The organism is Mesorhizobium sp. M6A.T.Cr.TU.014.01.1.1 (genome assembly GCF_004022765.1).
In the GTDB taxonomy this organism is placed as follows: Bacteria; Pseudomonadota; Alphaproteobacteria; order Rhizobiales; family Rhizobiaceae; genus Mesorhizobium; species Mesorhizobium mediterraneum.
Map to the genome: position 1 here is coordinate 114,520 of NZ_RZPG01000011.1, position 57,671 is coordinate 172,190.

General features: G+C 62.0%; 51 protein-coding genes and 1 tRNA gene (2 of these 52 only partly in view). 34 read left to right on the top strand and 18 right to left on the bottom strand.

All coding sequences use genetic code 11. The features are described 5' to 3' along the window. Positions 1-561, bottom strand: the 5' portion of a protein-coding gene (locus EN885_RS14745) for an ABC transporter ATP-binding protein (protein ID WP_127206019.1). 252 nt of this gene lie to the left of the window's left edge; the window shows 561 of its 813 coding nt (coding positions 1-561); the start codon lies at positions 559-561; its stop codon lies beyond the left edge, outside the window. A gap of 219 nt (positions 562-780) precedes the next feature. On the opposite strand from EN885_RS14745, the gene EN885_RS14750 reads away from it, so the two are divergent. From EN885_RS14750 to EN885_RS14760, 3 genes are all read left to right on the top strand, one after another. After that, positions 781-1,629, top strand: coding sequence for an arginine deiminase family protein (locus EN885_RS14750; protein ID WP_164897851.1), 849 nt, complete (start codon positions 781-783; stop codon positions 1,627-1,629). Then, positions 1,626-3,206, top strand: a complete 1,581-nt coding sequence (locus EN885_RS14755; RefSeq protein ID WP_128242330.1) for a 5-guanidino-2-oxopentanoate decarboxylase — start codon at positions 1,626-1,628, stop codon at positions 3,204-3,206. The genes EN885_RS14750 and EN885_RS14755 overlap by 4 nt, the downstream gene beginning before the upstream one ends. 162 nt (positions 3,207-3,368) lie before the next feature. Next, complete coding sequence (locus EN885_RS14760; protein ID WP_095484348.1) at positions 3,369-4,076, top strand: SDR family NAD(P)-dependent oxidoreductase; 708 nt, start codon at positions 3,369-3,371, stop codon at positions 4,074-4,076. A 57-nt stretch (positions 4,077-4,133) separates the two neighbouring features. On the opposite strand, the gene EN885_RS14765 is transcribed toward EN885_RS14760, so the two are convergent. The 4 genes from EN885_RS14765 to aroA form a co-directional block, all read right to left on the bottom strand. Next, positions 4,134-4,436 (bottom strand): hypothetical protein, encoded by a 303-nt coding sequence (locus EN885_RS14765; RefSeq protein WP_128242331.1) that lies wholly within the window; start codon positions 4,434-4,436, stop codon positions 4,134-4,136. A gap of 216 nt (positions 4,437-4,652) precedes the next feature. Then, positions 4,653-6,350 (bottom strand): 30S ribosomal protein S1, encoded by a 1,698-nt coding sequence (gene rpsA, locus EN885_RS14770; protein ID WP_095484345.1) that lies wholly within the window; start codon positions 6,348-6,350, stop codon positions 4,653-4,655. Between the two features lie 206 nt (positions 6,351-6,556). Further along, a complete protein-coding gene (gene cmk, locus EN885_RS14775) occupies positions 6,557-7,207 on the bottom strand; it encodes a (d)CMP kinase (RefSeq protein ID WP_128242332.1) in 651 nt (216 codons plus the stop codon). 275 nt (positions 7,208-7,482) lie between these two features. Next, positions 7,483-8,841 (bottom strand): 3-phosphoshikimate 1-carboxyvinyltransferase, encoded by a 1,359-nt coding sequence (gene aroA / locus EN885_RS14785; RefSeq protein ID WP_128242333.1) that lies wholly within the window; start codon positions 8,839-8,841, stop codon positions 7,483-7,485. A gap of 194 nt (positions 8,842-9,035) precedes the next feature. Between aroA and EN885_RS14790 the strand changes: the two genes are divergently transcribed. Together EN885_RS14790 and EN885_RS14795 are read left to right on the top strand one after the other, a co-directional pair. Continuing rightward, positions 9,036-9,425 (top strand): TIGR02300 family protein, encoded by a 390-nt coding sequence (locus EN885_RS14790; protein ID WP_095485047.1) that lies wholly within the window; start codon positions 9,036-9,038, stop codon positions 9,423-9,425. Positions 9,426-9,597: 172 nt separating this feature from the next. Then, positions 9,598-9,673: transfer RNA gene (locus EN885_RS14795), tRNA-Ala, on the top strand. 186 nt (positions 9,674-9,859) lie between these two features. Here the strand turns inward: EN885_RS14795 and EN885_RS14800 are convergent. Then, positions 9,860-10,180: a twin-arginine translocation signal domain-containing protein gene (locus tag EN885_RS14800; RefSeq protein WP_128242334.1), complete on the bottom strand. Its 321-nt coding sequence runs from the start codon at positions 10,178-10,180 to the stop codon at positions 9,860-9,862. A gap of 216 nt (positions 10,181-10,396) precedes the next feature. Between EN885_RS14800 and EN885_RS14805 the strand changes: the two genes are divergently transcribed. Both EN885_RS14805 and EN885_RS14810 read left to right on the top strand, forming a co-directional pair. Beyond that, positions 10,397-10,996 (top strand): ANTAR domain-containing response regulator, encoded by a 600-nt coding sequence (locus EN885_RS14805; protein WP_128242335.1) that lies wholly within the window; start codon positions 10,397-10,399, stop codon positions 10,994-10,996. A gap of 2 nt (positions 10,997-10,998) precedes the next feature. After that, a complete protein-coding gene (locus EN885_RS14810; protein WP_164897849.1) occupies positions 10,999-12,237 on the top strand; it encodes a CmpA/NrtA family ABC transporter substrate-binding protein in 1,239 nt (412 codons plus the stop codon). Between the two features lie 244 nt (positions 12,238-12,481). Here EN885_RS14810 and EN885_RS34675 read toward each other — a convergent pair whose 3' ends face one another. Further along, entirely contained in the window at positions 12,482-12,610 is a 129-nt protein-coding gene (locus EN885_RS34675) for a hypothetical protein (RefSeq protein WP_281035138.1), read from the bottom strand. Between EN885_RS34675 and EN885_RS14815 the strand changes: the two genes are divergently transcribed. From EN885_RS14815 to EN885_RS14855, 9 genes are all read left to right on the top strand, one after another. After that, positions 12,597-13,913, top strand: a complete 1,317-nt coding sequence (locus EN885_RS14815) for a CmpA/NrtA family ABC transporter substrate-binding protein (RefSeq protein ID WP_128242337.1) — start codon at positions 12,597-12,599, stop codon at positions 13,911-13,913. The genes EN885_RS34675 and EN885_RS14815 overlap by 14 nt on opposite strands. A gap of 66 nt (positions 13,914-13,979) precedes the next feature. Next, positions 13,980-14,876, top strand: a complete 897-nt coding sequence (ntrB, locus tag EN885_RS14820) for a nitrate ABC transporter permease (RefSeq protein ID WP_128242338.1) — start codon at positions 13,980-13,982, stop codon at positions 14,874-14,876. A 10-nt stretch (positions 14,877-14,886) separates the two neighbouring features. Beyond that, positions 14,887-15,684 (top strand): ABC transporter ATP-binding protein, encoded by a 798-nt coding sequence (locus EN885_RS14825; RefSeq protein WP_095484335.1) that lies wholly within the window; start codon positions 14,887-14,889, stop codon positions 15,682-15,684. A 397-nt stretch (positions 15,685-16,081) separates the two neighbouring features. After that, the gene (locus tag EN885_RS14830) at positions 16,082-16,273 is read left to right on the top strand and encodes a hypothetical protein (protein ID WP_126103905.1); all 192 of its coding nucleotides are present in this window, start codon (positions 16,082-16,084) and stop codon (positions 16,271-16,273) included. A gap of 55 nt (positions 16,274-16,328) precedes the next feature. Continuing rightward, positions 16,329-17,630 carry a nitrate/nitrite transporter gene (locus EN885_RS14835; protein WP_095484332.1) on the top strand — a complete coding sequence of 434 codons (1,302 nt, stop codon included), beginning with the start codon at positions 16,329-16,331 and terminating at the stop codon, positions 17,628-17,630. Positions 17,631-17,649: 19 nt separating this feature from the next. Beyond that, positions 17,650-20,100, top strand: coding sequence for a nitrite reductase large subunit NirB (gene nirB, locus EN885_RS14840; RefSeq protein WP_095485046.1), 2,451 nt, complete (start codon positions 17,650-17,652; stop codon positions 20,098-20,100). 5 nt (positions 20,101-20,105) lie between these two features. Then, positions 20,106-20,435 (top strand): nitrite reductase small subunit NirD, encoded by a 330-nt coding sequence (nirD, locus tag EN885_RS14845; RefSeq protein WP_095485045.1) that lies wholly within the window; start codon positions 20,106-20,108, stop codon positions 20,433-20,435. Positions 20,436-20,437: 2 nt separating this feature from the next. Then, on the top strand, positions 20,438-23,275 hold the full coding sequence (locus EN885_RS14850) for a nitrate reductase (protein WP_128242339.1): 2,838 nt from the start codon (positions 20,438-20,440) through the stop codon (positions 23,273-23,275). A 103-nt stretch (positions 23,276-23,378) separates the two neighbouring features. Continuing rightward, positions 23,379-23,864 carry a hypothetical protein gene (locus EN885_RS14855; RefSeq protein WP_095484329.1) on the top strand — a complete coding sequence of 162 codons (486 nt, stop codon included), beginning with the start codon at positions 23,379-23,381 and terminating at the stop codon, positions 23,862-23,864. Between the two features lie 29 nt (positions 23,865-23,893). Here the strand turns inward: EN885_RS14855 and EN885_RS14860 are convergent, their stop codons facing one another. Continuing rightward, entirely contained in the window at positions 23,894-24,925 is a 1,032-nt protein-coding gene (locus EN885_RS14860; RefSeq protein WP_128242340.1) for a hydroxyacid dehydrogenase, read from the bottom strand. A gap of 275 nt (positions 24,926-25,200) precedes the next feature. Between EN885_RS14860 and EN885_RS14865 the strand changes: the two genes are divergently transcribed. Then, positions 25,201-26,637: an aldehyde dehydrogenase family protein gene (locus EN885_RS14865; RefSeq protein ID WP_206616824.1), complete on the top strand. Its 1,437-nt coding sequence runs from the start codon at positions 25,201-25,203 to the stop codon at positions 26,635-26,637. Positions 26,638-26,746: 109 nt separating this feature from the next. After that, a complete protein-coding gene (locus tag EN885_RS14870; RefSeq protein WP_206616823.1) occupies positions 26,747-27,757 on the top strand; it encodes a hypothetical protein in 1,011 nt (336 codons plus the stop codon). On the opposite strand, the gene EN885_RS14875 is transcribed toward EN885_RS14870, so the two are convergent. The 6 genes from EN885_RS14875 to EN885_RS14900 form a co-directional block, all read right to left on the bottom strand. Then, positions 27,708-29,282: a glycosyltransferase gene (locus tag EN885_RS14875; RefSeq protein ID WP_128242342.1), complete on the bottom strand. Its 1,575-nt coding sequence runs from the start codon at positions 29,280-29,282 to the stop codon at positions 27,708-27,710. The two genes, EN885_RS14870 and EN885_RS14875, sit on opposite strands and share 50 nt — an antisense overlap. A 39-nt stretch (positions 29,283-29,321) precedes the next feature. After that, entirely contained in the window at positions 29,322-31,454 is a 2,133-nt protein-coding gene (locus tag EN885_RS14880) for a glycosyltransferase (protein ID WP_245493079.1), read from the bottom strand. A 20-nt stretch (positions 31,455-31,474) separates the two neighbouring features. Then, on the bottom strand, positions 31,475-32,125 hold the full coding sequence (locus EN885_RS14885) for a bifunctional DNA primase/polymerase (protein ID WP_245467849.1): 651 nt from the start codon (positions 32,123-32,125) through the stop codon (positions 31,475-31,477). Between the two features lie 123 nt (positions 32,126-32,248). After that, the gene (locus tag EN885_RS14890; RefSeq protein ID WP_128242373.1) at positions 32,249-33,595 is read right to left on the bottom strand and encodes a glucoamylase family protein; all 1,347 of its coding nucleotides are present in this window, start codon (positions 33,593-33,595) and stop codon (positions 32,249-32,251) included. A 47-nt stretch (positions 33,596-33,642) separates the two neighbouring features. Continuing rightward, on the bottom strand, positions 33,643-34,395 hold the full coding sequence (locus EN885_RS14895; RefSeq protein ID WP_128242344.1) for an SDR family NAD(P)-dependent oxidoreductase: 753 nt from the start codon (positions 34,393-34,395) through the stop codon (positions 33,643-33,645). Positions 34,396-34,598: 203 nt separating this feature from the next. Next, on the bottom strand, positions 34,599-35,528 hold the full coding sequence (locus EN885_RS14900; protein WP_128242345.1) for a TIR domain-containing protein: 930 nt from the start codon (positions 35,526-35,528) through the stop codon (positions 34,599-34,601). A gap of 122 nt (positions 35,529-35,650) precedes the next feature. On the opposite strand from EN885_RS14900, the gene EN885_RS34680 reads away from it, so the two are divergent. Then, complete coding sequence (locus tag EN885_RS34680) at positions 35,651-35,773, top strand: hypothetical protein (RefSeq protein ID WP_281035139.1); 123 nt, start codon at positions 35,651-35,653, stop codon at positions 35,771-35,773. 214 nt (positions 35,774-35,987) lie between these two features. Beyond that, on the top strand, positions 35,988-37,250 hold the full coding sequence (locus tag EN885_RS14905; protein ID WP_128242346.1) for an O-antigen ligase: 1,263 nt from the start codon (positions 35,988-35,990) through the stop codon (positions 37,248-37,250). 787 nt (positions 37,251-38,037) lie between these two features. Here the strand turns inward: EN885_RS14905 and EN885_RS14915 are convergent. Further along, entirely contained in the window at positions 38,038-39,246 is a 1,209-nt protein-coding gene (locus EN885_RS14915; protein ID WP_127204067.1) for a polysaccharide biosynthesis/export family protein, read from the bottom strand. A 162-nt stretch (positions 39,247-39,408) separates the two neighbouring features. After that, positions 39,409-40,083, bottom strand: coding sequence for a sugar transferase (locus tag EN885_RS14920; protein WP_095484316.1), 675 nt, complete (start codon positions 40,081-40,083; stop codon positions 39,409-39,411). Between the two features lie 534 nt (positions 40,084-40,617). Here EN885_RS14920 and EN885_RS14925 point away from each other — a divergent pair. From EN885_RS14925 to EN885_RS14960, 8 genes are all read left to right on the top strand, one after another. Beyond that, complete coding sequence (locus EN885_RS14925; protein ID WP_245467848.1) at positions 40,618-40,959, top strand: exopolysaccharide production repressor exox; 342 nt, start codon at positions 40,618-40,620, stop codon at positions 40,957-40,959. Positions 40,960-41,491: 532 nt separating this feature from the next. Further along, positions 41,492-42,505, top strand: coding sequence for a glycosyltransferase family 2 protein (locus EN885_RS14930; protein ID WP_126103891.1), 1,014 nt, complete (start codon positions 41,492-41,494; stop codon positions 42,503-42,505). 368 nt (positions 42,506-42,873) lie between these two features. Then, complete coding sequence (locus EN885_RS14935; RefSeq protein ID WP_095484313.1) at positions 42,874-43,272, top strand: hypothetical protein; 399 nt, start codon at positions 42,874-42,876, stop codon at positions 43,270-43,272. A 164-nt stretch (positions 43,273-43,436) separates the two neighbouring features. Continuing rightward, positions 43,437-44,306, top strand: coding sequence for a glycoside hydrolase family 16 protein (locus EN885_RS14940; protein WP_128242347.1), 870 nt, complete (start codon positions 43,437-43,439; stop codon positions 44,304-44,306). A gap of 61 nt (positions 44,307-44,367) precedes the next feature. Further along, a complete protein-coding gene (locus EN885_RS14945) occupies positions 44,368-45,699 on the top strand; it encodes a UDP-glucose/GDP-mannose dehydrogenase family protein (RefSeq protein ID WP_095484311.1) in 1,332 nt (443 codons plus the stop codon). 100 nt (positions 45,700-45,799) lie between these two features. After that, positions 45,800-47,260 (top strand): GMC family oxidoreductase, encoded by a 1,461-nt coding sequence (locus EN885_RS14950; RefSeq protein WP_126103889.1) that lies wholly within the window; start codon positions 45,800-45,802, stop codon positions 47,258-47,260. Beyond that, entirely contained in the window at positions 47,257-47,706 is a 450-nt protein-coding gene (locus EN885_RS14955; protein ID WP_095484310.1) for a hypothetical protein, read from the top strand. The genes EN885_RS14950 and EN885_RS14955 overlap by 4 nt, the downstream gene beginning before the upstream one ends. Positions 47,707-47,802: 96 nt before the next feature. Then, positions 47,803-48,882: a glycosyltransferase gene (locus EN885_RS14960; protein WP_126103888.1), complete on the top strand. Its 1,080-nt coding sequence runs from the start codon at positions 47,803-47,805 to the stop codon at positions 48,880-48,882. A gap of 115 nt (positions 48,883-48,997) precedes the next feature. Here EN885_RS14960 and EN885_RS14965 read toward each other — a convergent pair whose 3' ends face one another. Together EN885_RS14965 and EN885_RS14970 are read right to left on the bottom strand one after the other, a co-directional pair. After that, positions 48,998-50,020, bottom strand: a complete 1,023-nt coding sequence (locus EN885_RS14965) for a phosphoribosyltransferase family protein (RefSeq protein ID WP_095484309.1) — start codon at positions 50,018-50,020, stop codon at positions 48,998-49,000. 38 nt (positions 50,021-50,058) lie between these two features. Further along, entirely contained in the window at positions 50,059-51,555 is a 1,497-nt protein-coding gene (locus EN885_RS14970) for a lipopolysaccharide biosynthesis protein (RefSeq protein ID WP_095484308.1), read from the bottom strand. Positions 51,556-51,744: 189 nt separating this feature from the next. On the opposite strand from EN885_RS14970, the gene EN885_RS14975 reads away from it, so the two are divergent. From EN885_RS14975 to EN885_RS15000, 6 genes are all read left to right on the top strand, one after another. Further along, positions 51,745-52,917, top strand: a complete 1,173-nt coding sequence (locus EN885_RS14975) for a glycosyl transferase family 1 (RefSeq protein WP_128242348.1) — start codon at positions 51,745-51,747, stop codon at positions 52,915-52,917. 25 nt (positions 52,918-52,942) lie between these two features. Then, positions 52,943-53,941, top strand: a complete 999-nt coding sequence (locus EN885_RS14980) for a glycosyltransferase family 2 protein (protein WP_128242349.1) — start codon at positions 52,943-52,945, stop codon at positions 53,939-53,941. Beyond that, positions 53,941-54,891: a glycosyltransferase family 2 protein gene (locus EN885_RS14985; protein ID WP_128242350.1), complete on the top strand. Its 951-nt coding sequence runs from the start codon at positions 53,941-53,943 to the stop codon at positions 54,889-54,891. Before EN885_RS14980 ends, EN885_RS14985 begins: the two co-directional genes overlap by 1 nt. Beyond that, positions 54,881-55,849 carry a glycosyltransferase family 2 protein gene (locus tag EN885_RS14990; RefSeq protein WP_245329811.1) on the top strand — a complete coding sequence of 323 codons (969 nt, stop codon included), beginning with the start codon at positions 54,881-54,883 and terminating at the stop codon, positions 55,847-55,849. The genes EN885_RS14985 and EN885_RS14990 overlap by 11 nt, the downstream gene beginning before the upstream one ends. Positions 55,850-55,906: 57 nt before the next feature. Continuing rightward, complete coding sequence (locus EN885_RS14995; RefSeq protein ID WP_128242351.1) at positions 55,907-56,803, top strand: UTP--glucose-1-phosphate uridylyltransferase; 897 nt, start codon at positions 55,907-55,909, stop codon at positions 56,801-56,803. Positions 56,804-57,075: 272 nt separating this feature from the next. Continuing rightward, positions 57,076-57,671 carry the beginning of a polysaccharide biosynthesis tyrosine autokinase gene (locus tag EN885_RS15000; protein WP_128242352.1) on the top strand. Its footprint extends 1,783 nt past the window's final position, so the window shows 596 of its 2,379 coding nt (coding positions 1-596); it begins with the start codon at positions 57,076-57,078; its stop codon lies off the right edge, out of view.

Below are 57,671 nucleotides of genomic sequence, written 5' to 3' on the forward strand. Positions count from 1 at the left end.
GACGCGCGGATTGATGGCCAGCGCCCGGGCGATGGCCGCGCGCTGCTGCTGGCCACCCGACAGATAGGCCGGATAGACGTCACGCTTCTCGGCCAGGCCGACGCGGGCGAGCAGCTTTTCGGCCTCGGCGATAGCCACCTCGCGCTTGACGCCAAGAACATGCACCGGAACCTCGATGACGTTCTCGATCAGCGTCATGTGGCTCCACAGATTGAAATTCTGGAAAACCATGCCGAGCTTGGAGCGGATGCGCTCGATCTGCTTGCGGTCGGCGGGAACCGTGTGGCCATGGCTGTCGGCCTTCATCCGGATCTCCTCGCCATTGACGCGTACGATGCCGCTGGTCGGATTCTCCAGGCAATTGATGCAGCGCAGCAGCGTCGACTTGCCCGAGCCGCTGCCGCCGATGATGGCGATGACCTCGCCGTCGCGCGCCGACAGCGAAACACCCTTCAGCACATGCAGTTCGCCGAATTTCTTATGCAGGTTCTCGACATGGATGGCTTCGGCGGCGCTGTTCTGCGCCGTGTGCTTCAGGGCGGGGGCCGTGCCTTGCGCTATCACCTTTTCGGTGCCTCACGAAGCGGCTGGACCCGTCGCTGCTGGAATCTTTTACTCATTACCCATCACTGGACAAACTTCTCATTCTCAAGATGGACCGTTCCGCTTGCCTCCGTCAACCATGCTTTTTGGACCATTGATCACGGCTCGCTGAGTAGCTATTGGCTGGATGGGATGTTTCAGGAGTACTTGGTGGGTAAAGCATACGGGTCGCAGTCCATGGCCGGGCCCCTGCAGCGCGTGCTGATGCGGTCCGCCGCAAGCGCCATGCACCGCGCCGAAGCATCGGAATGGCACTATGGCCCCGGCTTCGATCCGCAAAAGGCGGCTGCCCAGCATGAGGCGCTGACGACGCTGGTTTCGGCATCTGGCGCCGAGATCGAATGGCTGACCGACGCCGACGACGGGCTTGCCGATTCCGTCTTCACCCACGATCCGTCGCTGATGACCGACCACGGCGCCATCATCCTTGCCATGGGCAAGGCGCTGCGCCGGGCCGAGCCCGGCCTGCACGAGGCGGCCTACAGGCGCATGGGCGTGCCTGTCCTTGGTCGCATCGAGCATCCCGGACAGGTCGAGGGCGGCGACTGCGTCTGGCTGGATACAAGGACTCTGGCCGTCGGCCGCGGCGTGCGCACCAACCAGGAGGGCATCCAGCAACTCGCTAACCTGCTCTCACCCAAAGGTATCCAGGTCTACGGTTACGACCTGCCGCTCTGGCACGGCGAGGAGGCATGCCTGCATCTGATGTCGGTGATCAGTCCGCTCGCCGACGATCTGGCGCTGGTCTATGCACCGCTTTTGCCGGCTGCCTTCTACCAGATGCTGCGGGCGCGCGGCATTCGCCTGGTCGAGGGCGACGCGCAGGAGTTCTTCGCCTCCAACGGACTCAGCCTCAATGTGCTGCCGACCACGCCGCGCGACGTGATCGCCGTCGCCGGCTTCCCGAAGACCGCGGCGGCCATGGCGGCCGCCGGCTGCAGGGTTTCGACCTTCGAGGCGGACGCGCTGTGTATCGCCTGTGAGGGCGGCCCGACTTGCCTTACACGTCCGGTGCTCAGACAATGACGACAATCGGCGAAGCGCTCATCACTTTGCTCGAGGCCCATGATGTCGACACCGTCTTCGGCATTCCGGGTGTGCATACGGTCGAACTCTATCGCGGGCTGGCGCGCTCGAAGATCCGCCACGTCACGCCGCGCCACGAACAGGGCGCCGGCTTCATGGCCGACGGCTATGCGCGCGCCAGCGGCAGGCCGGGCGTCGCCTTCGTCATCACCGGGCCGGGGCTGACCAACACCATCACCGCCATGGGCCAGGCCCGCGCCGATTCGGTTCCGATGCTGGTGATCTCAGGCGTCAACGCCACGCCGACACTGGGCAAGGGCCTCGGCCATCTGCACGAGCTGCCCGACCAGCGCGGCATGATGGAGAAGGTCGCGCTATTCTCGCACCGTGTCACCGAGGCTGGCGAACTGCCCGGCGTGCTCGCCCGCGCCTTCGCCCTGTTTTCGTCCTCGCGTCCCGGTCCGGTCCATATTGAGATCCCAACCGATATTATGGTCAAGCCGGCCGATGGCATCGCGGCTTTGCTGACGAATGTAGCGCCGCCCGAACCGGATGCGGCGGCGATAGCAGAGGCGGCAAGACTTTGCGCGGCTGCCAGCCGACCGCTGATCCTTGCCGGCGGCGGCGCCAGGAGAGCCGAAGCGCCGTTACAGCGCCTCGCCGAAAGGCTGGGAGCACCAGTGGTTCAGACCGCCAATGCCCGCGGCCTGCTGCACCGCCATTCGCTTGCCGTGCCGGCCAGCCCCAGCCTGAAGGCGGTGCGCGCGCTGATTGCCGACGCCGACCTGGTCATCGCCGCCGGCACCGAGTTCGGCCCGACCGACTATGATGGATATGGCGATGGCGGCTTTGTCCTGCCTACCAATCTCATCCGCATCGACATCGGCGCCGACCAGCTTGCCCGCCGACCAGCTACGATTTCGATCCAGGCCGATTGTGGCGTAGCCCTCGAGGCGCTGCTTTCAGAAATTGGTAGGGACCAGGCGCCATCGGGCGACGGTCAGGCTCGCGCCGCTGCGACCAGGCAAGCCGCGTTCGCCGAAATCAGCCCGGGTCTCCAAGCGCAAACCCGCGCCGTCGAGGTGATCCGTGATGCATTGCCGGGCTCGATCATCGTCGGCGATTCGACCCAGCCGGTCTATGCCGCCAACCTCTATTACGACCACGACCGCCCGGGCGGCTGGTTCAACGCCGCCACCGGCTTCGGCGCGCTGGGCTATGGTCCGGCGGCCGCGATCGGTGCGGCCCTTGCCGTGCCCGATGCGCCGGTCGTTTGTCTCACCGGCGACGGTGGGTTTCAGTTCACGCTGCCGGAACTGGGAGCCGCGCTCGATGCTGCGGCGCCGGTGATCTTCGTCGTCTGGAACAATCGCGGCTATCGCGAAATCGAAACCTCGATGCTCGATGTCGGCGTCGAGCCGGTCGGCGTATCGCCGGCGCCGCCTGATTTCTGCAAGCTGGCCGAAGCCTATGGCATTGCCGCCGAGCGACTCGCCGGCATCGGTCATCTGGCAGACGCACTTAAGCGCGCGCGGGCGACCGGACTGCCGTATGTCATCGAGATCACTGTCGATTGAGTGCTGTGGCAGCGTCTGCTTGGAGATACGATCTTCGATGGATAGCCGACGGCTTGACGCGCACAAGCGACGCTGTGTCATCGAGATTTCGGTTGAGTGATCGCGCGAAAGGCGCGACCCTTCGGCGGCGGCGCGGCATATGAATGACTGGAGCGGTCGAAGATGACGGACACACTGGACGGCAGGCATATTGTGGTGACCGGCGGCACCGGAGCGCTCGGTGGCGCGGTTGTCGGCAAACTGCTGGAGCAGGGCGCGATCTGCCATGTGCCCAATGCCCATGCTGCCGCGCCTGCGCATTTTCCCTTCCCGGCCCATGAGCGCGTCCGGCTGGCGCACAATGTCGATCTCGCCGACCCCGCCAAGGTCGATGCGTTCTACGCCAGTGTTACGGATTTGTGGGCATCCATCCATCTGGCCGGCGGCTTCACCGCCGCGCCGGTCGAGAAGATCGAGCCCGCGTCCTTTGCAGAAATGATGGACACCAACGCCCGTACCACCTTCCTGTGCTGCCGCGCGGCGATACGCTCGATGCTGGAATCTTCCGTGTCGGGCCGCATCGTCAATGTCACGGCGCGCGCCGGGCTCGACCTGCGGCGCGGTTCCGGCATGGTCGCCTATGCCGCCAGCAAGGCGGCGGTCGCGGCAATGACGGTGGCGATGGCGGAAGAACTCAAGGGCAAGGGCATCCTGGTCAATGCGGTCGCGCCCTCGACCCTCGATACGCCGGCTACCCGGGCTGACATGCCGGCTGCCGATTTCAGCAAATGGGTCAGCCTGGAAGCTGCCGCTGAGGCCATTGCATACCTCGCTTCGCCGGCCAATCTGGCGATGAGCGGCACACTGGTGCCGCTTTACGGCAGGGCCTGATTGGCCGGTATCGGATCGGGCCGAGGACTCGCTGGAAAATCAGCGTCATCCGGCGGCTCATTTGCAGACGAGCTCGCCGAGCTTGAGCAAGAACTTGCGCGGTCCCGGCATCACGGCCGCGCTGGCATCGTCGACGATCAGCACGTCGAGTGCGCAGCCGCCGGCCCGCACCCGGTAATGGTCGTTTCCCACACGCTCGACCGCGTCGATCGGGCCGCGCCTTTCCAGCACGCCGGCGAGGGCGCCGCTGTCGAGTATTGCCTGGATTTCGGCTTTGCGTTGCCAGAAGGGTGGCAGGGCCGCCGATACAGCGATCGTGCCGATCAACAGGATTGCAAGACTAAAACCGGTGCGGATCAAAGGGCTCGCGCCTCCGATCGTTTCGCATAAATATTCAGGCCGATCTTTCGAGCCGATGCGGCAGACTATAGGCTCCGTCGGCCGTTTCAAGCACGACCGGTTGCCGGACCACCCAGTGACATTGCGCGACTCCTCGCGATCATGAAAAAAACCCGCGAACCTTTCGGTCCGCGGGTTGTGTGTTCGAGCCGCGCGCTAGGCGTGGCGTTTGCAGACTTAGCTGCCCTGCTTCTTCAGCGCGGCACCCAGAATGTCGCCCAGCGAAGCGCCGGAGTCGGTCGAGCCGTACTGAGCGACCGCTTCCTTCTCCTCGGCGATTTCCAGCGCCTTGATCGAGACCTGCAGCTTGCGGGTCTTCTTGTCGAAGGCGATGACGCGGGCGTCGACCTTCTGGCCGACCGTGAAGCGCTCGGGGCGCTGCTCGTCGCGGTCACGGCTGAGGTCGGAGCGCTTGATGAAGGTCTCGATGCCGCTGTCGACCAGCCGCACTTCCAGACCGCCATCCTTGACGCCGGTGACCTCGCAGGTGACAACCGCGTTCTTGCGCAGTTCGCCTGAAGTCGCTGCCTCGCCGGCCGTGTCCTTGGCCAGCTGCTTGATGCCGAGTGAGATGCGCTCCTTGTCGATGTCGACGTCGAGCACCTGCGCCTTGACCATGTCGCCGCGATTGTACTCCTCGATCACCTGCTCGCCCGGACGGGTCCAGTCGAGGTCGGAAAGATGGACCATGCCGTCGACATCGCCTTCGAGGCCGATGAACAGGCCGAACTCGGTCTTGTTCTTGACCTCGCCCTCGACCTGGCTGCCGACCGGATGGCTGCTGGCGAAAGCCTGCCACGGGTTCTCGAGCGTCTGCTTGAGGCCGAGCGAGATGCGGCGCTTGGCCGGATCGACCTCGAGCACCACCACGTCGACTTCCTGCGTCGTCGACAGGATCTTGCCGGGATGCACGTTCTTCTTCGTCCACGACATTTCCGAAACGTGGATGAGGCCCTCGATGCCCGGCTCCAGCTCGACGAACGCGCCGTAGTCGGTGATGTTGGTGACGGTGCCCTTGATCTTCTTGCCGATCGGGAATTTCGTTCCGATCTCGGACCACGGATCGCTCTCGAGCTGCTTCATGCCGAGCGAGATGCGGTGGGTTTCCTGGTTGATGCGGATGATCTGCACCTTGACCGTCTGGCCGATGTTGAGGATTTCGGTCGGATGGTTGACACGGCGCCATGCCATGTCGGTGACATGCAGCAGGCCGTCGATGCCGCCGAGGTCGACGAACGCACCATAGTCGGTGATGTTCTTGACGACGCCTTCGACCACTTGGCCCTCTTCGAGGTTCTGCACGATTTCCGAACGCTGCTCGGCGCGGCTTTCCTCGAGCACGGTGCGGCGCGACACCACGATGTTGCCGCGGCGGCGATCCATCTTCAGGATCTCGAAGGGCTGCGGGTTGTGCATCAGCGGCGAGACGTCGCGGATCGGGCGGATGTCGACCTGGCTGCGCGGCAGGAAGGCCACGGCGCCGTCGAGATCGACGGTGAAGCCGCCCTTGACCTGGTTGAAGATGACGCCTTCGACGCGCTCGCCCTTGGTGAACTTCTCTTCGAGGCGGACCCAGCTCTCTTCGCGGCGGGCCTTTTCACGGGAAAGCATCGCTTCGCCAAGCGCGTTCTCGATGCGCTCGACATAGACTTCGACCGTGTCGCCGACCTTGAGCGTCGAGTCCTTGCCCTTGACGCCGAATTCCTTCAGCGGCACGCGGCCTTCGACCTTGAGGCCGACGTCGATGATAGCCATGTCCTTTTCGATCGCGGTGATCGTGCCCTTGACGACTTGGCCTTCGCCGGAATGGCCGGCGGAAAAAGATTCTTCGAGCAGGCTCGCGAAATCATCGCGAGTGGGATTTGCAACTGACATAGTTTCTCCTGGAATGCCCCGCATCTGTCGCGGGGCGGGCGCCGTGGGTTAGCGTTGCGTTGGCCTGCCGGCGTTCCGGGCTTGCAAAAAGCCCTTGGCCGCCTAAGCGGCAAATTCCGGCGCATGAAGAATGCTGGCAGGCTGGTTCGTGCCCGATATGGGTATCTTTTCGCCGCCGGCAATCGGCAACGGGACGAAAACCCGGCTCAGGCTTTGTTTCTCTTGGCCAGAACGTCGTCGATGATCGCCTTGGCCGCAAGAAACGCGGCTTCTATAGCCATTTCCGACGTGTCGAGCAAGTGCGCATCGGCGGCCGGCTTCAGCGGCGAGTCGGCGCGGCCCATGTCGCGCTCGTCGCGGCGCAGAATATCGGCCAGGATCTCGGTGAAATCGGCGGTGCCGCCGATGCTCTCGATCTCGGCCAGCCGTCGCTGTGCCCGCACTTCGGCGCTCGCCGTCACATAGAGTTTTATGTCGGCATCGGGGCAGACGACAGTGCCGATGTCGCGGCCGTCGAGCACGGCGCCCGGCGGCGCCTTGGCGAAATCGCGCTGCTTTTCGACCAGTATGCGCCGCACCGACGGGATGACAGCCACTTTCGAAGCCGCCTCGCCGACCGCATGCGCCGACAGCACCGACCGGTCGAGCTTTGCCAGATCGACCTGGCGGGCAGCGGTTTCGGCGGCCGAGACATTGTCGAGCGGCAGGCCGAGCCGAAGCAGCGCATGCGCCACCGCGCGATAGGTGAGGCCGGTGTCGAGCAGGTTCAGTCGGTAGTGGTCGGCCAGCCGCCGCGCCAGCGTGCCTTTGCCGGCGCCGGCGGGTCCGTCGATGGCGATGGTGAAGGGGGTGCTCATTCGCCGCCCACCGTAACCGAAAAGCATAATGATCCAGATAGGCGTGGCGATCCTTCGCGCCCCCCTCTGTCCTGCCGGACATCTCCCCCACTTGGGGGGAGATTGGCGGTCACCGCGGCTTTCGCCAATTGTCTACGTTGCAGGATTGAGCGGAGCGCCGAAGCTGCCGATCTCCCTCCTTGTGGAGGAGATGTCCGGCAGGACAGAGGGGGGCGCTGTCCCGCCGACGTTTCAGTTTGGCCCCAACCTTCAAGGCTATTGATTGCCATCAACTGTCACTCGATCTCCGCCCCCAGCCTCTTCATAAGCCCCATGAACTCGGGAAAGCTGGTCGCGATCATCGCCTGGTCGTCGACGGTGACAGGCTTTTCCGCTGCCAGCCCCATCACCAGAAAGCTCATGGCAATGCGGTGGTCGAGATGGGTCTGGACGACGGTGTTGCGTCCATTGGGATGTCTGCCAAGCCCTTTGCCGCCGGGCTTTCCACGCACCGCCAGTGTGGCCTCCCCCTCGGCGCAGTCGACGCCGTTGAGCTTCAGCCCTTCGGCGACGGCCGACAGCCGGTCGGATTCCTTCACCCGCAGTTCTTCCAGCCCCAGCATCAGGGTCTCGCCCTCGGCGAAGCTCGCTGCAACCGCAAGCACCGGATATTCGTCGATCATCGTCGGCGCCCGTTCGGGTGGCACGGTGACGCCCTTCAGCTCGGAATAGCGCACGCGCAGATCGGCGACATCTTCGCCGCCTTCGTTGCGCGGGTCGAGAATGTCGATCCGGGCGCCCATTTCCTGCAGCGTCAACAGAAGCCCGGTGCGGGTCGGGTTCATAAGCACGTTTTCGATTGTAATGTCCGAGCCCGGCACGATCAGCGCCGCCACCAGCGGGAAGCCGGCCGAGGACGGGTCGCCCGGCACCGCGATCGTCTGTCCCGTGAGCTTGCCCTGGCCCTCGATGAAGATGTGGCGCACGCCGCGCTCGTCGGTCTCGACCGACAGATTGGCGCCGAATCCCTTCAGCATCTTCTCGGTGTGGTCGCGCGTCATCACCGGCTCGATGACGGTTGTGACGCCGGGCGTGTTCAGCCCGGCGAGCAGCACCGCCGACTTCACCTGCGCCGAGGCCATCGGCACGCGGTAGGTGATGGGTGCTGCGTGCTTGGGCCCGTGCAGCGTGATCGGCATGCGGTCGCCGGGCGTCGCCTTCAGCACCTGCACGCCCATCTGGCGCAGCGGCTCGAGCACGCGGCCCATCGGCCGGCCGGACAGCGAAGCGTCGCCGATGAAGGTCGTTTCCATGTCGTAGGTGCCGACCAGGCCCATGGTGAGGCGCGAGCCGGTGCCGGCATTGCCGAAATCGAGCGGACCTTCCGGTTGCAGCAGCGCGCCGTTGCCGGTGCCGCGGATCACCCACTCAGTGCCGTGCTTTTCTATATGCGCGCCCATCGCCTTCATCGCCGCGCCGGTGCGCATCACATCCTCGCCTTCCAGCAGGCCGGTGATGCGGGTCTCGCCGGAGGCGAGGCCGCCGAACATGAACGAGCGGTGCGAGATCGACTTGTCGCCGGGCACCCGCGCCGTGCCTGAAAGCGCTAACGATTTGCGAGCGGTGGCCGGTTTCGGGGCGGCAGTGTGCGACATGGGGTTTTCCCTGGATCAAACGCCGGCAGCCGGCCTTTTCTTTTGGTTTGGGCGGTCTCGTATCACGGCGGACCGAAATGGTCATCCCCTTGCAACAGGTCTCTCAACACCGGGATTTATGACGTTGGCTTTAGGCTTTGACAGCGCCGTAAACTCTGGTTATGGGGACCAAACTTTCATCGACGAGGCTTGCTGTGGCAAAACCCGAACTTGGCACCAAACGCATCGACCCCGAAACGGGTCAAAAATTCTACGACCTGAACAAGGATCCGGTCGTCTCGCCCTATACCGGCAAGAGCTATCCACGTTCCTATTTCGAGGAAGGCAAGGTCGCCCCCATCGAGGAGGAAGAGGAAGTTGCCGAGAAGGAAGCGGACGCCGAGGAGGAAGAGGGTGTCGAGGTCGTCTCCCTCGAAGAGGCGGACGAGGATGCGAAAGCCGATGATCTTCCCGATCTCGGCGATGACGAGGACGATGTGGACCTCGGCGATGACGACGACGATACTTTCCTCGCCGACGAAGAGGAAGAAGACGATGATGTCGCCGACATGATCGGCGTCGGCGACGACGACGACGAAGTCTGATCCGGCCTCTGACGCGAGCGCCCGCCGACTTTCGCGGCGTCTTAAGAAAAAGCCGCTCTTGAAGGCTTGATATTGACGGAAGGCGGGGTTAGAAGCCGCCTGCACTAACGGCGCGGTCTCAACCCGCGCCGGATCTCTTCGCCGGCAACGGCGCCGGTAGACTGCCGGAAGTGGGGCCATAGCTCAGTTGGGAGAGCGCTTGAATGGCATTCAAGAGGTCGTCGGTTCGATTCCGATTGGCTCCACCAGTTTTCTCCTACGGAAATCAGTCTCTTTAGGCCTGCCTGTCACTGGCAGGCCTCACAAAACCGGGCGGTCCCCCTGTTCGCTGGATTTCTGCTAGTCAACACCTTGCGGTGACATCCGCCGCAGGGTTCCTAGCGGTCGCCTGGAACGAAAACCCCGGCAACCACCGGGGTTTTCAGCACTATTTGCTAATAATACCAATCCCAGACCCAAACACGCCTGCGACGGCACCGGACGCGCCGATAGCCATTCCGCCAGTAACGACGGCAGACCCTTCTCCAAGCGCGCCGCCTGCGCCGCCGCCTGCGGTGCCACCGCCGATGGCGGACCGGCTCTGCTTGAGTATCGTCGTCCTCGAAGGTTTCTATATCCGGCGCGTCGAGTTCATCGAGAATGCCGCTTCTGGCGTCCGGTACACCGGCTACTGCGTTGATGGGCCGAACTGCGCTCACAAGGGCTACTGCCCCAGCAATGCCAAACACTCCTGTCAAAAATGATCGCCGATCCATGGAAACCTCCAATCTTCTAGCCAGCGAGACAAGGTTCGCAATTGGAAGATAGCGCAGTGGATACAAAAACCAAAGTCAGCCCTACTAATGGTATTTAAAGAAGCTTAACGGGTCGGCTCCGCGAACATATGGCGGTCCCTCTGAATTCGAAGAGATGACTGCGTCGATTATTGCCGTGCCGCATTGCACAATCGCGCGGCGTGCGCAAAATACGGCATGATCCGGAAATCCCTCACCGTCCTGGTGATCGACGAAAACCACATCCGCGCCTCCATTATCGAGGCGGGATTGCGGGAGGCCGGGCATGAGCAGGTCACGGTCGTTCACGATGTTGCGGGAATAGCGCGGCGCATCGCCGAGATCGAGCCGGACGTAATCGTCATCGATCTCGAAAATCCGAACCGCGACATGCTTGAAAACATGTTCCAGCTTTCGCGCGTGGTGAAGCGGCCGATCGCCATGTTCGTCGACCGGTCGGATCAGGCTTCGATCGAGGCCGCGGTGGAAGCGGGGGTCTCCGCCTATGTCGTCGACGGGCTGCGCCAGGAGCGCGTCAAGCCGATCCTCGACATGGCGATCAGTCGCTTCAACGCCTTCTCGCGGATGGCGCGCGAGCTGGAAGAAGCCCGCGGTGAATTGGAGGACCGCAAGGTCATCGACCGCGCCAAGGGCATCCTGATGAGGTCGCGCGGCCTGTCGGAGGACGCAGCCTATTCGCTTCTGCGTAAGACCGCGATGAACCAGAACCGCAAAATCAGCGAAATCGCGCAGAGTCTGGTGACGGCCGCAGGCCTTCTGGATCCCGGAGAGAGTTGAGCATGGCGGCCGAACACCAGATCAATGCCGGTTTCATACCGCTGTTCGACAGCGCGGTTCTTGTTGCAGCGAGAGAGATCGGCTTTGCCGCGCGCGAAGGCGTCGATCTGACGCTCAGCCGCGAGACATCCTGGGCCAACATCCGCGACCGCATAGCGATCGGGCATTTCGATCTGGCGCATATGCTGGGACCGATGCCGATCGCCTGCAATCTGGGGCTCACCCCGCTCGCCTCCGACACGATCGTGCCGTTCTCGCTGGGACTGGGCGGCAACTGCGTGACGATTTCGAACACGCTCTGGGCGGGCATGGTCGCGCATGGTGCGTTGCCCGATCTCGATCCGGCGCGAGCCGGCAAGGCCTTGGGGGTGCTGATCCGTGAGCGGGCAAATGCCGGTCGCGACCCGCTGCGCTTTGCGGTCGTGCATCCGCACTCGGGACACAATTACGAACTGCGCTACTGGCTCGCGGCCTGTGGCATCGATCCGTCGCGCGAAATAGAAATCGTCATCGTGCCGCCGCCCTTCATGGCCGACGCGCTCGCCGCCGGCAGGATCGACGGCTACTGCGTCGGCGAACCCTGGAACAGCGCCTCGGTCGTTGCCGGCACCGGCCATATCGTCACCATCAAGGCGCTGCTGTGGCGCAACAGCCCGGAAAAGGTGGTCGGCGTGCGCAAGGCGTGGGCGGAGCAGAATCCGGATGCGCTGGCGGCGCTGCTGCGCGCGCTGCATCATTCGGCCCGCTGGTGCCAGGATCCGGCAAACCGCGGCGAACTGGCCGCCCTCATGGCGCAGCCTTCCGTTCTCGGTCTTTCGCCGGCGCTGCAGATGCCGATCCTGACCGGACATGTAGCGCTGGGCGGTGGCGCGGAACTGGCCGTTGAGGACTTCTTTCTTCCTTTCGGCAAGGCAGCGAATTTTCCATGGAAGAGCCACGCGCTGTGGTTCTATACGCAGATGGTGCGCTGGGGGCATGTCGCGCACACGCCGGAAAACCTCGCTATTGCCCGCGACTGCTACCGCCCCGATCTTTACCGGTCGGCGCTGAAGCCGCTCGGCGTCGCACTTCCCGGCGCCAATTCTAAGGTCGAGGGCGCGCTGGCGTCGGCCACACCTGTCGGCTCCGCCGGCGCCAGTCTGGTGCTCGGCCCCGATGGTTTCTTCGATGGCCAGATATTCGATCCCGACGAGATCGACGCCTACATTGCCGGGCAGAAATTGGCGCGCGCCGAAGCCTGATCATTTTCGCGCCATTCTTGTGCATTGCACAAAAATTATGCGTGCGCCTGCGCTAATGAACAATCTTTGGCTTGCTCGCCCAGCAGGCCAGCGCGCCGACGATTGCGGCATGCCGTTGATCTCATTGATGTTTGTCAGCCATTCCGAAACTGGCACGGTTCCTGCTTTGCAATAGGCAGACTCTTCTCGGGGTCACGGAATAGGCGTCCAATGGCGGGCGCTACAGGCAAAGCTGCCGCTCAGGTCAACACGCGATCCCGGATGGACGGACGCGCGCGGCCTGGCCGGCGGCTTTTTTGTTTTGACCGAACACGCAATCGACGGCGCTGATCCCAAGCAGTGCCCAACGGGAGACGACGATGACGAAACGCATCAAAACCCAATCCGCCCTCAAGGGCGTCACCCGCCGCGATTTCCTGATGATGAGCGCGGCCACCGCGGCAACGCTGGCGGCGGCGCGCGCGCTGCTGCCGTCCGGCGCCTATGCGGCGACGGCAGCTCCGGAAGTCACCGGCGCCAAGCTCGGCTTTATCGCGCTGACCGATGCAGCGCCGCTGATGATCGCCAAGGAGAAGGGCCTGTTCGAAAAATTCGGCATGCCCGATGTCGAGGTGCTCAAGCAGGCCTCCTGGGGCGCGACGCGCGACAATCTGATGCTCGGCGGCGAAGCCAACGGCATCGACGGCGCCCATATCCTGACGCCGATGCCTTACCTGATGCACACCGGCAAGGTGACGCAGAACAACCAGCCGATGCCGATGGCGCTCGTGGCGCGGCTGAACTACGACTGCCAGGCGATTTCCGTCGCGCAGGAATATGCCGGCACCGGCGTCGGCCTCGATGCCTCCAAGCTGAAGGACGCCTTCGCCGCCAAAAAGGCCGAAGGCAAGGAGGTGAAGGCCGCCATGACCTTCCCGGGCGGCACCCATGATCTCTGGTTGCGCTACTGGCTGGCCGCCGGCGGCATCGATCCCGACAAGGACGTCTCGACTATCGTTGTGCCGCCGCCGCAGATGGTCGCCAACATGAAGGTCGGCAACATGGACGTGTTCTGCGTCGGCGAGCCATGGAACGAGCAGCTCGTCCACCAGGGCGTCGGCTTCACCGCGGCCACAACAGGCGAGCTCTGGAAAGGCCATCCGGAAAAGGCGCTCGGTTTGCGCGCCGCCTTCATCGACAAGAACCCGAACGCCACCAAGGCGATCCTGATGGCCGTCATGGAAGCCCAGCAATGGTGCGAAGCCATGGAAAACAAGGACGAGATGGCGGCCATCATCGGCAAGCGGCAATGGATGAACGTGCCGACCGCCGACATCATCGGGCGCCTCAAGGGCGACATCAACTACGGCAATGGCCGCGTTGCCACCGGCACCGACCTCTACATGAAGTTCTGGAAGGGTGGCGTGTCCTACCCTTTCAAGAGCCACGACAGCTGGTTCCTCGCCGAGAACATCCGCTGGGGCAAATTCGCGGCGACCACCGACATCAAGGCGCTGGTCGATCAGGTCAACCGCGAAGATCTGTGGCGCGAGGCGGCCAAGGACCTCGGCGTCGCGGCGGCCGATATCCCGGCCTCTTCGTCGCGCGGCGTGGAGACCTTCTTCGACGGCAAGATCTTCGATCCGGCCAACCCGTCCGCCTATCTCGACAGCCTCAAGATCAAGGCATCGGCCTGACGTCGACGGCAAGCGGCGCCGTTGGCGCCGCCTGTCACTCCACGTTCTCAGGGAGCTTTTTGCGAAATGTCTATCCAAACCATCGAGGACAGCAAGGTGAAGGCGTTCCCCACGCCTGCCAAGCCCGCAGAGGTTATAGCTTTCACCGCCAAGGTGAGGCGCCGCTTCGATCCCGCCGCGATCGCTGGCAAACTGGCGAGCACGCTGGTGCCGCCGGCAGTCGTTATCGCCGTCATGCTGGTCATCTGGCAGATCGCCTGCTCGTCGCCCAATGCCAGCTTGCCGCCACCGAGCCAGGTCTGGAACGAGGCCTACGATCTGATCGCCCATCCGTTCTTCGACTATGGTCCGCAGGATATCGGACTGGCCTGGCGAGTGCTGATCTCGCTGCAGCGGGTCGCCATCGGCTTCGGCCTGGCTGCAATCGTCGGCGTCGCGCTCGGCGCTCTAGTCGGCCAGTCGATCTGGGCGATGCGCGGCCTCGACCCTGTGTTCCAGATTCTGCGCACCGTGCCGCCGCTCGCTTGGCTGCCGCTGTCACTGGCTGCCTTCCGCGATTCCAGCCCGTCGGCGATCTTCGTCATCTTCATCACCTCGATCTGGCCGGTGATCATCAACACCGCCGTCGGCGTCCGCAACATTCCAGAGGATTACCGCAACGTCTCCCGAATCCTCAGGCTCAACCAGCTCGAATTCTTCGTGAAGATCATGGTGCCGGCCGCGGCACCTTACATCTTCACCGGCCTGCGCATCGGCATCGGCCTGTCCTGGCTTGCCATCGTCGCGGCCGAAATGCTGACAGGCGGCGTCGGTATCGGCTTCTTCATCTGGGATGCCTGGAATTCGTCGCGGCTGCCCGACATCATCGTCGCGCTCGCCTATATCGGCGTCACCGGTTTTTGCCTCGACCGCCTGGTCGCGGCGGTCGGCGCCTTCGTCACCCGCGGCACAACGGCAAAGTGAGGAGAGAGCGATGACGGCCTACCTGAAACTCGACCATATCGACAAATCCTTCGCCCGCGGCGGCCAGGTCAGCGAGGTGCTGAAGGACATTCGGCTGACCATAGACAAGGGCGAATTCGTCTCGATCATCGGCCATTCCGGCTGTGGCAAGTCGACCTTGCTCAACCTGATCGCCGGGTTGACGAGAGTGTCCGCCGGCGCGGTCCTGCTCGAAGACAAGGAGGTCGACAGCCCCGGTCCCGAGCGCGCCGTGGTGTTCCAGAACCACAGCCTGCTGCCGTGGCTCACCGTCTACGAAAACATCAACCTGGCGGTGTCGAAGGTGTTCGGCAGCACCAGGACCCGGGCCGAGCGGCATGACTGGATCATGCGCAATCTCGACCTCGTGCAGATGGCGCATGCCAGGGACAAGCGTCCGGCTGAGATTTCGGGCGGCATGAAGCAGCGCGTCGGCATCGCCCGCGCGCTGGCCATGGAGCCGAAGATCCTGCTGCTCGATGAGCCGTTCGGCGCGCTCGACGCGCTGACACGCGCCCATCTGCAGGACGCAGTGATGGATATCCATTCCCGGCTTGGCTCGACGACGATCATGATCACCCATGACGTCGACGAGGCGGTGCTGTTGTCCGACCGCATTGTCATGATGACCAACGGCCCGGCGGCAACCATCGGCGAGGTGCTTCCCGTGCCGCTCGCCCGGCCGCGCCGGCGCATCGAGCTTTCCTCCGACCGGACCTTCCTGCGCTGCCGCGAGGCGGTGCTGAAGTTCCTCTACGAACGCCACCGCTTCGTCGAAGCCGCGGAATAAGGCCATGACCGAAAAACGCGTCATCATCGACAATTGGCAATCTGCATCGGCAATGGGCAATCTATCGCATTGCACAAATATTATGCTGCTGCGCAAGGCATTCTGACTAATCTTTGATCCGATGCTGGGCTTGGTCAAAAATCGCTCGGCTGCGGTTCACATTGATTTCATTCGGTAATCTAGAGCGCTGTCGAATTGGCACGCTTCCTGCTTTTTAGAATGTAGGTCCGCAAGGGCCAAGTGACACGGCGTCCAATGGCGGGCGCCACAGGCAAAGCTGCCGCTCAGGTCATACGCGATCCCGGATAGACGGACGCGCGAAGACCTGGCCGGCGGCTTTTTTGTTTTTACGCGATCGACGGCGCTGGTCCCAAGCGGCGCCCAACCGGAGACGACGATGACGAAACGGATCGGAACTGGCGCGTCCCTCGCGGACTTCACGCGCCGCGATTTTCTGGCCAGCAGCGCGCTGACGGCGGCGCTGTTCACCGCCGCGCTCCTGCTGTTTCCCGTCGGCGCAAAGACGGAAAGCAAAGACCCGACCGTGGCGAGCCCGGTCTCGTTGCACGCGCCGATGCCGCGCCGCTGATCATTCACCCACAAACATCCGCGGTGCCTCCCACGCCGCAAGCCGGAGCCAGACATTGACCGCAAATCTCCCAGCCGCGCCCAGCCAGGACAGTGCTCCCCAGCAGGCGCTTGTGATGTCCACCATCGCCTTCACCGTCTGCTTCGCGGTGTGGACGATCTTTTCAATCATCGGCGTGCGTATAAAGCAGGACCTTGGGTTGAACGAGACGGAGTTCGGCCTGCTGGTCGGCACGCCGATCCTCACCGGTTCGCTCGTGCGCATGGTGCTCGGTGTCTGGACCGACCGTTTTGGCGGACGGCTGGTATACACCGCGACCATGCTTGCGGCGGCGGTCGCTACCTTCCTGCTCGCTTTTGCGCACACCTACGGACAGATGCTGGTCGCCGCGCTAGGCGTTGGGCTCGCCGGCGGTTCCTTCGCCGTCGGTGTCGCCTATGTCTCGCGTTTCTTTCCGGCCGGCAGGCAGGGCACGGCGCTTGGCATTTTCGGTGTCGGCAATGTCGGCGCCGCAGTCACCAAGTTCCTGGCACCGTTCGTGCTTCTCTCCTGGGGCTGGCAGTCGGTCGCGCTAATCTGGGCGGCAGCACTCGTCGTCATGGCCGCCGTCTTCTGGTTCACGACCGGCGACGATCCGGTCATCCGCGAGCGCCGTGCCTGCAAGGCAGCGCCCGCGAGAAGCTTCTTGCAGGAATTCGCGCCGCTCAAGAATCTGCAGGTCTGGCGCTTCGCCTTCTATTATTTCTTCGCCTTCGGTGCATTCGTCGCGCTGTCGCTGTGGCTGCCCCGCTACCTGATCGGCGTCTACGGCTTCGGGCTTGCGACCGCCGGCATGATCGGCGCGGCCTATTCAATTCCGGCAAGTATTTTCCGCGCCTATGGTGGCGTGCTTTCCGACCGGATCGGCGCCCGCACCGTGCTCTACTGGACCTTCGCTGTCAGTGCCGGCGCGACTCTCGTTCTGTCTCTCCCCTCGGCAGACTACGTCGTGCATGGCATCAGCGGGCCGATCGCCTTCCATTTCGAGATCGGCCCGCTCACCTTCATAGCCGTTGCCTGCGTGCTCGGCTTCTTCATGAGCCTTGGCAAGGCCGCCGTCTACAAGCACATCCCGGCTTACTACCCGCAGAGTGTCGGCGCGGTCGGCGGCGTTGTCGGCATGATTGGCGGGCTCGGCGGCTTTATCCTGCCAATCGCCTTCGGCGCGCTCAACGACCTCACCGGCGTCTGGTCGAGCTGCTTCATGCTGCTCTTCGTCATCGTCGCCACCTGCTTTGCCTGGATGCATTTTTCCATCCGGCGGATGGAGCGCACGGCGTCTGCCGAAGCTTCAGGCCTTTCCTACGCGGCTGAGTGAGACCGGAGTGGATCAGGATATGACCGAAAAACTCGTCATCATCGGCAACGGCATGGCCCCCGGGCGCATGCTGGAGCATCTCCTGGAAAAGGCGCCTGGGCGCTACCAGGTCACCATCTTCAACGCCGAGCCGCGCGTGAACTACGACCGCATCATGCTGTCGCCGGTTCTGTCGGGCGAGAAGGCCTATGAGGAGATCATCATCCATGGCGACGGCTGGTACATCAAGCACGGCATCACCCTCTACAAGGGCCACAAGATCGTCGCCATCGACCGGCAGGCAAAGACAGTCACCTCCGATCATGGCGTGACCGAGCCCTACGACAAGCTGGTCATCGCCACCGGCTCGGTGCCGTTTATCATCCCGGTGCCCGGCCACGATCTGCCGGGCGTGCTCACCTATCGCGATCTGGACGACGTCCGGGCCATGATGCTTGCCGCCCAGTCGCGGGCCAAGGCTGTGGTCATTGGCGGCGGCCTGCTCGGGCTGGAGGCCGCGGCCGGCCTCAACGCGCAAGGCATGGACGTCACCGTGCTGCACGTCATGCCGACGCTGATGGAGCGCCAGCTCGATCCCGCCGCCGGCTATCTCCTGCAACGCGCGGTTGAAGAACGCGGCATCAAGGTCATCACCAAGGCCAACACCCAGGCGATCACGGGCAACGGCAAGGTCGAGCAGGTGGAACTTGCCGACGGAACCATCATCCCGGCGACGCTGGTGGTCATGGCGGTCGGCATCCGGCCGAACGCCGCAATCGCCAAGGCAGCCGGCATTGCCGTCAATCGCGGCATCGTCGTCGATGCCGGCATGCGCAGCAACGATCCCGACATCTATGCGCTCGGTGAGTGCGCCGAGGTCAGTGGCCAGGTCTACGGGCTGGTCGCGCCGCTCTATGAGATGGCGCGCGTCACTGCCAGCCAACTCGCCGGCGACGAGGCTGCTGCCTTCGTCCATTCGGACACGCCGACCAAGCTCAAGGTCACCGGCATCGAGCTGTTCTCGCTCGGCGATTTCGCCGAGGGCGACGACCGCCAGGAAATCGTGCTGCGCGATGCTTCGGCCGGTGTCTACAAGCGGCTGGTGCTTAGGGATGACCGCATCATCGGCACCGTGCTCTATGGCGAGACGGCCGACGGCGCCTGGTTCAACGACCTCAAGAAGAAGCAGACCGACATATCGGAAATGCGTGACACGCTTATCTTCGGCCAGTCATACCAAGGAGGCGCCTCCCTGGACCCTATGGCGGCCGTTGCAGCCTTGCCGGATGATGCGGAAATCTGCGGCTGCAACGGCGTTTGCAAGGGAAAGATCACCGGCGCGATCACGGCCAAGGGCCTGACCTCGCTAGACGACGTGCGTGCCCACACCAAGGCGTCCGCTTCCTGCGGCTCCTGTACCGGGCTGGTCGAAAAGTTGATGGTGCTGACCATCGGCGACAAATACAATCCGGCGGCTGTGCAGCCGATGTGCGGCTGCACCACGCTCGGCCACGACGAAGTCCGCCGGCTGATCAAGGCCAAGGGCCTGAAGACCATCCCCGCCGTCATGCAGGAGCTGGAATGGACCACTTCCTGCGGCTGCGCCAAATGCCGGCCGGCGCTCAACTACTATCTGGTCTGCGACTGGCCGGACGAGTATGCCGACGACTACCAGTCGCGCTTCATCAACGAGCGCGTCCACGCCAACATCCAGAAGGACGGCACCTATTCGGTGGTGCCGCGCATGTGGGGCGGCGTCACCAATGCCGCCGAACTGCGCGCCATCGCCGACGTCGTCGACAAGTTCGAGATCCCGATGGTCAAGGTCACCGGCGGACAGCGCATCGACATGCTCGGCATCCGCAAGGAAGACCTGCCCGCGGTGTGGGCCGATCTCGGCCAGGCTGGCTTCGTCTCCGGCCACGCCTATGCCAAAGGGTTGCGCACGGTGAAAACCTGCGTTGGTTCGGACTGGTGCCGCTTCGGCACGCAGGATTCGACGGGGTTCGGTGTCCGCATCGAGAAATTCATGTGGGGCTCGTGGACGCCCGCCAAGGTCAAGATGGCGGTCTCGGGCTGCCCGAGGAACTGCGCGGAAGCAACCTGCAAGGATGTCGGCGTGATCTGCGTCGATTCAGGCTACGAGATCCATTTCGCCGGGGCCGCCGGCCTCGACATCAAGGGCACAGAGGTGCTCGGCCTGGTCAAGACCGAGGACGAGGCGCTGGAGCATATCGTGGCGCTGACGCAGATGTATCGCGAGCAGGGCCGCTATCTCGAGCGCATCTACAAATGGGCCAAGCGCATCGGCATCGCCGAGATCAAGCGCCAGATCATGGACGATGGCGAGAAGCGCAAGGCCTATTTCGACCGCTTCGTCTTTTCGCAGAAATTCGCGCAGGTCGATCCGTGGTCGGAACGCGTCTCCGGCAAGGACAAGCACGAGTTCCGGCCGATGGCTTCGGTCGGCTTCGCGCAGGCGGCGGAGTGATCATGATGAACTGGATATCAATCGGCTCGATATCAGACATTCCGCGCCGCGGCGCGCGCTGCGTCGCCACGCCTCAAGGTAAGATCGCGGTCTTCCGCACGGCAGAGGACCAGGTCTTCGCCATCGAAGATCATTGCCCGCACAAGGGCGGGCCGCTCAGCCAAGGCATCGTCCATGGCGCGGCGGTGACCTGTCCCTTGCACAATTGGGTGATTTCGCTAGAGACCGGCAAGGCGCTCGGCGCCGACGAAGGTGCGGTGCGCACCATTCCGGTGCGGATCGACGGCGAGCGTCTGTTCATTGCGCTAGAAGCGCTGGCCAGTCGCGCGGCCTGAGCATGAAGATCGACGAAGCGCGCGAGGTGAGGACCACCTGCCCCTATTGCGGGGTGGGCTGCGGCGTGCTGGCGAAGGTCGCTGCGGACGGTGAGGTGACCGTCCGCGGCGACCCCGACCATCCGGCCAATTTCGGCCGGCTTTGTTCCAAGGGCTCGGCGCTGGCCGAGACGATCGACCTCGACGGCAGGCTGCTCTATCCGGAGATCCACGGTCGCCGCACCGGTTGGGACGAAGCGCTCGACCTCGTCGCGTCGACCTTCTCGCACACCATTGCCGAGCACGGCCCCGATTCGGTCGCCTTCTACGTTTCCGGCCAGTTGTTGACCGAAGACTATTATGTCGCCAACAAGCTGATGAAAGGCTTCATCGGCTCGGCCAATATCGATACCAATTCGCGCCTGTGCATGGCCTCATCGGTTGCCGGCCACCGCCGCGCCTTCGGCTCCGACATGGTGCCGGGCAGTTATGAGGATCTGGAACTCGCCGACCTCATCGTGCTGGTCGGCTCCAATCTCGCCTGGTGCCATCCGGTGCTCTACCAGCGCATCGCCGCCGCCCGTGAAAAACGGCCCGAGATGAAAGTGGTGCTGATCGACCCGCGCCGCACCATGACATCGGATCTCGCCGACATGCATCTGGCGATCGCGCCGGATGGCGATGTCGCGCTGTTCACAGGGCTGCTCGCCTATCTCGGCCAGCATAACGCGCTCGACCGCACCTATATCACGGCGCACACGACCGGCTTCGGGCAAGCCCTTTTCGCCGCCTCGGCGCTCGACCTTGCCGGTATCGCCGCTGCCACGGGCTTGAGCGAGGACGAGCTTGGCCGCTTCTACAGCCTGTTTGCCGCGACTGACAAGACGGTGACCGTCTACAGCCAGGGCGTGAACCAGTCGTCCTCGGGCACCGACAAGGTCAACGCCATTATCAACTGTCATCTCGCCACCGGCCGCATCGGCAAGCCCGGCGCCGGGCCGTTTTCGGTGACCGGTCAGCCCAACGCCATGGGCGGTCGCGAGGTTGGCGGCATGGCCAACATGCTGGCTGCCCATATGGAGATCGAAAACCCCGAACATCGCGACCGCGTGCAGCGCTTCTGGGACGCGCCGACTGTGGCCGAAAAACCCGGCTTGAAGGCGGTCGAGATGTTTCAGGCTGTGGCCGACGGGCGCATCAAGGCGCTGTGGATCATGGCGACCAACCCCGTCGATTCGATGCCGGATGCCGATGCCGTCGAGGCGGCGATCAAGGCTTGCCCGTTTGTCGTGGTGTCGGATGTGCTGGCCAAGACCGACACGGTCCGCCACGCCCATGTCCGCCTGCCCGCCGCAGCATGGGGCGAGAAGGACGGCACCGTCACCAATTCTGAGCGCCGCATCTCGCGCCAGCGCGCCTTTTTGGCCACGCCCGGCCAGGCAAGAGCCGACTGGTGGATCGTCGCCGAAGTGGCCAAGCGGATGGGTTTTGGCGAAGCGTTTTCGCATGCGTCGCCAGGGGAGATTTTTGCTGAGCACGCCGCGCTGTCGGCATTCGAGAATGACGGCGCGCGCGATTTCGATATAGGCGCGTACGCCGGGACCGATGGAGAAGACTACGACGCGCTGGTGCCTTTCCAATGGCCAGCGCCGAGCCCAGGCACCCCCCTCTGGCCTGCCGGCCATCTCCCCCTCAAGGGGGGAGATCAGCCTGCTGCTCGGCTTTCGCCAGTCTCCAAGGTTGATGAGTGGGCGCAGCCGGCAAAACCGCCAATCTCCCCCCTTGAGGGGGAGATGGCCGGCAGGCCAGAGGGGGGTGTTCAAGCTGGACGTAGCTCACCCAGCACCCGCTTCTTCGCCAATGGCGGCTACTACACACCCGACCGCAAAGCGAAGTTCATCGCCGTCCGCCCGACAGCGCAAACCCGCACCAGCCCGGAGTATCCACTAATCCTCAACACCGGCCGCGTCCGCGACCACTGGCACACCATGACGCGGACTGGCAAGAGCCAGCGCCTGTCCCAGCACATGGCCGAGCCCTTCGTCGAAATCCACCCGGCGGATGCGCAGCACTTCGGCATCGGCGATGCCGACATCGTGCGCGTCTCGACTGCGCATGGCGAGGTGCTGGTTCGCGCGCTGGTGACAGCGCGGCAGCGGCCAGGCTCGGTCTTCGTGCCGATGCACTGGACGGACCAGTTCTCAGCGCGCGCTCGCGTCGATGCGCTGGTGGCGCCCATCACCGATGCTATTTCAGGCCAGCCGGCTTCGAAGAATGTTGCTGCCCGCGCGGAACGCTTCGCTGCTGCCGCCTTCGGCTTCGCCGTGTTTGCCGAACGGCCGGCCTCGATCGACGCTGATTATTGGAGCCTCGCCCGCTGCGCCGCCGGCTGGCGCCTCGAGCTTGCGCTGGAAGCCGGCCGGGACTGGCCGGCTTTCGCAGGCTCGCTTTTCGGGACGGACGCGCAAGGCGAGACGCTCGCCTATCATGACGTCACCGGCGGGAACTATCGCTTTGCCCGCTTCGCCGGCAGCCGGCTGGCTGGCGCGCTCTATCTTGCGCCCAAGCCGGTCGCGGTGTCGCGCAGCTGGGCGGTGGAGCAGTTGAGCGCGGACCATGCCGATCGGCGCGGGCGGCTGGCGATCGTCGCCGGGCGGCCGGGCGGCAATCGCGCCGACCGGGGCGCCATCGTATGCTCCTGCTTCGGAGTTGGCGCCAATCAGATCGCGGAAGCGGTGCGCGGCGGCTGCAGCAGCGTCGAAGCGATCGGCGCCACCCTGAATGCCGGCACCAATTGCGGCTCCTGCCGCGCCGAGATCAGGACCATCATCGAGGCGCGACGCCTTCAAGCGGCGGAGTGATTGCGTCGAGGAACTCTGTCACGCCGGGCCTCGACGCTTACCAGCAATTTACAAACCATGGGCTACGAACGTCCTTATTCGATTCGTTCCGAACAGGACCCTCATGAGCAAAGCCCTCACTTCATTCGCATTGGTCGCCATATTGACGGCTTTGCTAATGGCGCTCAGCCTGGCAGTGGCCCAGCATGGCTATCCCTATGGTGCGATCGGCGCAAAACGCCTGGACGACGTCGCCGATGCCGGGACGTTTATCCCGCTTGCATCGGTCTATTTCTTCAGCGCGCTGCTGATGATGATCCTGCCGATCAGGGCCGCCAGCGTCGTCCTGACGAACGCCGCGGATGCGATCTTCTGGACAGTCGTCGTGTTGTTCGCAGCCATCATTGGCTGCCTCGCCGCCAGATGGGCTTTCGATCGAAGCAATATCCTGCCTGCGCTGCTGAACTGGCGCTTTCTGTTTGTCGCAGCAGTCGTCGGCTGCCATCTCTTCATGAACGAGCTGCGCCGCAACATCCTGCTGAGAAGTCTGTTCTTTGTCGTCTTCGCCGCAGCGACGCTGGCCTGCCTGTTCTGGTCGTTCACCATCTGAGAAACCCGTGCAGGCGTTGGCTTGACGGCTCAGTTCTTGTCGACCGGCTTCGAACGCATCCGCGACACCGTCTCGCGTTCGGCCCGCTTCGAACGCATCGGCGGCAGGCCGCGGTCGATCAGATCCATGTCTTCCAGCACCATGTCGCCCATGCGCTTGAAGGCGATGTCGAGCGCGCCGGCCCGGTGGGCGGAGCGCAGGAAGCCGGGCAGCGTGCGCACGGGATGATCCTGCGCCAGCGGCTCTTCCGGAAACACGTCGCTGGCGGCGACGATATGACCGCTGCGAACGGCCTCCATCAGCGCCGGAAAATCGACCACGCCGGCACGGCTGAGCAGGATGAAGGCGGCTCCTTTGCGCATTCTGGCAAACGCTTCAGCGCCGAGAAAACCCTGGTTTTCGCTGGTCACCGAAGCGACGACGAAAACGAAATCGCTCTCCGACAGGACCGTGTCGAGCGACGCCGGCTCGACGCCGTTCTCTATCAGGATCGACGGCGGCAGCCACGGATCGAAAACCTTGGTCCGCGTGCGAAAGCCCGACAGCAGCCGGTTGAGCGCACGGCCGAGATCGCCGAAGCCGATGATGCCGACATCCGCGCCGGAAAGAAGTCGCGCCGTCCGGTTGCCGTCTCCGCCCCACAGCTCCTTGCCCTGCCGGAAGGCGAGATCGGCATCGACGATGTCGCGAGCGAGGTTGAGCGCCATGGCAAGGCCGAGCTCGGCAACGGGTTCGGCGAACACCAGGCCGGTGGTGACGACATGGATGCCGCGCGTAAACAGCGTCTCATACGGCATGTTGATGATGAGGTTGCTTTCGACATTGAAGACGCAGCGCAGCGCCGTCATTCTTTCCAGCGTCTCCGGCGCGATCGGCGGCTGGCCGACAATGTAGCGCGCCTCGGCGAGCACGTCGGCCGGCAGGGCGGCGACGCCTTCGGGCGACGTTTCGACGATACGGTATTTGGCACGGAATCTCGCCAGTGCCTCAGGTGTGAAAATCAGGTCGAGCGTGCGTGGCTCGGGCGCGCTGATCACCAGCGGCAACGCGCTGTCGGACATGGCAGTTCCTCCCGGCGCGATCCGCGTCGCACCACATTAGAATCAAATTTTGCCGCCGCGACACCTAAGCAGGCTTGCGGGGCTTCGCCATGCTTCACCTGCATAGGTTTTTGTTTGTCGCAGGTTTTTATCGGAAAACCGTGGGACACTTTTCCGAAACCTGCTTATCACATGCCTGTCGAGGAGGAGAACTTTGTCGCCGGCGGCCTTGCGGTGTGGCGGCCGGTGGTCCAGATAGACGGCAATCGAAGGACGACAAGGAAGATAGCGACATGATCCCGATTCGTAAGAACCTCATCGATGGCGAGTGGGTAGGCGATGCCGGCTCCCGCAACATCAACCCGTCCAATCTCGACGACGTGGTCGGCGAATATGCGTCGGGGGGCGCCGAGCAGGCCCGGCAGGCCATCGCGGCGGCGAAAGCGGCATTTCCGGCATGGTCGCGATCGGGTCTGCTGGCACGCCATGCGGTGCTGAGGAAGGCGTCGGATGAGATCACCGCGCGCAAAGATGAAATAGGCCGGGCGCTGGCGCGCGAAGAAGGCAAGACGCTGGTCGAGGGCGTTGGCGAGACCGTGCGCGCCGCCCAGATCTTCGATTTCTTTGCAGGTGAGGCGCTGCGCCTGTCGGGCGAGCAGGTTCCAAGCGTGCGGCCGGGCGTCGGTGTCGAGATCACGCGGGAGGCGGTCGGCGTCGTCGGCATCATCACGCCGTGGAATTTCCCGATCGCTATCCCGGCGTGGAAGATCGCACCAGCCCTGGCCTACGGCAACACCATCGTCTTCAAGCCGGCCGAGCTGGTTCCGGAGAGCGCCTGGACCATCGTCGACATCCTGCATCGCGCCGGCCTGCCGAAGGGTGTGCTCAATCTCGTCATGGGCAAGGGTTCGGTGGTCGGCCAGGCCATGCTCGACAGCCCTGACCTCAATGCCATCACTTTTACCGGCTCGGTCGGCACCGGCAAGCGCGTCGCTGCCGCCAGCGTCGAGCACATGCGCAAGTTCCAGCTCGAAATGGGTGGCAAGAACCCGCTTGTCGTGCTCGACGATGCAGATCTTGCCGTCGCCGTCGACTGCGCGATTAATGGCGCATACTTCTCGACCGGCCAGCGCTGCACGGCATCGTCCCGCCTGGTCGTGACGGACGGCATCCATGACCGCTTCGTCGACGCGATGAAAGATCGCCTGGCCAAGCTGGTCGTCGGCGACGCTCTCGATGCGAAAACCCAGATCGGACCGGTGGTCGACCAGAGCCAGTTGAAACAGGACGAAGACTATATCGCCATCGGCCGCCAGGAAGGCGCCGATCTGGCCTTCGGCGGCGAGCGGCTCGATCGCGAAACCCGGGGCTTCTACCTGCAACCGGCGCTGTTTACGCAAGCCACCAACGCCATGCGCATTTCACGCGAGGAGATCTTCGGACCGGTCGCCAACGTCATCCGCGTCAAGGACTATGACGAGGCGCTGGCGGTGGCCAATGACACGCCGTTCGGGCTGACGTCGGGCATCTGCACGTCGAGCCTCAAGCACGCCACACATTTCAAGCGCAATTCGGAGGCCGGCATGGTGATGGTCAATCTGCCGACGGCGGGCGTCGACTTCCATGTGCCTTTCGGCGGACGCAAGGGATCGAGCTACGGTCCGCGCGAGCAAGGCCGCTATGCGGCGGAGTTCTACACTACGGTGAAGACCGCCTATACGTTCGCCGGCTAATAAAGCCGGCAGAGCGGGTGCACGGGCGAGCATGCCCGTGCCCACGTTGCAACGGCGCTGATGCCTGGGCTAATGCTTGCAGATGGGCAGGTTTCGTCGGCTAAAGCTCTTGCAAAAGGCGGTTCATTCCGCCGCGCTGCCCTTTCTTCGCGTTCCGCCGCTGTTATGGTCTAAGGGCATCGGGCAGTTTTGCGATTTTGCCGGTCCACGCTGGTATCGATACGCACCGACCGAATCGGCACAGACGGAGGCCTTCTTCCGCAAGCACTATAGCGGTGCATATGGCGTGGTCTGGCTACGCCTGAGCACCCGGGCCAGGGAATTGCGTGTCTGCGATCTCGACACTTTCGTGGAAGTGGCCCTGCCGACCATCAAGGCGCCGTTCGCGCTGGTGACAACGGATGGCGATGCGTCGGTGCCGTCAAATCTCGCGAAAAATACCGTCGATCGGCTTCTCGCCAATCCTTTCCTGGTGTCCTGGTACAGCCAGAACTGCGTCGGCGATCACCCCAAGCTCAAACCTTTCCCGATCGGCCTCGATCTTCACACCATGCGTGGCTTTACCACGCCCGGACAGCTTGCGAGGCTTCTCGAAACCATTCGCCTTCGGCAGGACGCGCCGGACCGTCGCCCGCTCAGAATATTCTGTGATCTCAACTTGAGCAGGGGTCCCAGGGAGCGACGGGATCTGGTCGATGCCCTGAAGGGGTGCCCGCATGTTGATTTTCTTGACAGGCGGCTATCGCAGCACTCGATCTGGGAGCGCTATTCACAGTACCCGCTGGTCGTTTCGACGGCTGGAAGCGGCCTCGACTGCCACAGGACGTGGGAACTGCTGTATCTAGGCTGCATCGTGGTGACCAGGACGTCGCCGCTCGATCCTCTCTATGAAGGGCTGCCCGTCATCATAGTCGACGATTGGCGGCAGGTTCGGGACCCCGAAATGATGCGACAATGGGTCAGCCAGGTCGCGCATCTGACCGATCGCGATTACGTCTGGCAAAGGCTGCGGCCGCGAGCCTATCTGGAACCGATCCGGCAGGAGCTCGAACAGCGTCGATCGGCCTTAATCACCACGGAACGTGGAGTATCTCAAGCTTGGGGAGACCGACGGGCCTGATGCCCAGATCGTTGGCGAGGGCGCCAAAGCCTTCGGTTTCGATGAGATCGCGGTAGGGAATTTCCGGGAATCGAAGACCGCCACGATGCAAGGCGGCGTCGACAAGAAGCATGGTTCCGCCGACCCCATCGAGACCGATGCTTTCGAGATGCCGAACATCGCTAAGGTGAAGGCGGCCTATGGAATAGGCAGGCGGCTGGTAAAGGCCGCCGCGTATTTCACGATAGTAGCGATAGTTCTTTTCCGGCTGGGTGGTGACGAAACTGTTGAGGTCGAAGCTGTCGCCGCCGGCGATCTTCACGCAGTTGGGAACCGCGATCCGATGCCCGCTTCCGATCAGCCGATTCACGACATCGCTTGGAAATCGCCACACATCGATGTCGATCCACAGCGCCCAATCGTCGTCCGCATCCAGCCCATGATCGATCAGGTGGTTGCGCACCTTGGCAATGGCGCCCCGTCTCTCGCGTTGCTGTCGCGGTTTCGTTCGCTTCGCCCGATCGAGGCGCGTGCCCAGACGCTTTTGCAGCAGGACGACGCCACGATAGCTGCCGGCAAGCGGCGCCACTGCCGCCTGCAATCTTTCCCAGCTTCCGTCCGAACTGTCGCCCTCGCAGAAGACCAGCTTGATCCTGTCCTTAGGGTAGTCGAGCGCCTGCAGCGCATCGAGGAACGGCTGGATATGGTCGGCGGCATCGCGCAGCGGCACCAGAATGGCGAGATTCGGGCCTGACGGCGGCGATGCCGAAAGCGCCGCCTGGCTGACGCTCGCTTTCGCCGCGGCCTCGTCCAGATGTGCGCCGCGTGTCAGATGGTGCCACAGCCGGTAGGCGTGGTTGCGGACTTTGTCGCGCCGCCGCGTTGCCGGCCGCGCCGTCCACCATGTGCCCGCCCAGTGATGGATCGACAGCGTCAGCGCTCCGCTGCCGGCTGGCACGTCCGTGCGCCCGGCCGAGTCCACCGGCGTGAACAAGGAGGAGCCGTGTATGGCGAAGGCCGCCTGGTCGCCATAGCCGAGCTGCGCGGAGGTCAGCACACAGGGGCCTGTCGCGTCGAGCGCTTCCTTGGCATGGACCAGCCCCGGCAACAGCGACAAGACCTGCAGCCAGAAGGGATGCCGGGGCGGGCTCGCCATCGTGCCGTTGAACAGCAAATAGGGCAGGCCGCGAAACTTTGCCTGGACGAGCGCGTGCGTATCCGGTTCCTTACAGAGCACGATCCGATCCTCGTTCATGATCGGATCGAAAGCGGCGACGCATTCGCAGTCGATGTCGGCGTAGACGCCGCCAAAATGGTACAGGAGCAGATAGCGTGCCGCATCGGCGCGCAGCACACCATGTGAATAGCTGCAAAAGATCGACAGGAAATCCGGATAGTGCTCGGCGATGAACTCGAGCAGCCTCCGGTCGCTCCAGAACATCGTCGTCCAGCCGGGATGGTGCCGTTTCCAGCTTTCGACATACCCCTGGAAGCGGGCAGGGACGCTGTCGGTCTTCCACGTCTGGTGCAGGATGGGCGGGATCATCGGGGGCTCATCGATCGGTGATTGGAAAAAGCGTGGGTGTCATGTGCCGGCATCGTCCAGCCCAAAGCCGCCGCGGACGGCATTGCGGACGGCTTCAGGGCCGAACCTGGACCATGCCGCTTGATGCGCGCGAGCGCGCTGGCTCGCCATGCGCCTGCGGTCCAGACAAAGTTCGATGGCCATGTCGGCAAGCCTTTCATCCGAATCCGATAGAAGCACCTCTTCATTGTCGACCAGGTCCAGGCCCTCGACCGCCAGCGGCGTCGCAATCACCGGAATGCCCCAGGCCATTGCTTCGAGAGCCTTGATGCGCGTGCCGCCGCCTGCCGAAAGCGGGATGATGCTGAGATGCGCGCGCGACAGCAGTGGCCCCATATCGTCCGGATTTTCGACGAGGTCCACGCCTTGCAGTCCGGTCAGAGCTTTCACGGCCGGCTTGGGGTATCGGCCGGCGAGAACCAGTCTTGCGGTCGGCAGTCTTTGCCGGATGCGCGGCAGGATGGTGGCGGCCAGCCGCTCGGCGGCATCGATGTTTGGCTTGTATCCGAGATGCCCGACAAACAGGATCATCGGAAAGCCCCCGTCGGTCGCGGCCTCGACCGGCAGGTCGACGGGGCTGTCTTCGAAACGAGGGATGCCGTTCGGCACGATGTCGATCGGCACCTTGCGCGGCGAAAGTGCCGCTAGTCTTTCGTGGTCCTGCCTCGAGCAGACCCAGGCTCTGTCGACGATGGCGAGCGCCTTTCTTTCGAGGCGCCTGACGCCAAAGGCGGCGGCGATGGCAGGCACCGATCTTGCATCGTCGGCGCGATGCAACTGTCCCGCCAGGTCCGACTCGACATTGTGCATGTCGAGAATGAGCTGCCCGGCCAATGGCCGCAAGGGCCGCAGCAGTTTGAACAGCCCAATGCCCTCGACCACGATGCTGTCGGGGGAGAATTCGCGAACGATAGCCTCGAGACGCGCCAGCGCGGAGCGAGGAATTCGGTTCTCGGCACGGATCCTCCACCAGCCGATCGAAGCCGTGCGGGCTTCCCCCTCGATGGTCAAGGCAGCCGTTTGAATGCGGGGATCGGCCGGTTTCGACGGATCGGCCTGCGGCCGGATCGAGACAAGGCAGACTGGCCCGAATTCTGCTGCGGCCACGGCGTTGCGATGGTTCCTGAGATCCGCGCCCGAGGCTGGAGGGAAAGCCGGATCGTAGGACAGCACCAGCGTGCGCCGCTCTTTACCGTGGTGGGGGGTGGTAAACCTTGCATCCGGACTGCGTTTTTCAGTCATTGCTCCGAAGTGGATACGGGCGCTGTACTGCAATGCCTTCCAGCTCCGGCCGGATGCTTTGTGGGCGCGAACGGCCCGCATCATGCCCGCCGCGTCGGCGTATCTTTTGTGCTTGATGAGCTGCCGTGAAATCCGCTGCGCGATCCAGGACTTTCGCCATTGAAGGGCCTCCCGCTCGACGCCCGATCCAGCCAGCCGGTCCAGTTCGAGCGCAATGGCAAGAAACGTCCTGCGCGGCGCAAGAATGAAACGCTGCGCCATTCTCGTTTCGTCGTGATGGTAGAGCAGCACTGGAGCCGAGACGATCGCCACATCGAAGCGTGCGAGCAGCGCCACCCAGTAGCATGTGTCTTCGTCGAGGCCGATCGCTTCCGGAAAGCGGATCGTGGCCGTCGCCGATGTCGCGACCAGCGCGCTTCCCATGGCGATCGGCCAGAGCTCGTTGAGAAGATATCGCTTGGTGTTTTGGGCTCTGTCGCTGGTGTATCCGTGCGGGGTCTTGAGCTTGTCCGGCCGCCCGTTCGTGCGACGGATGCTGGCCCCGATCGACAGGCCAGCTTCGGGATTGCGCAGGAGCGCGTCATATAAAAGCGACAGGCCTCCCTCCATCAACTCGTCATCCGCATCGAGGAAGAATATGGATTTGCCCCTGGCCCGCGCAATTCCGACATTGCGCGCAGCACCGGCGCTGCCGAGGTTGACGCTGACGACCTCCAGCGGCAATCCGTATCGTTGCGCGCTTCCGATCGCGGCAGACGCGGTCTGATCGTCGGAACCGTCATCGACCAGAAGGATCTCGCCGATCAGATCTCTGTCTGAGATCAGGCTGCGCAGCGTCGCATCGATCGTCGCGGCAGCATTCCTTGCCGGGATGACGACCGTGACGTCCAATCGCGTTTCCTCTGATTTACTCACTGCCGCTCGAAAAAACCGCGGTTTCGCACACGATCATAATAATGCTTGAGCAGCGAGACCGGGCGCAACGAAAGACTGGCGAGGTTCTCGACCAGCTGCGGTTTGACATCGAACGGCGACTGGTTCTCCAACCAGCTATAGGAGGATCCGTCCTTCAGCACCGAGGGACTGCCGACCACGTAACCGCCAAGCGCCTTGGCATGGCCGACCCGACGCATGCCGAAATGCAGGCTGGATGACACGGTCGGTTCACGTGTCCTCAGATAGACGTGGAAGCCGTTGGGCGACCTTGCGACCGGTGTGTGCTTTGCAATTTCACCATGGATGCCGAACCAGCCGCGATATGCGGCGGCGTTGTCGAAATCCAGGATCAGCAGGTTGGAAAATCCTCCCAATATGCCGACATTTCCGGCGAAGTCTCGAAACCAGCGCTCGATGTCTCCGCCGGTCGGTGGTTTCTGCGACAGCTGGAACGCAATGGAACAGAAGGCGAGTTCCTTCAGATCCTTGCGCCGGGTCTGTAAATGCAGCGGATCATACCCCATGGCCTCGAGGTCGAGATGCTTGCCGCCGGCACGAAGCGGCAGGCATATGTAGCCCTGCGCCAGCAGCCGGACCGCATAGTCGGTCTTTATTTTAGGCAACATCCAGAAATGTTCCGCCCCGTGCAATTTCACTTCAATCTTCTTTAGCCGAATAGCACTTTCGTCAAGCGTTCGATGCGGCGCGGTCGCCTGGCGCCTGCCAGGTTGCGAGCGATCCCTGTTGAATCATCCGACATGGTGGCCGGCCTGGGCAGCGGCGGCGGGCTGCGACAGCCAGCCGCCGCTGAACCCGGCCTTGCTCAGGCCGCGACGGATATGCGGGCTCGACCGCATCAGGTCCCAGATCAGGCGCGAGCGGTGGTTTTCGATCATCAGCACGGCGATACCCTGGTCCAGTCCGTAATGCGCATCCGATATCCAGCCGCTCGGCCCGAACTTCCGCCGGTTCGCCAGCGTCGGGTTGAAGCCGCTCGGCATCCTGAAGCCGTCGATCACCTCAGGATGGCGTTCTCTGAGATGGCGCAGCGCCGGCAGGCAGATTTCCGGCGCGAAGGGCAGCGATGCCAGATACGACCACGGCGCTATCGTTCCGTCGTCGGGGCCGAACGGCGCGCCGCGCGCCGCATAGCCGGAAAATTTGCGCGGCCGCCGCTCGATCCGCGCGCGGAAGTTGCCGGGTCCGTCACCCGCCGAAAGGCCCCAAAGTCCTTCGCCGTAGCCGTCATAGCCGGAGGGGTTGTGCCGCGCATAGTCCCGGTGAAGGTAGGTCGCGCGGCGGCTGTTTTCGAAATAGTCCGAGTTCTTTTCCCGCATGAACGCATCCCGTATGCCGTCGAAGTCGATCCAGGCATGCGAGAACTGGTGCATGAACAGCGGGCCGCCATAGAGCACGTCGTAGCCGTAGATGTTTTCCCACTGATATGTCGCCGTCCAGCCGGCATAAATGTCGTCCGAGGCTGGCTTGTCGGGGGCGGCCATTGCCAGAACGTAGAGCACCGTCGCTTCATTGTAGCCTTCCCAGCCATAACGCAGAAAGCCACTCTTCGGCTTCCAGCCCTGCCGCAAGGTCGAATTGCTGGCTTGCGCCCATCGCCAGTCGACGCGCCGGTAGAGCACTTCCGCCAGTTCGCGGATTTCGGTTTCTTCGTCATTGTCGCCCGTGAAATAGGCGCCAGCCACGAGCACGCCGGCCATCAAAAGCGCCGTGTCCACCATCGACAATTCGCATCGCCAGGCGCGCAGGCCGGTCTGCATGTCGAGGAAATGGTAATAAAAACCCTTGTGGCCGGTGACGCCGTCGCCATTGCCTTGCCGGCTGTTCCAGAAGAAGCGCAGTGCGACAAGCGTCAGCCTCACGGCTGCGTCTCGCGTCATCCAGCCACGCTCGACCCCGACCGGATAGCAGGACAGGGCGAAGCCGACGACCGCAATGCTTGCCGGCCAATTTGGCCGCGACGTGTCGGCGACCAGCCCGTTCTCCGGGTTCACGGTTTCCAGGAAATAACCGAAGGCCGCGCGCTGGAAGCGGTCGAGCAGATCTTCATCGGACAGTGGAGGTTCGACCCTAAGCAAACGACGTGAACTCCAGTCGGCCGGCGGCAGATCGCGCCTGACGTGCTTCAATAGGTCGCCCGGCCGCCGGAGACGTCGAAGACGGCAGCCGTCGTGAAGGAGCATTCCTCGGAAGCGATCCATGAGATCAGTGCCGCCACCTCCTCGACCTCGCCAAACCGCGCCATCGGTATCTTCGACAGCATGAAGTCGATGTGCTGCTGGCTCATCTGCTGGAAAATCGCGGTGCGCACGGCCGCCGGCGTGACGCAGTTCACCGTCACCTTGGTCTTGGCCAGCTCCTTGCCCAGCGATTTGGTCAGGCCGATCACTGCCGCTTTTGACGTGCTGTAGGCTGAGGCATTCGGGTTTCCCTCCTTGCCGGCGATCGAGGCGATGTTGACGATCCTGCCGTAATTGCGCTCGAGCATATGCGGAACCAGCGCCTTGTTGCAGAAGAAGACGCCGTTGATGTTGATGTCGATGACCCGGCGCCAGTCCTCCACCGAATAGTCCCAGGTCGTCATGTTCGGTCCGGTGATGGCGGCGCTGGTGACCAGGATATCGACCGCGCCAAGGGCATCGATCGTCCGCCGGGCGGCCTGTTCGACCGCCACGGGATCGGCGACGTCGACAGTCACGCCATGCAAATCGGCAATGACAGCCTTGGCCTGCTCGATCTGGGTGGGTTCGCGATCCCAGACACAAACGCGTCCGCCCTCTTCAACGATTCTCTGCGCGACAGCCAGGCCGATGCCGGAGGCGCCACCGGTGATCACGGCCGATCGTCCGGCAAACCGTCCCGCAAAACTCATCGTCATGTGCTCATCCTCCCAATCGGCGGCAAATGTGAAGTCAGCGACGGAGAAGTTCAAGCCGGAGTCTGGAGCCTCCGAACAGCTTCGTGGTGGGCCAGGAGCAGGCGGTTGAGAAGCCCCTCCTGGCCGCTACCTCTCCATATAATACTGGGGCTGCGGTCGCGGCGAGGCGGCAGGGCCGTTCGAGCGGCTCCCATGCGCACAGTTCAAACGTTCTTGATCGACTTCCAATGGCTCAGCCGCTCTGCGATCAACTCCACGCGCCGCTGATTGTCACGCCCGTCCAGGATGCTTAAGTCCTCAGGATCGGCGCGCAGATAGACACCGGAGGTGCGCGCGTTCAGTTTTGGCGGTGTGTCGGCTCGTGTGGTGAAGTACCCGGACGCGCGATCGGCGGACTCCAGCCGGATCTCTCCTGTCCCGTACAACTGCGACGCGTTCGCGTCCAAGGGTCGTTCTCCATTCCAAAAGTAGAAGATGCCGGGAGGCTCCTTTCTCTCCTTTACCGCTTCGCTCCAGTATCTGGCTGACAGACTGCCATTCTCTTGCCATGAGCGGCCGGTTAGCTCCAGCGCGCCATCGCGGTCTCGCGAGATACGCAAGAGGCTCACGGCGGACGGCTCCTTTACGGTTCGTTCCGACAAGGAAAATTGCCACCAAAGGCCCTCTATCCGGGCAACGCGACTTTCATTCTCGATCGCATTCCGAAGCTTTTGGTTGATCGCCCTCATCTCCGCGCCGGTCGTCGCCTCGCCATACCTTACGGAGGTGAGGCCGAGGAGATCGCTTGGAAGCTTGGAGCCATTGGCATGGAGGATGAACGTCCGGCGCATTCCAAGGACTCCGCCGAAAAGGCCGGCCTCGAAAACCACATTGTCTCGTGGAGAAGCTTGAGCGGATGCCGCCGCAGACGATGCCGGCTGGCTCACACTGGTCCAATCGTCTTGAGCGAACACGAAAGCGGCGAAGTCGACTTCACGCGTAAGCTCGAGGAGGCGCCCCAGGGTGGTTGTCCCAGGATTGAAGGACGTCGTCCAGGGTTCCACATGCGCGATGTCTTCAAGACCGCGTGTCAGCGCCTGCAGCAGTTTCTTCTGCTTCCCCGACGAGCCCAGGAAGATTCGAGGTTTGTCCATCCGTTTGCTCCAACCCAGCAGATCGGGGGACCAGCGTCTGCCAATTATCCTGCGGTCATTGGTCTGATTGTCCCCGACATAGGGTACGCGGAGGGTCTCATTTATTGCAACGGATGCAATGAATGCCGGCTGCTATTTTTCGTCAGGTGCTGGAAGAAAAACAGTTCCGCGGTGGTGATGCCAAACCGCTCATAAATGCGGCGGCGATGTTCTTGACAGTGCCGACGGTGATGCTCAGCCGTTAGGCAATGTTTGCGGCCACAGCTGGCTGCGCGCTCGGTTCTTGCCCGGCCTATCGGTCTTTCACCGCTCGCCTTGGGCATCCTTATGGCTGTTTTTGCCTCATTTGGGTGACAGGCTGCGGGGGATGGGTTATATTGCACTGCACAACGGAAGCGCCCGCGCTTGGCGCGGCGGCAAATCGGCATTGAACTGCATGGACGGGAATCCGCTACCGAGATGAAGATTCCAAAATCTCTGTTGGTCGACCCGGAGAAGAACACGGCCTACGGTACATTTGCTGTTGCCATCTCCATTTGGGCGTTCTCCTACTCCTCCGTCTTCGGCCAGATCCTGATCCTGGCCTATTATGCGGTCTGGCTTCCCCTCATCCTGGTGGACTACCGGCGGCTGTTGCGACATGCCGCCAGCGCATGGCTCCCGCTGGCGTTTGGCATCTACGTCTGCCTGTCGGTGTTCTGGTCGGATGCTCCCGGCATCACGTTGAGGACGGCAGTCCAGTATTGCTCCCATATCGCCTGCGCCTACATCGCGGCGCGCACCGTCAGCGTCCGAACGTTGACGATAGGCTCGCTGATCGGGATTTTTCTCGTCCTGCTCTATTCGCTCATGGTCGGGGGTTATTCCTATGACGTTCTCGACGGGACGTACAATTTCGTCGGCGCATTCAGCTCCAAGAACCAGATCGGCTTTGTCGCATCGCTGGGTGTCTACTTCTGCGTTGTCTTCCTGGCTTTTCTCAGGCGCGGCCGAATAAGCCTTTTCTTGACGGCGCCCGTCGTCGCCCTGTCGGCCTATCTGCTGGTCATTGCGCATTCGGCCACCTCTATGGCTTCGATACCGGCAGTTCTCGCTCTGGTGGCTCTGCTTGCCATGGCCAAGAAGCTTTCGCTCCGCTATCGACGGGTGATTTTCCTGGTCGGCACATGCGGGCTGATCGCGGTCACCCTGGTTGCCTTTGCGGGACTTCTGGATTTCGTCCTTGGCGTCTTCGGAAAGGATTCCACGCTCACCGGACGGACTTATCTCTGGGAGCAGGGCTGGGAGGCGGCGCAGCAAGCGCCGATCCTCGGCGTCGGCTATGCGGGCTATTGGGTGCAGGGTTTTGCCGAGGCCGAGCGGCTTTGGAACGAATTCTACATCACAACCCGAAGCGGCTTCCACTTCCACAATACCTATATCGAAGCCCTCGTCGAGCTTGGCTATGTCGGGGCGACGCTGATTTCGCTGATCATCGTGCGCACGCTGTGGGGCCACATATCGGCGTTGATATTCAGGACGTGGCAAGCCGAGTCTGTGATTCTTGCCGGCGTGATGGTACTTCTGTTCATCCGGTCCTTCGTCGAGGTCGAGACCCTCAACCCCTACATCATGGGCTCCTTCCTCCTGTATTACAGCTACTTCAAGCTGGTGAGGGTGTTAGTCGCCCGTCCCCGGTGGACCGCGGCCAACCTCGCGGAACCAGAAACCGCAAGGGGCTAAGCAAAGCGCTAAATGTCACCTAGAGCAATTCCAGGAAAAGTGTGCAGCGGTTTTCCGTCCGGAATTGCGCGAAAACAAACAGCTCTACTTTTCGTCTATCAAAATGAGATCAAAAACGAATATAATCTTGGGGCGCCACTAGTTCGCGAATTATTCGGGCAGGATTTCCTGCAACCAAGCTTCGTGGCGGTGCACTTTTGGTGACCACAGAGCCGGCTCCAATTACGCTATGATCCCCGATTTCCACCCCAGGCAGGATTATTGAATTTCGGCCTATCCAAACATTATCACCAATTAGGACAGCTTTCGCTTTAACACCGGCACCATCTTCGACCTCATGATAGTTTGAGTCTTGGATTACAACCGAATCGCCAATAAGGCATCTTTTTCCGATGCTCACTGCGACTGATGCGTCGATCATGACTCCGCTGTTTATAAAAGATTTAGAGCCAATTGACAGGCTTGCGTTCCGGCGTGCATGAAACCAGGAACGTGACCCCAGCCCTCGAAACGAAACACGAGAGCCAAATCTAAAATTGCCTTTTCCTGCTATATGAGGCGAGACTCCAAGCACCGAGACTCGATCGGATATTTCGATACCCCTCATCACCCAAATGAATGTAATGATTGTGCCTTTAATATACCTTCTAGCACGATAGATATTCACTACGCTTCCCCCACGGATAGCCGCTCCTCGCCGAGGAGCGTGCATCTATGTGGACGGCCTTGGCGTGACGCTCCCTTTGAGCGTCAGCTGACCTCGGGGTATTCGATTTCTCGAAACGGCCTATTGGCTAGCCATCGGCGCCAACTTCACCTTGATCACGTCCCCGGGCAGCACGGGCGTGTCTTCGCTGGCGGCGATTTCGCTGCTCTTTCCGTCGACCACCCGAACCAGGCCAAACGACATTGTTGGCTCTTCGCCGTCGCGATAGCGTTGCAACGCCGGGTTCCCCGACATGGCTTCGGCCATCAGGCCTGTTTGCATATTCATCTTGAGCATTGTTTGACTGAGATCGGCTTCTGCCTGTTGCCGATCGGTGGCGAGGCCCGCATTCTGGGTGTTTTCCAGATCGATGGCGTCCTGATTGGCCTTGCTGATCGACTGCTTGGCGGTGAGGATGGCCGTTTCGTAATCCAGGATCTGGCCTTCCAGGTCGGCGATCGTTTGTTGCGAAGTCAGAACCCGCGTATTGACGACAAGGCCCTTTTGCGCCAGCGAGCCGATGCCGCTCAGCTGTTCCTTTGCCAGGTCGACCTGCCGCTGCTGGTTGACGATCTTTTTCTGCAGCGAATCAATCTCGCTCTGCAGCAGCGTCTTCAAATCATCGAGCGCCTGAAGGCGCAGTTTGAGATTCTTTTGATCGGCCGTCAGGATCGCCATCTCGTCGGCAACGATGCTTGCCAGTTTCGGATCGTCGGCCACCTCCTTCGGCACGTCGAACGTCGACTTGTCCGCTATCTCCGCTTCGATGCGCGCGCGCCTGACGATCAGCCGGACCCGTTGGTCTTGGAGAACGTCAAAATCGCCCTTGGCATTGATCATGTCGCGGTCGTACCGCTGTCCTTCGGGGCTCCGTCGGACACCGCCGGCGATGCTCATCGCCCTGAGCACGGTCAGGTCCGGCACGTAAGGATACTGACCGGGCGTCTGGACCTCCCCGGAAATGTAGAACGGCCTGTACTGCGCCATTTCGACGGAGGCTTCCGGCCGGTCCGCCAGAGCGAGCTTGCGCTGGAGCGCCTGGCCGATCGCTGCCGCGACCTCGGACGTGGTCTTGCCGGATGCCGGCATTTCGCCGACGAATGGCACGGACAATGTTCCGGCAGGACCGACCGTGTACTCTCCGTTGACGGCCGTCCAGTCGCGGAACGTGCCTTCAACGGTCTGCCATTCGGCCACGCGGATGGTCAGCTTGTCCTGCGATCCCAGGCGGTACTCGTCGGCGGTGGCGAGTTGGGGAACGGCGAGCGTCAGCGTGAGGCAAGCAGTCATAAGCCGCATCCGTCGCATGTGATTGCTGACAGTGCCGGCGCAGGAGATTCCGAAGATGTTTGTTTTCAACTGAGCTTTTTCCGATCCGCTTTGGCCCCGCCCGATGAAGCTTGCTGCAGAATGCTTGGCGTCTGGACCGTCACTCACCGGCTCCCGGCCGGGTCAGTAGCAGCCCCGCGACATCCAGACCGCAGGCACTGTCTTGATGATGATGCGAATGTCCTCGAATAGCGACCAGTTCTCAACATAGTGGCGATCGAACGCGACGCGGCTGTCGTAGGAAACGTCGTTGCGGCCGCTGACCTGCCAGAGCCCGGTCAGGCCGGGGCGCGATTTCAGGTAATAGACAGCCGAACTGCCATAGATTTCGAGCTCGTCGCGCACGACGGGGCGAGGACCGACAAGGCTCATGTCACCCTGAAGGATGTTGATGATCTGCGGCAGTTCATCTAGGCTGAGCTTCCTCAGCACGGCCCCGACGCGCGTGACGCGCGGATCGTTCTTGAGCTTGCGGGTCGCTGTCCATTCGGCATTGGCGTCCGGATTGGCGGCAAGATATGCTGCCAGCACCCGTTCACCATCCTGAACCATGGTGCGAAACTTGAGGCACGGGAAAATCCGTCCTCCCCGACCGATCCGGCTGTGACCGTAGAAAATCGGCCCGCCGTCGGAAAACTTGACAAGCAGCGCGACCATAACAAACAGCGGACTGAGAGCCACCAGGCCAATCAGTGAACCGGCAATATCGAAGCTGCGTTTTAGCAGGCCGCCGATTGGTGGAAAATCGATGCCGGCCTGCGAAAAATCCGCATCGGCCGACTTGGCTACGTCCCTCATGCGTAAACTCCATACGTTGAACGGATGGTTTCGCTCACAATATCAAAAAAATGCTGCATCGCAACACACAATTTCTCGATCGCTTGAAATAATCACGTTATGAATTGACTAAATAATAAACCGATCCTGCACAAATTTTGATCTTTATGGCACGTTCGTGACAGATTATGGGCAACTTTGAAAAATCTAGTGCCTTTTTGAGGCTTATTTTAGGAGAATCGCTCTTTGTACCGCGTCATGGAACATAATCGTGCTTTAGCTTCCGAGACATATATAGATTTTAGAGTAAAATACTAATTAATATTATGGGTCTTACTGGAGGGGCTCCATATCCGGTGATTGGCCATGATGCAGACGTGTGCGTCGCAACATGGCAGAGTCGATCCCGCGAACGCATCCAAAATTATTTGTGGTTGGCCTTGCCCGCTATTGCACACCTTAATAGAGTTGCAAATTGTTTCTGTCAGAGTATGGAACAGCGTGGGAAAGGCCGAAAGCAACCGGCCAAAAAGCGGGCCGCCTCAACGAGCTCGCATGGCGAAGGGAGGCTCGGGGTGGGTCAATCATCGATTATTGCCCGAGCAGGTTGACGGGCTGTCGGGTATGTCGCTACCAAAATTCATTGTCGGCATGATTTTCGCTCTGGCGATCGTGGTCGCCTGGTCTCATCTGGGCGGCGCTTCGCTCGGCACGACGCTTTTTCGCGCTATGGCTTGCGCCATCGTCATTCAGCTAGGCTATTTTTTGCTGGTTTTCGTCATGGTTGCCAGAAACACGCCGACATCGGCTGATAAGATTCGCGATGCCGAACGAAAGCTGAGTCCGACCGAGGCGGCCGATGGCGAGAAGTTCAGTGCCAGGAGAAGCCTTCACTGACCCTGCGTCAGGTCGCGTCGGTTGGGTTCCTGTCGGACTGCTCGCCTTACAGCATCCTGGACAACTGGCCTTCGGATTTTTCCTTCAGCCTCTGATCCCCTGATTCACTATCTGATTTTGCCTGACCTTGACGATGCGGCCGTTTTCCATCGCGACCACCAGGTCGGCGAAAGCGAAGATCGACGGCCGGCGCGACGGTCAGGGTCGACATCGCGCCGCAGCCCGTCGATCGCCTTGGTGATCAGCGATTCGAGTGCGCTGACAGCGCTATCCAGAATGGTCAGGGGCGGTTTGCGAAGCGGCGCGTCGATTCGCTGGCATTACACCGCCCATCGATTTGCGCCATGACGACACCGAAAGGAAAGACTGGACGGAGCGAATGATTTTGGCGATGCTTCGCACTTGCAGCATAAGCGCCGGCTGACGCTTTTTCGAACAGCCGGACAGTCGGTGAGGACGAGAGTTGCATCGGACATTCAACGGGGGGGCGGCAAGAAATTCGGAGCCACCTTTGCAGTCGAGAGACGAATTGATGACAAAACCCGAGGTCTGCGTGATCATCGCTGCCCGCAACGCGGCGCGGACAATCCCGGTTGCCATCGCATCGGCGTTGCGCGAGCCGGAGGTGGCGGAAGTCGTCGTCGTCGACGACGCTTCCACCGACGATACCGCGAAAGTCGCTCGGGCAGCCGACGATGGCAGCGGCAGGCTTTCTGTAATCCGGCTCGACGTCAACGGCGGTCCTTCCTTCGCCCGCAACGCCGCGATCGCCAGTTCCAAGTCACCGTTCATCAGTATTCTGGACGCCGATGATTTTTTTCTCGAGGGCAGATATCGCGAGTTGTTCGCCAGCGCCGATTGGGATTTCGCTGCCGACAACATCATGATGATCAGGGACGATGCGGTGACCGATGTCTCTAAAATCGCCGCTCCGCAATTCTCGGCCGACCCGGAATTTCTCGATTTCGAGCGTTTCATCGAAGGCAACATCTCCAGTCGCCGTGTGCAGAGAGGTGAGTTAGGCTTCCTCAAACCGGTGATCAGCCGCGCTTTTCTCGACCGGCATGGGCTGCGCTATGACGAAAACCTGCGGCTGGGCGAAGACTATGAGCTCTACGCGCGCGCGGTTGCTTGCGGGGCACGCTTCAAGGTCATCAGGTCCTGCGGCTATGGCGCCATCGTTCGCGCGGATTCGCTGAGCGGCCAACATAAGACGCAGGATCTCAAGCGTCTGGCCGACGCGGATCTGGCGCTGCTGGCGATCGACAGTTTGCCGGAAGGCTCTAAGGCGGTGCTCAGAAGGCACGAACGGCAGGTGCGCGACAAATACCGGTTGCGGAACTTCCTCGACGTGAAGAACGAGCGGGGGCTGACGTCGGCCGCGGCCTACGCCCTGGCCAGCCAATCCAACCTCATCCCCATCGTTCGCGGCGTGGCCGCCGACAAGCTGGATGCGCTGTTTCGCCGCGCCGGCTTTGCCTCGAAGCAGCCTGTGCCGCCGCTGCGCTTTCTCATGGCCGCAACCAGCCCGCTCGGCGAGACTTGAGCTTGTCCGCGAGCGGCGCCATGCCGATCATGTCAACAGGTCCTTACCCCGCTCCAACGTGAAGCGAATTTCCGATTCGCCACACTAAAGCGCGTCGCGTTTGATGAGATTCATGCGACGCGCTTTAGTTCTTGTTCTTATGCATGTCGTTGTCGCAAAACCGCTGCGCACTTTTGCGCAACATGCATTAGGTGGTTGCCTACTCGCTCTGGGGATGGCATGTATGTTGCGGTGCAGCAATTTTGGTTGGCCGTTTGAATCGGCCCGAAAATGTCCCCTGTCAGAGGAGCTGGACGATGCGACAAGATTTTTTCGGCCTGGATGGGCACGGGATTGCCATAGGCCGGCTATGACAGGAGACTGAGCGCATGGCCTCGATATTCGGCTTCAGATCAAGGGATCCGGCTCGAGACAGGCAGACCGACATCTCGCGCCTTGACCGCTTGGCAAAGCTGCTTGACCAGATCGCAGCCGAGGTCGAGGCGGAGAAAAACGGACTTGAGAATCGCTACCGGACAAAGGCCACCAACGCGGCCTTTCTGGTCGAGGCGATGGAAAATGGAGCGGCCTCCTCCAGCAGATCCGCCGAAGTCAGCGAACTGACGAAGTCGATCCTGAATTGCGAGCAGCGCATCGCGGCGCTCGCGCGGCAAAACGAATTGATGAAGGATCTCCGTCATTCGCTGGATGCAATCTTCGATGAAAGCGGTCAGCGTGGCTCGACCACCAAGGCTGATTTCGCCAAGCCGGCCGCCGGCACGGGGTGAACTTCAAAGTTCTGGGTGGCGCCGCAGGCAAGAGGTTTAGTGCCACAGGTCAACAAAGAGGCAGCACAAGGAAGGTGCCCGGAGAAGGTCAAGATCAGCTCGTTTCGTCATGGTTCGAACGTCGACTTTGGGTTGGGGGCACACAGCACAAAGGTGAGTTTGGTATGCACGCGGATCCGAAAAGCACGTCCACCCCAAAAACCGGCGGCAGCCCGTTCACGCGCTCGATCAGGCAAGTGAACCTGAGGCAGCTATGCTCTAGCGGCGCGTTTCTGCTGGTCGCGCTCGGCAGCCTGGTTGCAGGCCCGACCCCTTCCCGTTCGCACGATATCCCGACTGCGCCATCGTTCGTCGATGATTTCACCAGCTTCGACCGTGCGCGCTGGTACGTTGCTGATGGCTGGACGAACGGCAGCCATCAGAACTGCACCTGGTCCAAAAGCCAGGTCGAGCTTTCCGACGGCATGCTGACGCTCGGTTTCGAAAAGCGGAAGTTGAAGGATCGCGATTTTGCCTGCGGCGAGATCCAGACCAAGCAGCGCTTCGGCTATGGCACCTATGAGGCACGGATGAAAACCGATGCCGGCTCCGGCATCAACGCCGCCTTCTTTTCCTACATCGGCCCCTCCGACAAGCAGCCATGGGATGAAATCGACTTCGAGGTGCTGACCAAGGACACCTCCAAGGTGCAGGTCAACGCCTACATAGCCGGCAAGGGCAACAACGAGAAATTGGTGGATGTAGCGGGCGGCGCCGACAAGGCTTTCAATGACTACGCCTTCGTCTGGGAGAAGGACCGGCTGCGCTGGTACGTCAATGGCCAGCTGGTGAACACGATCACCGATCCGGCAAAGCTGCCCAGCCATGCGCAAAAGATATTCTTCAGCCTCTGGGGCAGCGACACGATGAAGGGCTGGCTGGGCCCGTTTTCGGATCCGGGGCGCAAGCTCACCATGCAAGTGGACCGCGTCGCCTTCACGGCGCTCGGCCAGCCATGCCAGTTTCCGGAATCGCTGGCATGCAGCATAAAGTGAAGGCTAATCTGAACCGGCCGGACCGAAAGCGCTCCGAAGCCTTGAACAGGGATGAAACCAAATGAATTTGACGGTCTTTGGAATTGGCTATGTCGGTCTCGTGCAGGCGGCGGTGCTTGCCGAAGTCGGACACCAGGTGGTGTGCGTCGACATCGACGTGAAAAAAGTCGAGCGGCTCAATCAGGGCCTCATCCCGATTTTCGAGCCCGGGCTCGAAAACCTCGTCAAGGAGAACCACGCGGCCGGCCGCATCAAGTTCACCACCGACGCCGCCGCCGCGGTCAAGCATGGCGAGATCCAGATGATCGCCGTCGGCACACCTCCCGGAGAGGATGGTTCAGCCGACCTCAAATATGTCCTGGCCGTCGCCGAGGCCATCGGCCGGGAGATGGACGCGCCCAAGATCGTCGTCGGCAAATCGACCGTGCCGGTCGGCACCTGCGAAAAGATAAAGGCCAGGATCGCCGCGACGCTGAAGGCGCGGGGTCGCGAGGATCTGGCTTTCGACGTGGCCTCCAATCCGGAATTCCTCAAGGAAGGCTCGGCGGTGGCCGACTGCACGAAGCCCGATCGCATCATCGTCGGCACCAGCAGCGAAAGCACCGAGGCGGTGATGCGTGAGCTTTATGCGCCGTTCAACCGCAACCACGAGAAGATGATCGTGATGGATGTGCGCAGCGCCGAATTCACCAAGTACGCGGCCAATTGCATGCTGGCGACCAAGATCAGCTTCATGAACGAAATGGCCAATCTGGCCGAGGAGCTGGGCGCCGACATCGAGGAGGTCCGCAAGGGCATCGGCAGCGATCCGCGCATCGGCTACCATTTCATCTATCCGGGTCTCGGCTATGGCGGCTCGTGCTTCCCCAAGGATGTGCGCGCCCTGATCAAGGCGGCGGAAGGCGTCAAGTTCGATGCCAAGCTGCTGCGCGCGGTCGAGGAGCGCAACAACGAGCAGAAGTCGGTCCTGTTCGACAAGGTGAACCGGTACTTCGAGGGCAATCTGAAGGGCAAGACCTTTGCGCTTTGGGGCTTAGCCTTCAAACCCGACACCGACGACATGCGCGAGGCGCCGGCGCGTGTCCTGATGGAAGCGCTGTGGAAGGCCGGTGCCAAAGTGCAGGCCTACGATCCCGAGGCGATGCAGGAATGCCAGGCCATCTACGGGCTGCGCGAGGATCTCCTCTTGTGCGGGACCAAGGAGGCAGCGCTGCGTGGCGCCGACGCACTCCTGATCGCCACCGAGTGGAAGAGCTTCCGCGCGCCTTCTTTCGACGCGGTGAAGGATGCGTTGACCACGCCGATCATCTTCGACGGCCGAAACCTCTACGACCCGAAGGTCATTGCCCGCCACGGCATCGAATACCACTCGATCGGCAGGATGGCGGCGTGAGGCCCATTCGGGAAAGGCCTATGGCTAGACCGGATCGCACACCAGGGACGGTTACGAAGGCTTTGATGAACGCGCTCGTTTCAACAAAGGATTTTATCTGATGGTGCTGGGCGTCAGGCCGGAACAGATCGCCAACGAACATTTCGATCTTGTCGCCATCGGTTCCGGTTTCGGTTCGGCGTTCTTCCTGCATGCGTTCGCGAAGCAGCGAAAGGCTCGCGTTCTGGTTCTGGAATGGGGCCGGCACAACACGCATGAATGGCAGATCGACCAGAACGCCAACACCGACATCGACGAAGGGACGACCTATAAGACCAACTCCGACAAGCCGTGGAACTACACCATCGGATTGGGTGGCGGAACGAATTGCTGGTTCGCGCAGACGCCGCGCTTTCATCCGAACGACTTCAGGCTGAAAAGCCTCTACGGCATCGGCAACGACTGGCCGATCAGCTATGACGAGCTTGAGCCGTTCTACTGCGATGCAGAGGACGTCATGTCGATTTCAGGCGATCCCGACATGGCGGCGATGATGCCGCGTTCCAGGCCGTTTCCACAACCACCGCATCACATGTCGACGCCGGACCGGATGATGAAAGCGGCGCAGCCGGATCAGCATTTTGTTGTGCCGACAGCGAGGGCACGCGTGCCGACCGCGCAGCGGTCTTCGTGCTGCGCCAACTTGCGATGCGGCTTATGCCCGGTCGACGCGAAATTCACCGCCAACAATGGCCTGATGCACGTCTTCGAGCATCCCGACGTTTCGGTCTGCCTTGGCGCGGAAGTGCGCCGGCTCGATCACGTCGGCGGATCGGTCCGTTCGGTCGTGTTCGTGCAGGACGGCAAGGAATATTCGGTCAGCGGCGATCTTTTCATTCTGGGCGCCAATGCCATCCAGAGCCCGGCGATCATGTTGCGATCCGGCCTGTCGGGCGAATTCGTCGGGCGTGGCCTGCACGAATCCTACGGATGGAATTTCGAAGCCTATCTCGACGGTGTCGACAATTTCGATGGCAGCACCATCACCACCGGCTTGAATTTCGGCCTTTATGACGGCGCCCACAGATCGCAGCATGCGGCGGCGCTGGTCTATTTCGAAAACCGCTGGCAGCACGGGATGCGCCCCGAAAAGGGACGCATCCGTCAGACGCTTCCCCTCATCATTGTCACCGAAAACCTGCTCGAGCCGGAAAATCTCGTCATCCTCGACGAGGATGAAAACGCCTTCGTCAGTTTCAAGGGGGCATCCGACTATGCCGTCAAGGGCATGGCGTGGGCAAAGGAGAAACTGCCGGCGCTTCTGGCCCCGCTGCCGGTCGAAGAGATTTTCGATCGCGGCATCCGGCCGACCGAGTCGCACGTCCAGGGCACGTTGAGGATGGGCTTGAGCCCGGCGGATTCGGTGGTCGACCGGGACATGATCCACCATCAGCTCAGGAACCTGGTCGTCGTCGGCTCGAGCACATATCCAAGCTGTTCCTGTGCCAACCCGAGCCTGACCGCGGCAGCCCTCTCCTTGCGGGCGGCGAGCCGGATAGCGGGAAAGGAAATGGCCGGATGATCAAGGTTTCGCGGCGCGCGGCACTGGCCATCATGGCTGGCGGAGTTGCTTCGACCGGCATCGCCTATGCCGCCGTTTCCTCGCTTTCGGACGAGGACCTGGTGCGCGTCACGCTCGAAAGATATTTCGGCAGGCTGAACATGCGCATCGAACATCTGCAGCAGTTCGTCCTGGAATTCCAGAAGCGGAACCCCTGGATATTTCCAAACAAAAAGCTGGGCGATGCGGTCACTCTGCTTGAAGAGCTGAAATTGGGCGCCGCACGCCGGTTTCTCCCCGACCAGAAAAAAGAAGATCTGAGCCATTTCGACCGCTGGGTTATTGCCGAGTTCCATATGCTGACCGACTATGCCCGGCGCAGTTCGCCAACCGATCCGATCCGATTCACCGGATGGCAGCCATGCACCAATCCGTTCGCCAATTTAGAGATGCAACAGGATGCCTGAAAGCGGGTCGCAAGCCATCACGCGTGAACAAGCCATGCGTTAACAAGCAATGCGTCATCGCTCGTAAACTTGAGAATGCGACAAGGAGCCGAAACCATGAAAGTGCTTTTTGCAGGCGGCAACGGTTACACGCCCCAGTTCAGCGGCGGTGTCCAGTCCAGCACCCATCATCTTGCCGAGCAGTTGCTCGAGCACGGGCATGAGGCGTCGGTGCTCGCCGCCCTGTTTGGCCAAGGCGTTTTCGGCTACAAGGCGCGCGCCAAGATGAAGCTTCTGAGACAGCGCGCGGTCATCGACAGCTATCCGGGCTATCCGGTCGTGCGGGCCTGGTTTCCCTGGGAGGCGGCGGGTTTTGCCGTCGAAAAGCTGAGGCCGGATGTCGCCGTGGTCCAGTGCCACAAGTCGGTTCCGATCGGCAAGGCGCTGCAGGCGGAAGGCGTGCCGCTGGTCGTCTATCTCAGAAACGTCGAGTTCCACGAATTGGGCGGCGATCTGCGCGAGCTGCATTCGGCGCTTTACATCGCCAATTCCGAATTCACGGCGCGCACCTACAAGGCAAAATTCGATATCGATTCGACGGTTATACCGCCGACCATCAATCCCGCCCTCTACAGCACGCCGACGACAGGCGAATTTGTCACGCTGATCAATCCATATGAGGAAAAAGGCTTCGAGCTTGCGGTGCGCATTGCCGCCGCCTGCTCCGAAATCCCGTTCCTATTCGTTGAAAGCTGGAAGCTTGACGACGATCATCGGGCCCGGATCGAGCAGACGATTGCGCCGCTCGGCAACGTCACGCTGGAGAGCCGGACCAGCGAAATGAAAACCGTTTATGGCCGCACGAAAATCCTGCTCGCCCCCAGCAAGTGGGAAGAGGCCTGGGGCCGGGTGGCGTCGGAAGCCCATTGCAGCGGCATTCCCGTCGTAGGCTCGCGTCGTGGCGGCCTGCCCGAAGCGATCGGCTCCGGTGGCGTGGTGCTGGATTACGACGCCCCGCTCGCCGATTGGGTGGCAGTGGTCAGGCGTCTGTGGACCGACAGCCAGGAATATGGGCGGCTTTCAACGGCGGCACGTGCATTCTCCGAGCGACCGGAACTCGATCCGGCTGGTCAGTTCGCGACCTTCTTCTCGATGCTCGACAGGGCGGCACGGCAGCCTTCGCGACAGGCCGCCTAGAGCAATTCCAGGAAAAGTGCGTAGCGGTTTTCCGTTCGGAATTGCGTAAAAACAAATGCTTAGAGCGGGTCAGCGATTCTATCAAAGCTGAACCGCTCTAAGTTCTGAATCGGATTCAAGCAGGTCTTTTGATCCGGCTCTTGAGCGTCTCGTAGCCGCGTTCGCCGAGCAGTGTGCGCGCCACGGTCTTGATTGCCGTCTTGCGCCCGTCAGGCGAACTGATCCCCCGCAATCTGCTGGGAAGGTTGCGTGCCGTCTGTCCTAGTGCCGGAAGCGACAGCGTATCGGGATAAGTTACCAGATGCGTTTCGACGCACAGCACCGGTTTGCCGGAAAGCTTGGCGATCTTGAGGGCCTGCTGGTGCTCGCTCTCGATGAACAGGATGGCGTCGGATTTGCGGTAGAAATCGGCTTTGAAACTGCCATGCACGCCAAGCCGTTGCCGTTCCGCCTTGCTCGGCAGGTCAAGCATGATCAGTCTGTCGTATGCGATGCCATGCTTTGCGAGCCATGCTTCGGTAAGCGCGCGGTATTTCTCGAGCCGGCTGGTGACGAGCCAGCCGATCTTGCGGGTCGGGCCAAACAGAGGCAGTGCTTCGCTCAGGAATTTCTCATAGGCCGGGCCGTCGTCGTTTTCGGCTTCGGTCGGGTCCAGGCAGAGCACGCCGTCAATGTCGACGCAGCATTGCGCGAGGAATTTGTGGTGCATGAAGTTCCATTGGAACATCCTTGGATGCGGCACGACTTCCAGGACGACGTCAGTTTCCTCGTGCTGAGGCAGCAGGCCGAACACCGCGGCAAAGATGAAGTCCGCCTTGATGCCGGCGGCCTCTACCCGGCTGCGCGCCTCGCGCATCGCGGCACCGCCGCTGACGCTGTCGTCGATCACCAGAACCTTGCGCATGTCGGAGGCCTGCCGGTCGAGCGCGGCGCGGCGTTTGGTGACCCCCGAAGTATAGATCTTTCCGGCCAGGAAGCTGTCCAGATCGGTCATCGGGATGTTCGCCGTCAGGCTGAGCAGTGTGGCGGCGAGAATCCCGCTTCGGGGAACGCCGACCACCAGGTCGATGTCGCGCGGCAACCGGTGAAGGTTCCTGACAATCGCATCGTTCATGTCGGAGATCGATCGGTAGTGCATGGGATCAGACCTGCTTCTCGTATGGATGTCCGTGCAAGTTACTTCGCCTCGCTTGGTGCTGCCGCGGGCGCCCGTGCCGGCAGGAGTTTCAGAGCCTCCCGCAATGCTTCGCGGCCGGACGCAAACGCCAGCGCGGTCACGATGGTGATCATGTAGGACAGCACAACCGCGCTCGCCATGGCGACGATGTGCTGTTGCGGCAGCAGCGGCTTGGCAAACCAGATCGCGGCAAGCGCCAGATGCGCGCCAAGCACGAAGGGCGTTGCCGCGCGAAGCATGTGGCTTGCCCGCAGCGGCCCGGTCTTGCCGATATACAGCCACAGGAAAGGTGTTTTGAGATACTCGCTGATCGCATAGGCGATCGCCACCCCCAACGCGCCATAAGGCAGGCCGACCAGGAAGGCCAGCACCGACGTCACGGCCGCTATGATGCCCCAGCGCATGAAATCGCCCGAGCGACCCTGGCTGATGAAAAGCCAACCCGCCGGGTTGTTGAGCGGCTGCAGCAGCCCGGCAAAACCGAGCGCCAGGAAGATGTTGGAACTCTGCCGCCACTGCTCGCCGAGCACAAACGGTATCAGCAGGTCGGACATGGCGGTGGCGAAGGCGACACCGGGAAGTGCAACCAGCAAGATCAGCGGCATGACGCGAAGATAGGCGCTGCGGTAGCGGTCCGGCTCGTCCTTCAGCCTGGAAAGAGCCGGCACCATGACCTTCGACAGCGGATTGGTGATCTGGCTCAACGGAAACAGAAGCAGCTTGTAGGCCCGGTCATAAAGCCCAAGCTGCGCTTCGCCCCAATATTTTCCGATCAGCACATTGTCGAGATTGCGGGCAAAGAAATTGGTGAAATTGAACCCGGTGATGCCGGCGCCGAAATTGATCAGGTCGCTGATGCCATCGACCTTGCGCGGCAGGCTGGGGCGCCATCGCGAGTTTGCCCAGAAGCAAAGTGTGGGCAGCACGGCTGTTGTCAGCGTGCCGGCAAAAAGTGCCCAGTAGGAACGGTCGATGAAAGTCCAGGCGATCGATACGACGAGGCCGGCGACGGCACTTGCGACGTCGATGATGGCCAGGCGGCCGAACTGCATGCGGCGTGTCAGCAGCGCCAGATGCTGGGCGCCCAGCCCATACGCTATGATCTGCAGCCCAAGCGCTGCCACCAGACCGGCCACCCGCGGCTCGCCGTAGAAAGCGGCGACCAGCGGCGCCGAGCCGGCAAGCACGCAAGCGAGCAACGTGCTGACCGCGACATTGACCCAGAAGAGGTAGTTGATCTCCTCATGCCTTATCCCGCTTTTCTGGATCGTGGCCTGGGTCAGGCCGAAATCCTGGAACAGCGCGATGAAGGCAAGCACCGGTGCGCACATCGCCACCACACCGAAGTCCTGCGGCGACAGCAGGCGCGACAGCACGATGACGGAGACGATCTGCGTCGCAACCCGCACCGATTGCGCCAAAGCCGTGATGATAGCGCCGCGTCCGACTGATCTGCGGAGAGAGCCCTCTGGCGGGTCGAATGCATTGGCTTGCAAATTCAGGGTCCCTGATTTTTGTGCCGGTCCGACGTCCCGACCCGCGCCCGATGCCACCATCAAACTACGGCAATAATTTTGCAGCGCAACAAAAAACGTGGATTTTTGCTACGCTGCACCAAAAATGTTGCGATGCAGCACGAGCTGTACTAGGATTCTTGCGGGCGGGCCAACAGCGGTCGAATTTTCATGCTGCATGTCTTGTACTTGGTACACGACGTCTCCGACCCGGCAGTGCGCCGGCGGATCATAATGCTCAAGGCAGGCGGCGCCCAGGTCACACTGGCGGGCTTCCGTCGGACAGCAAGCCCAATCGCCGACGTCGAGGGCTTGCAGCCGATCGATCTTGGCGCGACGCGCGACGGCCGATTCGGCCAGCGCCTGGCAGCGGTCACAAAGGCGGCGGTCTCGATCGTCTCGAAACTCGGTTCGATGCCAAGACCCGACCTCATCATCGCGCGCAATCTGGAAATGCTGGCGCTTGCCCGCCGTGCCAGATCGGCGTTCCAGGCAACGGTGCCGATTGTCTATGAGTGTCTCGATATCCATCGCCTGGTGCTTCGCGACGACTTTCTGGGCAAGGCGATGCGCGGCGCGGAACGCTATCTGGCCAGGGATGTAAAGCTGCTGGTGACCAGTTCGCCCGCCTTCATCGCCAACTATTTCAAGCCGTTCGGCCAGATTGCCGCGCCGGTCGAACTGCTCGAAAACAAATATTTCGAGCCTGCCGCGGTTTTGCTGGATGATCGCACGGTGGTGGAGGATCCCGTCGCTCCGCCTTGGCGGATCGGCTGGTTCGGCGCACTCCGGTGCCGCCGCTCCCTGGAGCTTCTGGCCGAATTTTCCCGACGGCTCGAGGGGCGCTTCGAAATCATCCTCAGAGGCCGTCCGGCGCTTTCCGAATTTCCGGATTTTCACGGTTTCGTCGAATCCGAGCCCTGGCTCTCGTTTGGCGGGCCCTATCGGAACCCCGAGGACATGGCGACGATCTACCGCGAGGTTCATTTTTCCTGGGCCATCGACTTTTTCGAGCAGGGGCTGAATTCCGAATGGCTGCTGCCCAACCGCCTCTATGAGGGCTGCCGCTTCGGCGCGGTGCCGATCTCGATGGGCAACACCGAAACCGGCCGGTTTCTCGACCGACAGGGTATCGGCGTTCTTTTGCCTAAAGCCACGCCTGAGGCGCTCGAAGCCGCCTTGGGCGATATGGAGCAGCATCGTTTCGGGAAATTGCGGGCGTGTGTTCTTGCCCGCAATCCGCGAACCTGGAGCCATGATCGCAGCGATTGCCGAGCGCTCGTCGAGAAGCTTCGCGGGTTGACGGCCGTGCCCGGTCCATATGCCGCCGAGGCACTGGCTTAGGATGGCTAAAGATGGACACGGGCCAATGACGCAAACCGAAATGCTTGCGCCCAGCCTGATCGTGATTCCGTGCCTGAACGAAGCGGCTCACATCGGCGCGCTTGTTGATCAGCTTCGACCAGCGGCCGAGAGGCTCGGTGCCCGGATCGTCGTTGCCGATGGCGGCAGCACGGACGCCACAAGGGCGATCGTCGAGGAGATCGCCGGGAAGGATCCGCGGATCATCCTTCTTCACAATGAAAAGCGGCTGCAGAGCGCGGCGATCAATCTCGCCGTTGCCAGTTACGGAGAAGGAGCGGAGTATCTCATTCGCATCGATGCGCATGGCGGCTATCCCCTGGACTATTGCGATCGGCTGGTCGAGGAGGCGCTGGCCACCGGCGCGGATTCGGTCGTCGTCTCCATGCTGACCAGCGGCAGCGGCACGGTGCAGAAAGCGGTGGCGGCTGCACAGAATTCCAAGCTCGGCACGGGCGGCTCCAAGCACCGGCATCTCTCGGTGGGAGAGTGGGTGGATCACGGTCACCATGCGCTGATGCGGATATCGGCCTTCAAGGCTGTCGGCGGCTATGACGAGACGTTCAGCCACAACGAGGATGCGGAGCTCGACTACCGGCTGCGCCAGGCCGGCTACCGGATCTGGATGAGCGGCAAGACGCAAATGATCTATTACCCGCGGTCGTCGCTCGCCGGCCTCTATTTCCAGTATCTCGGCTATGGCCGCGGCCGGGCAAAGAACGTTCTCAAGCACCGCATGATACCGAAGGTCCGGCAGATGGTGCCGCTGCTGGTGTTCCCCGTCGTCCTTCTCTCTGCCTTTTTCTTCGTGCATTGGCTGGCGGTCGTGCCGCTTCTGGTGTGGGCGTCGGTTTGCCTCGGCTATGGCGTATGGACCGCCATCAGCCAGCGCAATCCGGACAGTGCGCTTGCCGGGATTTCGGCGATGGTCATGCATTTCGGCTGGTCCGTAGGCTTCTGGCTGCAACTGCTTGGACCGCGATCGCAGCGTAGGAGGGTAGCGTGATGGGTGCGGCCGAAAAAAACCGCAGCATAGATATCTGCGTCTGCACGTTTCGGCGGCCGGAGCTTGCCGACACGCTCCGCTCCATTGCCGCTCTGGATGTGCCTTCGGGGTTCGACATCCGCGTCATCGTCGCCGACAATGATGACGGCCCGACGGCCGAACTGCTGGTGGCGACGCTGGCGGAGACGTTGAAGCTGCCGATCAGCTATCGTCATTGTCCGGCGCGCAACATCTCGATCGCCCGCAACGCCTGCCTTGACGCCAGCACGTCGGATTTCGTCGCCTTTCTCGACGACGACGAAACGGCATCTTCCAAATGGCTCGCCGAACTGGTTGCGACGGCGGAAGCGAGTGGCGCCGCCGCCGTGCTCGGACCGGTGCGGGCGCGCTATCGGCCAGACGCGCCCGACTGGATGCGTCGCGGCGATTTCCACTCCACCTTGCCCGTCTGGGTGCGCGGCGAAATCCGCACCGGCTACACCTGCAATGTTCTGCTCAGGATGGGCGCCGACAGCCTCCGCGGTCGGCGGTTCAGCCTCGCGCGTGGCCAGACCGGCGGCGAGGACACCGAGTTCTTCGACCATATGGTCAAAGCCGGCGGCCGCATCGCTTTTTCGCCGCAGGCCTGGGTCGACGAAGTGGTGCCGCGCGCCAGAGCCGCATTCGACTGGCTCCGCCGCCGCCGGTTCCGCGTCGGGCAGACGCATGGGCATCTCCTCGGACGCAACGCGAGTGGCCTCGCATTGGTCAGGCAAGTCGGCCTCGCCTCGGCAAAGGCGGTCTTTTGTTTCGCATCGGCAATCCCGGTCGCTATCAATCCCGTGCGCAGGAACCGCAGCGTGCTTCGCGGCATCATGCATGTCGGCGTCGTCAGCGGGCTCGTCGGTGTGCGTGAAATCCGCCAGTATGGCCTGCCCTCGCCGCAGGAAGGGGGCAAGCGTGCAGCCTGACGTCACCTTTATCATTGCCGCCTACAATGCGGAGCTGACCATCGAGCGGGCGATCGCCAGCGCCATCGCCCAGCGTGATGTCAGCGTCGAAATCATCGTCGTCGACGACCAGTCGGGCGATCGGACGCTCGATCTGGCGCGATCCTACCCAGAAGACATCGTGCGTGTTGTCGCACTTGAGCAAAACCGTGGTCCCGGCGGCGCCAGGAATGCCGGCCTTGAGCTTGCCCGCGGCAGATGGGTCGCGGTCCTCGATTCCGACGACGCGGTCTATCCCGGGCGAATCTGCACCATGATTGACCGCGCGGAGAAAGCGGGCGCCGAGATCGCGGTCGACAATCTCCAGGTCGTTCGCGAGGACGGCGTTGCCGAAGAGACGATGTTCCCTGCCGACTATCTGGAGGGCTTGAGTGAAATCTCGCTGGCGGACTTTATCGCCGGCAATGTGGTCTTCGAATCGAGATTCAATCTCGGCTATCTCAAGCCGATCTTCCAGCGACGTTTCTTGAACGAAAACGGGCTTCGCTATGACGAAGGCCTGATCATCGGCGAAGATTACATCCTGCTGGCCAGTGCTCTGGCCAAGGGCGGCAAATGCGTCGTCGAGCCGACGACGGGCTATGTCTACCATATCCGCACCGGCTCCATTTCCCGCGTGCTCGAACTTCATCACGTCGAGGCGATGCGCAAGGCCGATCTCGTTTTCGCCAGGACTCATTCGATGGACGCAAAGGCCGAGGCCGCTTTCGCGAGGCGCACGCGCAGCTTGCGCAAGGCGGCGTCGTTCCTGTCGCTGGTCCAGCACATCAAGGCGCGGTCCCCGCTCAAGGCGGTGTGGACGGCGCTCAGCGATCCGGCGGCGGTTCGGCATATGGGCATGCCGATCGCCGTCCGGCTGCGAAGGGTGGCGGCGCAATTTGCCGTGGGTGCGGGGGAGGTGAAAGGTGCAGGCAGGTGAAAAACAGTTTCGCGGCCTGCGACAGGTTGAAGTCGATCTCCTCAGAAGGAATATGCGATGAAGAAAGTCAGGAAGGCAGTCATACCGGTAGCGGGGCTTGGAACGCGATTCCTGCCGGCGACCAAATCGATGCCGAAGGAAATGCTGCCGGTCGTCGACAGGCCTGTCGTGCAATATGCGGTGGATGAGGCGTTCGAAGCCGGCATCGAGCACATTGTCTTCGTGACGGGCCGCAACAAGGCGGTCATCGAGGATTATTTCGACCTGCATCCCGAATTGATCGGGACTTTGGAGCAGACCGGCAAGACGGCGCAGCTTCAGGCGCTGGAAAGCCTGCTTCCCGTGGCCGGTGCGACGAGCTTCATCCGGCAGCAGTCGCCGCAAGGTCTCGGCCATGCGGTATGGTGCGCCCGGGAGGTCATCGGCGATGAGCCGTTCGCATTGCTGTTGCCGGACATGGTGTCCTTCGGCGGGCGCGGATGTCTCGCCGAAATTGCCGATCTCTATGCGCAGACCGGCGGAAACGTCATCGCCGTCGAGCGCTGCGATCCGACTGAAACCAGCAAATACGGCATCGTCGGCTGCGGCGCGGATGTCGGCTCGGGCTTCGAGGTGACCGCCATGGTCGAAAAGCCGGCTCCGGCGAATGCGCCGTCGAACTACTACATCAACGGCCGCTATATCCTGCAGCCTGAGATATTCGCGTTGCTCGGCAATCAGCAGCGCGGCGCCGGCAACGAAATCCAGTTGACCGACGCCATGGTCCGCCTTGCGCAGAAGCAGGCTTTCTTCGCCCAGCCCTTCAATGGCCGGATGTTCGACTGCGGCTCGAAAGAAGGGTTCATCCAGGCCAATGTCGCCTTCGCGCTGGCGCGTGACGACATGAAGGGGCCGATCTTCGAGATGCTTCAGGAGTTCGTCCGGTCGCATGAGCGCCGGGTGGAAGCCGCATAAAGCCCATTTTTGGGGAGCATTAGCGTATGAATGGTGACGCAAGACACGCCGATATGTTTGGCCGCCCGGGTTTTCGCGGTGTCCGGCATGAAGCTTGCGTTGCACTTATGCTGATGCCCCCGATCTTGCTCTAGCGCCTGCAAACTAGAGCATCGGACCCAAAACTGGAGACTGGTTTTGGAAAAATCCGGTGCTCAAACAAGAGATAGAGCGGCGGCACAGTTCGACTTGAGGGACCGCCGCTCTAGATGCAAACTAGAATTGGACCGAAGATGAATTATGCCAATTTTCCTCTCGACAAGAGGAAGCCATTGCCGAGTTCAGACGCCGTAACCGCCGAAGACTTCATCGATGTCGAGCGCCTGCTCAGCATGGCAGCAAGGCAGGCAAAGGTGGTCGCGGTATGTGCCGCCATCGGTCTTTTTCTGGGCGTGCTCTATCTGCAGACCACGCCTCCCACCTACATGGCAACGAGCCGCGTGCTGATCGACGAAGGCTTGAACAAGGTCGTCGACGAGGTCTCGGCGGCGTCGGTCAGCATGCAGACCGATTCCGCCATTCTGAGCCAGATCGAAATTCTCCACTCGGCGAGGCTGGCGGCGGTGGTCGTCGACAAGCAGAAGCTCGATCAGAACGACGCTTTCTTGTACCCGCCGACGTCGGCAGCGTCGAAGGCCGCCGGTTTTGTGCGCGGCGTGATCCGGTACTTCCGTCCCAACCCCGCCGTGGTGGGCACCACCGACGTTACCCAGCTTGATGCGCCGACGCGTGAGGCGATGATCGCCTCGTCACGCCGCGATTACGCAATCCTCAAACTGCAGAACGAGGTGCAAGCCGAGCGAATCGGTCGAAGCTATGTGATCTCCAT

Bases quoted from the DNA above. Each gene is read 5' to 3' on its own strand.
- EN885_RS14750 (WP_164897851.1), top strand. From the start codon at position 781: ATGGCCGGGCCCCTGCAGCGCGTGCTGATGCGGTCCGCCGCAAGCGCC.
- EN885_RS14755 (WP_128242330.1), top strand. From the start codon at position 1,626: ATGACGACAATCGGCGAAGCGCTCATCACTTTGCTCGAGGCCCATGAT.
- EN885_RS14760 (WP_095484348.1), top strand. From the start codon at position 3,369: ATGACGGACACACTGGACGGCAGGCATATTGTGGTGACCGGCGGCACC.
- rpsA (WP_095484345.1), bottom strand. From the start codon at position 6,350: ATGTCAGTTGCAAATCCCACTCGCGATGATTTCGCGAGCCTGCTCGAA.
- cmk (WP_128242332.1), bottom strand. From the start codon at position 7,207: ATGAGCACCCCCTTCACCATCGCCATCGACGGACCCGCCGGCGCCGGC.
- aroA (WP_128242333.1), bottom strand. From the start codon at position 8,841: ATGTCGCACACTGCCGCCCCGAAACCGGCCACCGCTCGCAAATCGTTA.
- EN885_RS14800 (WP_128242334.1), bottom strand. From the start codon at position 10,180: ATGGATCGGCGATCATTTTTGACAGGAGTGTTTGGCATTGCTGGGGCA.
- EN885_RS14805 (WP_128242335.1), top strand. From the start codon at position 10,397: ATGATCCGGAAATCCCTCACCGTCCTGGTGATCGACGAAAACCACATC.
- EN885_RS14810 (WP_164897849.1), top strand. From the start codon at position 10,999: ATGGCGGCCGAACACCAGATCAATGCCGGTTTCATACCGCTGTTCGAC.
- EN885_RS14815 (WP_128242337.1), top strand. From the start codon at position 12,597: ATGACGAAACGCATCAAAACCCAATCCGCCCTCAAGGGCGTCACCCGC.
- EN885_RS34675 (WP_281035138.1), bottom strand. From the start codon at position 12,610: ATGCGTTTCGTCATCGTCGTCTCCCGTTGGGCACTGCTTGGGATCAGC.
- ntrB (WP_128242338.1), top strand. From the start codon at position 13,980: ATGTCTATCCAAACCATCGAGGACAGCAAGGTGAAGGCGTTCCCCACG.
- EN885_RS14825 (WP_095484335.1), top strand. From the start codon at position 14,887: ATGACGGCCTACCTGAAACTCGACCATATCGACAAATCCTTCGCCCGC.
- EN885_RS14830 (WP_126103905.1), top strand. From the start codon at position 16,082: ATGACGAAACGGATCGGAACTGGCGCGTCCCTCGCGGACTTCACGCGC.
- nirB (WP_095485046.1), top strand. From the start codon at position 17,650: ATGACCGAAAAACTCGTCATCATCGGCAACGGCATGGCCCCCGGGCGC.
- nirD (WP_095485045.1), top strand. From the start codon at position 20,106: ATGAACTGGATATCAATCGGCTCGATATCAGACATTCCGCGCCGCGGC.
- EN885_RS14850 (WP_128242339.1), top strand. From the start codon at position 20,438: ATGAAGATCGACGAAGCGCGCGAGGTGAGGACCACCTGCCCCTATTGC.
- EN885_RS14855 (WP_095484329.1), top strand. From the start codon at position 23,379: ATGAGCAAAGCCCTCACTTCATTCGCATTGGTCGCCATATTGACGGCT.
- EN885_RS14860 (WP_128242340.1), bottom strand. From the start codon at position 24,925: ATGTCCGACAGCGCGTTGCCGCTGGTGATCAGCGCGCCCGAGCCACGC.
- EN885_RS14875 (WP_128242342.1), bottom strand. From the start codon at position 29,282: ATGATCCCGCCCATCCTGCACCAGACGTGGAAGACCGACAGCGTCCCT.
- EN885_RS14885 (WP_245467849.1), bottom strand. From the start codon at position 32,125: ATGTTGCCTAAAATAAAGACCGACTATGCGGTCCGGCTGCTGGCGCAG.
- EN885_RS14895 (WP_128242344.1), bottom strand. From the start codon at position 34,395: ATGACGATGAGTTTTGCGGGACGGTTTGCCGGACGATCGGCCGTGATC.
- EN885_RS14900 (WP_128242345.1), bottom strand. From the start codon at position 35,528: ATGGACAAACCTCGAATCTTCCTGGGCTCGTCGGGGAAGCAGAAGAAA.
- EN885_RS34680 (WP_281035139.1), top strand. From the start codon at position 35,651: ATGCCGGCTGCTATTTTTCGTCAGGTGCTGGAAGAAAAACAGTTCCGC.
- EN885_RS14905 (WP_128242346.1), top strand. From the start codon at position 35,988: ATGAAGATTCCAAAATCTCTGTTGGTCGACCCGGAGAAGAACACGGCC.
- EN885_RS14915 (WP_127204067.1), bottom strand. From the start codon at position 39,246: ATGACTGCTTGCCTCACGCTGACGCTCGCCGTTCCCCAACTCGCCACC.
- EN885_RS14920 (WP_095484316.1), bottom strand. From the start codon at position 40,083: ATGAGGGACGTAGCCAAGTCGGCCGATGCGGATTTTTCGCAGGCCGGC.
- EN885_RS14925 (WP_245467848.1), top strand. From the start codon at position 40,618: ATGGCGAAGGGAGGCTCGGGGTGGGTCAATCATCGATTATTGCCCGAG.
- EN885_RS14930 (WP_126103891.1), top strand. From the start codon at position 41,492: ATGACAAAACCCGAGGTCTGCGTGATCATCGCTGCCCGCAACGCGGCG.
- EN885_RS14935 (WP_095484313.1), top strand. From the start codon at position 42,874: ATGGCCTCGATATTCGGCTTCAGATCAAGGGATCCGGCTCGAGACAGG.
- EN885_RS14940 (WP_128242347.1), top strand. From the start codon at position 43,437: ATGCACGCGGATCCGAAAAGCACGTCCACCCCAAAAACCGGCGGCAGC.
- EN885_RS14945 (WP_095484311.1), top strand. From the start codon at position 44,368: ATGAATTTGACGGTCTTTGGAATTGGCTATGTCGGTCTCGTGCAGGCG.
- EN885_RS14950 (WP_126103889.1), top strand. From the start codon at position 45,800: ATGGTGCTGGGCGTCAGGCCGGAACAGATCGCCAACGAACATTTCGAT.
- EN885_RS14955 (WP_095484310.1), top strand. From the start codon at position 47,257: ATGATCAAGGTTTCGCGGCGCGCGGCACTGGCCATCATGGCTGGCGGA.
- EN885_RS14960 (WP_126103888.1), top strand. From the start codon at position 47,803: ATGAAAGTGCTTTTTGCAGGCGGCAACGGTTACACGCCCCAGTTCAGC.
- EN885_RS14965 (WP_095484309.1), bottom strand. From the start codon at position 50,020: ATGCACTACCGATCGATCTCCGACATGAACGATGCGATTGTCAGGAAC.
- EN885_RS14975 (WP_128242348.1), top strand. From the start codon at position 51,745: ATGCTGCATGTCTTGTACTTGGTACACGACGTCTCCGACCCGGCAGTG.
- EN885_RS14980 (WP_128242349.1), top strand. From the start codon at position 52,943: ATGACGCAAACCGAAATGCTTGCGCCCAGCCTGATCGTGATTCCGTGC.
- EN885_RS14985 (WP_128242350.1), top strand. From the start codon at position 53,941: ATGGGTGCGGCCGAAAAAAACCGCAGCATAGATATCTGCGTCTGCACG.
- EN885_RS14995 (WP_128242351.1), top strand. From the start codon at position 55,907: ATGAAGAAAGTCAGGAAGGCAGTCATACCGGTAGCGGGGCTTGGAACG.